This is a genomic window from Longimycelium tulufanense (assembly GCF_014645795.1).
Taxonomy (GTDB): domain Bacteria; phylum Actinomycetota; class Actinomycetes; order Mycobacteriales; family Pseudonocardiaceae; genus Longimycelium; species Longimycelium tulufanense.
In genome coordinates this window covers 173,015-222,825 of the sequence record NZ_BMMK01000006.1, presented here as the reverse complement: position 1 = coordinate 222,825, position 49,811 = coordinate 173,015, and the positions used below count along the sequence as shown (strand labels likewise).

Sequence of the window (49,811 nt, the reverse complement as noted above, 5' to 3'; positions counted from 1 at the left end):
TTCTGACCTTGGCCGCCGCCCTCACCTGCTACAAGAGACTCACCAAGTGAGACACGCTCTAAGGGGTGGAAGAGCAGATCACTTGCGGAACGGCGCGAGCTAGTTGAGTTGGTACTGGAGCGGGCTTGGCTCTTCAAAGCCCCGTCATCAGGGGTTCGTCCGAAACTTGACCGTTTCCGCTTCTGGTGGGTGGGCGAGCCCGAACCCTCCGGGATCGGTGCCCCGATGTCCCTGAGTGAGGCGCAAGAGAGTTCCGGCTGACCGACGCCGGCCCGAGATAACCCCAGCAAAATGACGGGAGGCCCCGGACGCTCCGGGGCCTCCCGTTGTACCGGAGCCCGGAGCGGCGCGGCAGGCTGTCGACCCTTACGCCCGGACCGTAAGGTCTTACGGCTATCAAGATCAACTACGCCCCTTCTGACCTGCGACCTTACGGGTCTTACGGGACTTACGGGTTGGCTGGGGATGCCCCCTGCCGGATCGGTCGCGGGGTGCGAACCGACCCCCTGCCCCTTGGCGGGGCGTAAGGACCGTAAGAACCGTAAGGGTTTTCTCTTTGTGCAGGTCACGGTGGGGGTGTGTCCTTACGGTCTCTCTCTTCGGCTCGTAAGGACCCGTAAGGCTCCTGCTGTCCCGTGTCTCTCAAGAAATTTGTGGTGACGCTGCTCACTGGGTGTCGTGTTTTCCCAGGTCGGCCCTTGACCGTCCGGGCCGTATAGGGGTGGAAGGGGATGTTCTCTCCCTGGCCGTCCCGGCGGGATACACCAGCAACGATCGATCTGGGGTGCTCACCGCGCCGTGTGGCGGAGTTGCAGCACCCGGGGGTGGTCGTGCGTCCGTTGCGGATCTGTCTCGGGTGTGGGGGGAGGTTCCGGCCGGAGGGGTCGGTGTCCCGGTGTGAGGGGTGTCGGCGGGCGTCGCCGGAGCAGAACCGGCGGAAGAACGCGCGGCGGCAGCAGGCGGGGAACGGGGCGGCCCGGCGCCTGCGCTATGCCGTGAACCGGGTCGGGCGGTCGCTATGCGCCACGTGCCAGGTTGTCTATCCCGCGCGTGCGATCGAGATTGATCACCGCGTCCCGTTGTCGCGTGGTGGCCGGGATGTTGACGACAACGTTCAGCCGTTGTGTCGGGAGTGTCATCGGGTGAAGTCGCGTCGTGAACGGCTTGGGTCGTGATCACTGTCGGTGTTCTCGGCATTGCCGCGGTTGATCACGCGATGTCACGGATTGTGATCGGGGGCGGGGCTGTGTTGAAAGTTGGGGGCGGGAATCGGCTCCCCACCCCGGCCCCACCCCGCCGTGCGCTCCTGTGACAGCGCAGCTCTCGTCACGGTTTCACAAACAGTGACAGTGCCGCCGGCTCCATGCGCGAGTCGTGGCCCCAGCTTCGCGTGTGTGTTGGGCTCATATAGCGATCTTGGTGGGATGGGTTGAGGAACGGGGCTTGGCCTCACCTTGTGGTGTGGTTGCGGTGGGGGGTCCACCTTCTCCACGTACTGGATGACCGGCCTGAGGTGGCGCGGGAGATCCCGCTCTGATCCGGAGCTGGGAACGCAGCGAAGTACCCGACGTGCTGGTCCAGTCCGCACCTCGGGTACTCAGTCTTGGGGGTTGTGGTGGACTGTGCCGCCTTCGGATTCCCAGCGTTGTTCCGGAATGGTTTCGGTGCCCGGCGTGGGGGGTGCGTTCGTGGTGTGGTGGGGGTCGGGTGGGATGCCGTTGCTGGTCAGGATGTCCTTGACGGTGTTGGTGCTCTCCGGTGCGGCACTTGCGTCCAGTACGGTTTGTGCCGTGCTGGCCGGGGTCTGGGGTGGGACGACCAGCAGGCTTAGCCGGCGTGAGCGCGTGCCGGTCACCGTCACCGTGTGAGGGTCGGTGGTGCGGAAGCCGTCCAACCGCACGATGCGGCCGTCCATGAACAGCTTGCGGGGGGCGGTCGGCCAAGTGTCGAGGTGGTAGGACATGCGGCTGACCGGGCCAACCCGGGTGCTCAGCGTCCTGATCAGGCCGGGGAACTCGGCTGCCGCCTCGTTCGACCACGGCCACCAGCCGCCGTCGACATGACCGCGGGCCGCGGTGCTTGGTTTCAGTGCTATCCGTGTTCGGTGGGGTGCCGGGGTGGTGGTATCGCCACCCCGAGTGTGGTTCTGCGGAGAAGGTGCGTGCGACATCGTGGTTCAGAGCTCCCGCCTCCGGCCCGCCTGTCGGGGCCGGGGATCGTGGATTGAGTCCAGTGGAGGCCCGCGTCGCAGCGGACCCAGGGATGCGCGGTGCTCCGGTGACCGTGCCCGGCGGGGCATGCCTGCCCTACGCGGGCACCGGCTTGCGCAGGGGTGCGCCCACGGCGTGCAGATGGCGCAGCACCCAGGCGTAGGAGCGCAGCAGCCCGCATTGGGTGTAGGAGATGCCGTGCCGTTGGCAGAAGCGGCGCACGAGGGGTTGGGCGCGGCGCAGGTTGGGTCGGGGCATGTTGGGGAACAGATGATGCTCGATCTGGTAGTTCAGGCCGCCGAGGAGGAAGTCCACCCACCGGCCGCCGACGACGTCGCGGGAGGTGAGCACCTGCTTGCGTAGAAAGTCCAGACGCTGGCCCTCGGCGATGACTGGCATGCCCTTGTGATTGGGGGCGAACGAGCATCCGAGGTAGACGCCCATCAGGCCCTGGTGCACCAGGATGAACAGCACCGCCTTGACCGGGGAGAGCACCAGGAACACCGCGGCCAGGTAGCCCACGATATGCAGCACCAACCAGGTTGCCTCGGTGGTGGCGGATCGGACCTCGCGGCGTAGTACGGCCTGGACGCTGGCGATGCGCAGCATCACCGCCTCGGCCAGCAGCAGCGGGAGGAACAGAAACGCCTGGTACTTGACCACCCATCGCAGCACGCCCCGCTTACCGCGGGCCTGCTCCGGGCTGAACGCCAGCGCGGGGATGTCGATGTCGGGATCGTCGCCGGCGTGGTTGGGGTTGGCATGGTGCCGGTTGTGCTTGCTGACCCACCACCGGTAGCTGATCCCGGTGAGGACACCGTGGATGTGGCCGACGAGGTCGTTGGCCCGCCGGGAGCGGAAGATCTGCCGGTGGCCGGCATCATGGCCGACAAACGCCAACTGGGTGAACACCACCGCGAAGAACACCGCGGTCAGCAGCTGCCACCAGGAGTCGCCCAGCAGCACGAACACCACCGCACCGGCGGCCAGCAGCACGACGTTGACCGTGATCCGCGCCGCGTAGTACCCGTATCGTCGCCGCAGCAGCCCTGCGCGCCTGACCAGTCGGGCCAGCTCCGCGAAGTCACTGCCGCCCCCGGCCCGGAGAGAACCTGTTGGGAAGACTTCGGTTGCCCTCATAATCGTCACCGCTCTCGGGAAGGCCTGCGGGCGGAGAACGTCCGCACCGTCGCGTCATCGGGATACCCGGGCCGAGCCGCCGCTATCCGTCGCCGTGAACCTGACAGCGATACACGAGACGGCATCGACGCCAGGGCACACATCGTGCGCATTCGATGACTGAATGTAGCCGCAGGACCGGGCCGAGTCGTCGGGGAGGCGCTGATCAGGTGCCGACTGCGGCGAGTCGCTACTTTCTGGTCGGCCAGTTCTCGGCGATCTGCTGTTGGGCGGCCGCCAGGTCCTCGAAGGCGCCACCGCTGTCACCCTGCTGCGCCAGGACCTCCGCGACGCCGGCCAGCGCGTCGGCTGCCCGGCCCCCAGCCTGGACCAGGGCGACGGCCACGTTGCCCGGCAACTGCAGGGACTCCCGGACCTGGGGCCCGGCCTCCCGAACCTTCCCCCAGGCCATATCGAGCTGGTCGAGTGCCTGGACGAGCTCTGTCCACACCACCAGCTGGCTGGTGGTCTTCTCCCGTGTGTACTCGGACGCCATGGCGTCGCTCCCGTCCCGGGCCGGCCCGAACCGGTATCCGCGGTACGCCGAGGACGACATCGACACCGACGCCGACGTGCGAAACACCCTCGACAACCCCAGCCTACGCGCCGAGCCTACCCGCATGCGGCGCTCAGCCCACCCACCGTCCCGGTGAACCGCCTGCCCTGAACTTCGCGGTCGGGGGTACGCACCGGCCGGGGGCCAACACACACCCGAACCACCGCCCAGCGGGGCCGCACCTATCCGGTAGGTGGTCCCAGCACTCATTTGTAGAGCCAGTGCCACGTTCGGTGGCGGTTACGCTCTGTGTTTTCGCTTCTGGTGGCTTGACGATGAGGGGGTCCTGTGCATGAGCTTCTTTGCCCGGCCGTCTGCTCGTTGGGCTGCTCCGGCGAACGGCGCTCAGCGTTCCCAGGTGATCCTCGTCGCTGGTTCTCCGTGTGCGGGCAAGTCGACGTTCGTTCGTGAGCACATGCGCGCGGGTGACATGGTGGTGGACTACGACGCGCTGATTGCCGCGCTGGGTGGTGCGGGGCGGTCGCACTTCCTTCGCCGGTACGTGATCCGGGCGCGGAACGCGATCCTGCGGGAAGTGGCCGCGCCGAACATCGGTCCGGGGATGGCGCGGCTGCCGCACGCCCGGCGGGTGTGGGTGGTGAAGGGCGCGCCGACCCGGCAGGAGCGCGCGGAGTACCGGGAGCGGTTCGGCGCCCGTGTGGTGGTGGTCGAGACCCCGGAACGGATCTGTTTGGCCCGTGCGTTGGCCGAGCGGCCCCCGGAGTGGCGTGACGCGGTGTCGGCGTGGTTTCGGGCGTACGTGCCGGACGACCGGGACGAGCGCGTGTCCGGCGGGGGTGGGCCGTGAGGCGCGTCTGTACGGAGTGCGGGGCGGAACTGCCGGCCGGCGATGCTCGCGCCCGGTTGACGTGTTCACCCGCGTGCCGGAAACGCCGCTCGCGTCGGCTCCGGGCCGTGGGGACCGCGGTGCGGGACCCGCAAACTCCGTTGGAAGACCTGGAAAGCCTGCGCCGGGCGATGTACGCCGAGGTTGAGCGGGACGGGCTGACGGTCATCGGTACGGCCGGGACGCCGGTGGCGCATCCGTTGCTGCGGTTCGTGTTGGACGCGGAGAAGATGTTGCGGCCGTTCGCGGCGACGAGTGAGACGCCGGAGCATGATCCGGCAGACGAGTTCTTTGAGTAGCCCGACCCGATGCGGCTCCGCGGTGCGCCCGTGGTGGACCTGTCGACCCTGCTGTTTTCGACCGGCGGCGCGGCTCTGGTCGGCGCGCTGCCTCCGGAACGGCCGCCGTAGCGCGGTTGGGTTGTGTTGTCTGGTGTTGTTCGCGGAGCACCCGGATTCTTAAGGGTCGCTAGCTCAAAGGGGAGAGCGTCCGGTCTTCCAAAACCGGAAGGTTCGCGTTCGAGTCGTGAGCGACCCGCCAGGCGGTGAGGGGGTGCCGCGCGGGTGGCGTTCGATGTTGTGTCGTATCGCGCCGCGCTGCGCGCTGAGTTTCCTGAGATCGACTACCCCACGGAGGGGTGGAAGGTCATTGAGTTTATCGAGCGGTTTTGCCGGTTGGTGCACACGCACGCCGGTCAGCCGTTTCTGTTGCGCCGCTGGCAGAAGCTTCTTCTGCTGGAGGCGTACCGGCTGAGCGAGGATGGTCGGCGGAAGCACACGTTGTGTGTCGTCAATGTGGCGCGGAAACAGGGTAAGTCGACGCTGGGCGCGGCGTTGATGCTGTACCACTTGATGTTTCCGGGTGCGGACCGGCAGCCACAGATTGTGTCAGCCGCCAACGACCGGAACCAGGCGCGCATGGTGTTCGACACGGCGCGGCAGATGGTTCAGCAGTCGCCGGAGTTGTCCAAACGGCTGATCGTTCGCCGGAACGAGATCCAGTACCCGCGCAACCTGGGTGTCTATCGGGTGATCAGCGCGGATGCGGACCGCGCAGTGGGTCTGAACGTCTCGGCCGGGACGATCGACGAGTACGGGTTTGCCAAGACGTCGGATCTGTATGCCGCGATCACGACGAGTGCGGGCACCCGAAAGGCACCCATGGTGTGGGTGCTGTCCACCGCGTCCAACCGGGCCGATGGCCCGTTCGCCGTGCTCTGCGAGCGGGGCCGGCGAGCGAACGCCGGGGAGGAACCGGATCCGACCCTGTTCTACCGGTCGTGGGCGCCGGAGCCGGGTGAGACCGTCGACCACACTGATCCCGCGGTCTGGCACCGGTGCAACCCGATGTTGGTCGAGGGGCTGATCTCCGAGGATTACCTTCGGGCGCAACTCCGGCAGCAGTCGGAAGCCGAGTTTCGGATGTACTTCCTGTCGGAGTTCGTCCACTCGGGAACCTCGTGGCTGCCGTTCGGCGCGTGGGAGACGATCGAGGATCGGTCGAAGCCACTGCGTCCGGGGGATGAGATCGTGGTCGGGTTTGACGGGGCGCACCGTGGTGACTCCACAGCTATTGTCGGTGTGCGGCTCGATGACCTTCACGCGAGCGTTTTGGGGCACTGGGAAGCGCCGATCGAGGATCGGCATTGGCGCACGCCCCGCGAGGAAGTGAAGACGCGCCTGCGCGAGATTTCCCAGGCCTACCGGGTTAAGGAGATCATCGCTGATCCGTACTACTTTGAGGAGACCCTAGAAACCCTTGCGGGTGAGGGGTTGCCGATCGTGGAGTTTCCGACCAATTCGTTGGCTCGGATCTGTCCGGCGACGCAGACCGCCTACGACCTGGTGATGGATCAGCGGTGCAGTCACGACGGTGATCCGGCGTTGGCGCGGCACGTGGCAAACGCGGTGGTGCGGGAGGACCGGCACGGGCAGCGCATCACCAAGGAACACAAATCCTCTAAGCGCCGTATTGATCTCGCGGTGGCGTGGGTGATCGCGGTGCATCACGCCAAGGCGTGGCGGGAGGAACCACATACCGATTTTGACGGCATTTATCAGGCGTTGGCCGGGTGAGGGGGTGGCCGGAGTGCTGCACAGGAGGCGAACGGTCTGGGCTGCCTTGCGGTGGCTGGTAACCACGCCGGCCCGGCTGAGTTCCGCGTTCCATCACGCGGGCGTGGTGCTCGTCGCGGTGGGTGTGGCGCTGGTGAGCGTTCCGGCCGGCCTAGTCGTCGGCGGACTGCTGCTGATCGGCACGGCAGCGTTGCTGGGGTGGTCGGCCGCGCGTGGGGGTGAGGGGTGATGTGGGCGGCGGCGTTCGAGCGCCGCGCCCGTGACGTCACCGCTGCACGCACGAGCGCGGACGTGGCGGCCGGGCTGCCGGCCGAGTCGCCCCGGGTGACCATGCACTCGGCGCTCACGATCACGGCCGTCTACGCGTGCGTGCGGCTGCTGGCGGATTCGGTGGCGACGCTGCCGATCGACGTCTATCGCCGGACCGCTGACGGCGGCCGGCGCGAACTCTCCACTCGTCCACCGTGGATTGAGCAGCCCAACCCCGACACTGACCGGTTGACGTGGCTCTCCCAGGTGATGACGTCCCTTCTGCTGGCCGGTAACGCCTACATCGCGGTGTCGTGGGCCGGCGCGGACATTGCGGCGCTGGACGTGTTGGACCCCCGACGGATCACGCCACGCTATGAGCGCACGCGCGCCGGAACCAAGACGCTGGTGTACCAGGTGTCGTCGGCCGGGTCCCAGGCGCGGCGCGAGGTGATCGGCACGCTGACCCCGCGTGAGGTGGTGCACCTGCGGGGTATGACGCTGCCCGGGGAGCTGGAGGGCGTGTCCCCGGTCCGCGCCGCCCGGGAGACGATCGGGTTGGCGATGTCGGCACAGGAGTTTGGGGCGCGGTTCTTCACTGAGGGTGCGGTTCCCCAAGTGGCGTTGGAGGTTCCCGGTGCGATGTCGCCGGAGGGAATCGCAGCGGCACAAGCCCATTGGCGTAAGACCTTTGGGGGAGCGCGGAAGCGGCACAACCCTGCGGTGCTGATCGAGGGTGTGAAGCTGAAGACGATCAGTATCGCCCCGGATGAGGCGCAGTTTCTGCAGACGCGGCAGTTTCAGGTTGCCGACATCGCGCGGCTGTTCGGGGTGCCGCCGCACCTGATCGGGGACGCCAGCGGGTCAACGTCGTGGGGCTCGGGCTTGGCCGAACAGGGGTTGGCGTTCGTCATGTACTCGCTGCGGCCGTGGTTGGAACGGATCGAAACCGGGTTCGATCGGTTGATCCAACTTCAGTACGGGCGTCGGCGGGCGTTCACCAAGTTTAACGCCGAGGGGCTGTTGCGCGGGTCGGCCAAGGATCGCATGGAGATTTACCGGCAGGGCATCCAATCCGGCATCTACACCCCGGCGGAGGTCCGCGCACTGGAAGATCTCCCGCCGCTGGACAACGATTACGCCGGCTATCCCCAGGTGCCGATGAGTCAGGCCCTGCTCACCCCGGCCGGGCCGGTACCCACCAACCAACCGCCCGGAGCGCGCTCCGCGGTGGAGGAGGACCAGGACCGGGAGGACCGCGCGACATGAGTGGGGAGACGGAGCGCCGGGACTGGGCGCGACCGGTGGAGCTGGTCCGGGCGGAGTCGGGGCGTGCGGTGGCCCGGGGCTATGCCTACGTCTTCGGTGCGCTCTCCCTTGACTTGGGTGGGTTCCGGGAGCGGATCGAGACCGGTGCGGGCGCGGAGTCACTGTCCGGCGGCACCGACATCGTGGCCACGTTCAATCACGACGCTCGTGCGTTGCTGGGCCGGACCGCGGCCGCCACGTTGCGCGTGGGTGAGGACGAGGTCGGTGGCTGGTATGAGATCGACCTGCCGCGGACCTCGATCGGGGCGGACGTGGCGGAACTGATCGAGCGGCGCGACGTGCGCGGCAGCTCGTTCACCTTCCGCGCCACCGACACGGCGTGGGAGGAACCGGCCGAACCGGGTGGGCTGCCGGTGCGGGTCATCCGGCAGATGGAGGTTGTGGAGCTGGGACCGGTGACGCTGCCGGCCTATCTGGATACCTCGGTGGCGTTGCGGTCGCTGGAAGCCGCCCGCCGGGAGCGAGTTTCTGTGTCTGTGGCATGGGACCCCACGCGTTTCGCCGCGTCGGCTCTGGTCCGTGCTCGCATGAAGTAACGAGGGGGATGATTGGACGCGGCAACGATTCGCGCCAATTTCGAGGCGCGCGAGCACGCTACGGCGGAGCTACGCGAGTTGTGGGAGCGGGCCGCCGGTCGGGAGATGGACGCGGCCGAGCGGGAGACCGAGCAGCGGCTGTTGTCTGAGATCGCGGACTATGACGCCCGGATTCGGGACGGGGTCGCCGCGCTGGAGCGCGAGCGGACGATTGATGAGGCTCGCGCGAAGTTTGACGCCCTGATCGGGGAAACCAGGACGGTCGAGCAGCCGGACGCGCTGACCGAGCTGCGGATGTGGGCGGGCCGCAAGGGGGACCGGACGGCGCTGGAGTTGCTGCCGGAGCGGCGGGACGCCAGCCCGACCACGCTGGATCGGGGCGAGGCGAAACCGGTTATCCCGGTCACGCTGTATGCCCAGCTCACTGAGTTGATGTTTGAGCGGGCGACCGTGGTGCAGGCCGGTGCGCGCACGTTGGCCACGGTGTCCGGGGAGAACATTCGCCTGCCGCGCATCATCGGACACAAGTTCGACCCGGACAACCCGGCGGACAAGCCGATCGGGGAGGGCAAGACCATCGCGGAGTCCGCGCCGACCCCGGATGAGGTGATGGTCGGGGCGCACAAGTTCGGTCACATCACCGCCCTGACCTATGAAACCGTGGTGGACCCGGCCGTGGACCTGGTGGGGTGGCTGGCCGCCGACGCCGGACCGCAGATCGGGGACCGGCTGGGTTGGTACTTCCTGCACGGACCGCGGCGTAAGCCTGACGAGACCGGGGCGGCGCCGGAGGGGCTTCTCAACGCCGAGATCCCGGCCGCACAGGTGTCGCCGGTGCTGGTGGATACGGCGTTTGCCGATGACTTGATCCGGCTCTATCACGTGTTGCCGTCGTTCGTGCGGCGTAATGCGGTGTGGGTGGTGCACGACACCACGGCGGCCGCGATGCGGATGCTCAAGGACGGCGACGGCCGGTATCTCTGGCAGTCCGGTCTTGTGGGCCAGGTGGCCGACACGTTCCTGGGGCGTCCGGTGCTCACCGATCCGTTCATGCCCGCGTTCAGCACCGCGACGAGCGGGGGCAAGGGCGTGCTGTGGGGCGATCTGAGCGGCTACGTGGTGCGGCTGGCCGGCCCGCTGCGGATCGACCGCAGCGACGAAGCGGGGTTTGAGGACGACGTGGTCAAGTTCCGGTTCCTGCAGCGCGCTGACGGCCGGCTGGTCGACACCACGCGGATTGCCATCGGCACACTCGGCCACAAGACGCCGGCCGAATAAGAGAACGAGGGAGGCTCGGGGCTTCTCGGGCCTCCCTTGACAGAAGCCGTCAAGGGGGTGTGGTGGCTGCGGAGCAGTACGCTACGGTGGCGGATCTGCGGGCGCTCGATGGGTTGAATGACGAGTACGTGTATCCGGATGCCGTGCTGTCCGAAGCGATTGCCTTCGCTGTGGAGACGGTGACCGAGTATTGCGGGCAGGACTGGGAGGCGCCGCCGGTGGCGATCCGGTGGGCTGTCCGCACGATCGCGCGGCAGTGGTGTATTGATCTCCACTCGCGTATCCCGGATCGCTCGCTTCAGGTCAATACCGACTACGGGCAGGTGACCTTGGCCCAGCCTGGTGGGCCGTTTCGCCCGACGTCGCTTCCCGAGGTCAACGCCGTACTGAGCCGCTACCGCATCCGCTCCCCGTTCTAAACCCGCACAACAACCAAGTGGGGTGGATGTGTCGGCGGTGCTGGCCGTCAAGATCGCATTGTTTGAGCGGATTCGGGCGCGACTGGCGCCCCGCGGGGTGTCGGTGACCTTCGGCGACCCCGCCGACCAGGCCCGAACGCGGTCGGTGTGGTTCGGTGACACCACCGAGAGTGAGCTGGAGCCGCGGGCATTGGCCCCGGGGCGCCGCAAGCCCACTGATCTCCGCGCCGAAGTGACCATTGTGGCGTCCGCGATTGCGCCCGGTGACCCGATCAACGCCGAACGCGCAGTGTATGGGTTGCGCCAGGAGATCGAGGCCGCGGTACTCGATGACTTCGATCCCGGCTCGGTTCCCGGGATTCAGGATGTGCGGCCGAGTCGGGTCACGGTCACGAATGGCGAGACCGGCCAGGGCACCGCGGCCACTGCCGAGATCACGGTTGCTATCCGTGCCCACCTGTATGCGTGAAATCTGGGGTGATGTGTGAGCCTGGACGTATCCATTGGCCTGGGCCTGGAACTCGCCTACGGCGATCCCGAGAACGCGGTGACGTCGGTGCGGGGGTTCGAGGGTCGGGCTGATAGCTGGAAGACCAGCCGCGAATACGTGGAATCGACGGGATTCCGTGCCGAAACGCAGACCGCCCGTGCCGATCGGCGCAACATCGTGGAAATGGGCGGTGAGGGCGAGCTAGAGCTTGCCCTGCTGGACGGGGGCATGGGCGCCCTCTTCTCCGCCGCGTTCGATAGGGCCACTGTCACCGCCGGTGGGGCAGGGAAGCCCGTCACCGGAGTCTATGAGACCGCGGCAAGTGTGGAACCACGGTCATACGTGGTCGAGGTGGTACGCCCGGCCACCGACGGCGCACGCTACCGCTACCGCCATCACGGGGCGGTCGTCACCGAGCTGGAGCTCTCGCAGGAGGTAGGCGACCCGCTTCTTGCCAAGGCGAGTTTCGACTTTCAGCGGGTCACCGACGCGCTGGCCGACACCGCCTTGCCCGTGCGCTACCCGACGTCGTCGCGGGCCTATGACTGGACCGACGGGTATGTGGAGCTGACCTGTCCCGGTGAGCAGCCGGTCCGGGTCCCGGTAACCTCGTGGTCGGTGTCGCTGTCGCGGGGGTTGAAGACCGACCGGCGCCACATCCGGGGTTCGGCGTACAAGGCGGTGCCGGCCCGGGCGAGCCTGCCGGAGTACGGCGGCAGCCTGCAGGCCGAGCTGACCCGCACCACGCACCGGCTCTACCAAAGCTTCACCCGGGGCGAAGTCTGTGCGCTGCGGATCGTCTACGGACCGAACTTCACGGTGGAACTGCCGGCCGTACAGATGACCGGCAACAGCCCCGAAGCGAGCCTGGACGATCTCACCTCGATCGAGCTGGAGTACCGGGCACTCGACCCCGGAGACGGTCGCGCCGCCGCCCGACTGACCTATGTGGACAGTTTCGGGGACGACCCGCGCGAGGCGGCGATCCCCCCGGAGTCCACACCAGATGAGGGCGACGGGAGCTGATCGGCGTGGCGGGTCTGGGTGACGGTCTGGGGTTCCGGGTCTATGTCGACGGTGCGAAGCGGGTAGCCCGTGCGGCCCGGCGGCTGGGAGACAAGGGACTGCAGCGCGCGTTGCGGCGGGCCCACCGCGCCACGGCCAACGTGGTGGTCCCGGTGGCCCGTCAGCAGGCCCCGAAACGCTCGGGGAGGCTGGCGCGCTCGGTCCGGGCCGCATCGTCCACCGCGGGCGCGGTGGTGTCCGCCGGGCGGGGCGGGCGTTCCGCCGTGCCGTATGCCGGGCCGATTCACTTCGGGTGGCGCAAGCGCGGCATCCGGGCCAATCGTTTCCTGTACCGCGCCGCGGCCCGGACCAAGCGCCGCTACACCGAGGTCTATGAGACCGAGATGCGCGAGGTGGCGCGGCGCGCGTTCGACACACATTGAGGGGAAACACGGGTTGTCCGACGTTATTCGCGTTGATCTCGATGATCTGACGATCGACGAGATCGAGATGCTTGAGGATCTGCTCAACGCACCACTGGACGAGGTGGCCACGCCGGGGCGGCGCAAGGGCCCGTTTCTGCGGGCGATCGCGTGTGTGATCAAGCGGCGGGAGGACCCTGAGTTTCCGCTGGAGGCTGCGGGGTCGCTGAAGGTGAAGTTGGGGGACTCTCCGGAAAACCCTCCCGGGCTGGTCGCGTCGTAACCATGGCGCGGCTGGTGGGCCATTTCCGGGGGCTCACACTTGAGGATGTGCGTCGGATGCGGATGCGGGACTACCGCGCGCTGGTGGACGCGATGAATGAGGACCTGAAGGCGCAGGAACGCGCCACGAAACGCGCCGAACGCCACTCCGGGGCGCCGGGGGTGCGTCGGGTCCCGGTGATGCGCTGACAAAGGACGGTGATCAGCGATCGCGAAACCCATCAAGGTCACCGTTGTTGGCGACATCGCCGACCTTGAGCGGAAGATGGGCCGCGCCGCCAACTCGATCGAGGGCCTGTCAAAAAAGGTCGAGGGGGTCGGCAGCACATTACGCCGGCAGGCCGGAGCCATCGCGGCCGCGGTCAGCGTGACTGAGGTCTACCAGTGGGGTGCGGCGTTCGAGCAGGCCACCCACCAGGCCGGCGCCGCGCTCGATCTCACCTCTGGCCAGCTTGCGCAGTTCCAAGACAAGATCTTGGCCGGAGCCGGGACGTGGGCGCAGTACGGCTACTCGGTGGCCGATGCCTCCCATGCCTTTCTGGAACTGGGCAAGGCGGGCATGTCCGGCCAGCAGGCCATGGACGCGCTCAACGCGACGCTCGTGTTGGCGCGTGCCGGCGGGATGGCGACCGCGGACGCCGCGGGGTTCCTGTCCGACACGCTCAACGTCTGGAAATTGGAGGCCACCAAGGCCGCGGACGTGACCAACGTGTTGGCCAACGCCGCGAACATTTCCTCGATCAACATCGAGGATCTGGCCTACTCGTTCAGCCAAACCTCAGCGGTGGCGGCTCAGGCCGGGTTGTCGGTGGAGGACACCGCCGCCGCGATCGCGCAACTCGGCATGGCCGGGATCAAGGGGTCGGACGCCGGTACGAGCCTGAAAACGATGCTCATGCGGTTGTCCGCGCCGACCGGAGAAGCGCAACGGGAGTTCGACAAGCTCGGCGTGTCCATCTTCGACGCTCAGGGCACCATGAAACCGTTCCGGCAGATCATTGCCGAGCTGGGTCCGGCGCTGGGCGCGTTGAGTCAGGAGCAGCGCGCCGCCGCCATGAACACCATCTTTGGTAGCGACGCCATTCGGGCGGCCAACACCATCCTGTTGCAGGGCGCCACCGAATGGGACAAGTACCGGAACGGTGTGGCGAAAGCGGGCGCAGCGCAGGCTCTTGCAAATGCCAACTCGGCGGGATTGTCCGGCACGTTGTCCCAGTTGTGGGCACGTCTACAAAGCGCCGCCACGATTGTTTATATGAAGGTCGCCCCAGCTCTTGACGCCTTGATCAAGGGACTCATGGGGGCAACTGAGTTCATCGCCCAGAACTGGAATATTGTCGGCCCGATCCTGGCCGGGATCGCGGGCATTCTCGCCACGGTCTACATTCCCGCGCTGATCACCGCGGCGACGGCCACGCTGGTCAACGGGGCGCGCATGGCCGCCGGGTGGGTGCTGGCGCTCGGGCCGGTCGGATGGGCGATCGGCCTGATTGTCGCGTTGGCCGCGGCCATCGCGTTGAACTGGGACAAGGCCAAGGAATGGACCGGAAAACTGTGGTCCGCGCTGACCTCGTTCTTTGACTGGCTCGGCGGCGCCTTGTCCCGCGGCTGGGACGCGGTCGTGTCGTGGGCGTCGTCGCTGCCGGCCCGGATCGGGGCCGAGTTAGGCCGGCTGGCCGCGGCCGGGGCCGACGCCGCTCGCCGGCTCGGTGACGCGCTGCTGGCCGGTCTGAAGGCCATCCCCGGGTTGCTGGTCGACGCGCTCAAGCTCGGGCTGCGGGGCGTCGGTGTGCTGCTGGGCGCGCTGGTGTACGCGGTCACCCAGCTTCCCGGACAGATCGTGCAGGGTCTGTCGTCGCTGGGCTCGCTGCTCTGGTCGCTGTTGACCACGGCGTTCACCCGCGGCGTTGAAATCGTGGCCAATGCCGGTCAGCTCCTGCTCACGTGGGCCGCGGCGTTGCCCGGTCGTATCCTGACCGGTCTGTCCACATTGGGTACTCAACTGGCGACGTTTTTCTCTGCTGCGTGGCAGACCGGCGTGGACACCGTGGTGTTAGTCGGCTCGGCCGTGGTCGAGTTCGCTGCAGCGTTGCCGGGCCTCATCCTGGACGGGGTCGCCGCTCTACCGGGCATGTTGCTGGGATTCTTCGGTCAGCTCTGGACGGATGCCGTCGCGGTGGTGCGGGACGGTGTGGGCTGGGTGGTGGACCAGGTGGCGCAAGCCCCGGGTCGCCTACTGGCCTTCGGTGGTGCGTTGCTGGATGCCGGCCGGTCGCTGATCGATTCTTTTTTCAGCGGGCTGAAGTCGGTGGGCGGCTGGGCCAGCGATGTGGGTGCGGCCATCATCCGCGCCGTGAAAAGCGGACTGAACTGGGTCATTGATCAGATCAACTCCGGGATTGGGTGGATCGACAACGTGTTGCCCGGGGATCTGCCGCGGCTACCGCACCTGGCGATGGGTGGCTACTCCTCTGGCGGGGTCTACACGGTGGGTGAACGTGGCCCGGAAACCGTCTATCTGCCCCGGGGTGCGTATGTGCAGCCGCATGCGGCCGGCGGTGGCGCGGCGGCTCCGGTCATCACCGTGAACGTGGCCACCAACGCCGATCCGTTCGAGATCAGCCGAGCGATTGCGTGGCAGATGCGGACCGGTATGGCCCGATAACGCAAGGGGGGATGGCCGATGCCCGTTGCCGCGGTGAGTCCGGTCCGTGAGGGGGCGCTGGAGTGGACGGGTGAGTATCGCGGGCTGCGCATCGGGGAGGAGTCCTCCCGTGTGGCGTTCGCCGCGATTGAGGGCCTGCTGGACGCCCCGGGGCTACGGACGGCCGACCGGGCCGCGCTGCAGCGTCACGGCACCGTGCGGGGACTCGACTGGTTAGACGCCCGCACGGTCACACTCACCCTGGAGGTTTACGCCCGATCCACGGGGGAGTTGGGCCGGGAGTTGGATGCGGTCACCACCGCGTTCGCCCCGGCCGCCCCGCCGGCCCCGTTCCGGTTCCGCCTACCCGGCGTCGCGGGTGGTGGGCTGCGGGAGATCCGGGCGGTGGTGCGGCGCCGCTCGATCCCGATCGATGTTCCCTACGCCCACGGGCACGTTGCCATGGTGACGGTGGAGCTGTACGCCGCCGATCCCCTGATCTACGACCCGGTCGTGCAGAGCGGGTCCACGGGGTTGCCGGCCCCACCGTCGGGCGGCTTGTCGTTCCCACTGCGGTTCCCGTTCTCGTTTGGTACCGCGCAGATCCCCGGCACGGTGACATGCGTCAATCGCGGCAACTTCCCGGCCTACCCGCACTTCCGCATCTACGGGCCGGTCTCGCTGCCCCGGATCGTCGACATGTCCACCGGCGACGCGCTGGAGCTGCACACCGATGTTCCAGCCGGACAGTTCGTGGATGTCGATACCCGCACGCATGAAACCTTGCTGAACGGAACGGCGCCCCGATTCTACGCGGTCGGCGGCAATACCGCCTGGCCGACGATCCGACCGGGTTTGAGTCAGCTCGGTTTCCGCTCCCCGTTCACGGCGGCCGACTCCGGCGCCGTACTGCACATCGCGTGGCACTCGGTCTGGGTATGAGGAGAAGGGTTGCCTGATCAGGAAAGCTTTGCTGTACCGCTGTTTGCCCAGGATCGCGACTATCCGGCGCTCGCGCTGCGGACCCTGATTGCCCTGGGGGCGCAGCGGGGCAGCGGCGTGCATGGAACCACGGATCTGCGGGTCGAACCGGCCGAGGGCTACGCCGTGGCGGTCGCACCGGGGTATGCCACCGTGGCCGGGGGCGATGACCCACGGCAGGGTGCCTATCTGGTCGAGCTGCGCTCCCGGGTCACACTGCCGGTGACCCCTCCGGGGACGCTGCCCCGGCGGGACCGGGTGGTGGCCCGGGTCTATGACGCCGACTACGTCACACCCCCGACCAGCGGCGACGAACGTCCGCGCAGCGTGTGGCGCTTGGAGGTGCTGTCCGGGACGCCGGATGCGGCCAACCCGGTTCCGCCATCGCTGCCCGCGTCCGCGCTCTCGCTGGCGGTGATCCCGGTGGCGCCCGGGGACCGGGATGTCAGTGTGCTGGATGACCGCTTGGACGGTGGCGGCCGTCAGGTGCTCCTCGCGGGCCCGACGGTGGCCGCCGCGTCGGTCCCGCTGCGCGCGCAACCGGGAACGGTGTGGACCTCCACGGCGTCGCCGCACACCGGTGGTGGACGGGTCCGGGTCCGCACCGAGACCCCGAGCGGGCCGGGATGGGCGGATGTGGCCAACGCGCCGGCCTGCTACATCGCCGGGGCGTCCGGGGAGCTGGCCAGTGGGAGCGCGCTGCGGTGGACGCGGGCGATTCATGACCCGCTGGGCATGTGGACCTCCACCGATGCCACCCACATCACCGTGCCGGACGCGGGGGTGTATCGGATGGACGTCTACTGCGTCGCTGACGCGCAGTACGGCACCAACGGCACGTGGCTACAGGTCGACTTTCGCGCCAACGACGGGACGAACGCGGTGGCCAGTGACACCAAGAACCCGTGGGGATCGTCGTGGCGGGTCAACTCGACCGGTATTGCCTACCTGGAGCGGGGGACGCGGGTGTCGGCCGTGTTGTTTTCTCCACAGCGCCGGCTGGTGATCTCCGGTGACACCTACTTTTCGGTCCACAAGGTCGCGGGGGTGGGATGAGCCGCTATCGGGTCCTGTATGGCCCGCTGAACGCCGGAGTGGCATCTGGGACGATCGCGGGGGAATTACCTGCCGAAACCCTGTCGGTCACCGACACGTTGAACGCGGTCGGAAGGGCTCAGGTGCGGATTCCGTTGGATCCACCCGTGCGCGGCGTGTCGGCCGAGACGCTGTATCCGGGCAACACCGCGCTCTACGTGGAACGCGGTGGCTCGTTCGTCTGGTCGGGTCTGGTGTGGACGGTCGAGCCGGACTACGCCGGAGGAACAGCGACCCTCAACGCCGAGGGGTGGCTGTCCTACTACAAGACACGGTTCCTGGAAGACGACCAAGTCTTTCGGCAGGTCGACCAGGCCGAGATTGCCCGCTCCCTGCTGTTCTACTGCACCCGGCACGGTCCCGGATCTGACATCGGGGTGGAGCTGGGCACCGAGACCACGGGTCGGCTGCGGGATCGGACCTACCTGGGCAGTGAGCGTAAGCAGATCGGCGAAGCGATCGAGCAACTGTCCGCGGTGATCGACGGTTTCGACTTCTCCTTTGACTCCGAGTGGCACGCCGGCCGCGTGCGGACGGTCTTCCGGGTGCACTATCCCGCCCGGGGCCGCGACCGGGGGATGGTGTTGGAGCAGGGTCGCAACACCGACATCCCTGCGGCGACGATTGACGGCACCGCGTTGGTCACGGCGGTCACGATGGTCGGCGCGGACAACGACGACGGCACCGGCCCGGTCACGGTGTCCCGCAGTGTTCCCCCGATCCGCACGCCGCGGCTGGAAGCGGTCGAGACCCACGCGGATGTGACCGAGCGCAGCACCTTGGAGGAGAAGGCGGGCCACCGGCTCCGGCTCGGTACCACGCCGGTCACGCTGCCCCGAATCGAGCTGTATCCGGAGTGGCCGGGATTCCGCGAGGTGATGGTGGGTGATCTCGTCACCGTTCGGGGTGGCTATGGGCTGTATCCGATCGACGGGCAGTGGCGCGTCACCGAACGCGCCATCGAGGTGGATAAGACCGGCGCGGAACGCATCCGCGTCACCGTGGCAACTCCAGAGGTGTTCCAATGACTACGCCCTGTCTCCCGCCCACACTGAAACGTGAGATCGAAAACCTGAAACGACGCGTGGCGGTGCTGGAACGCGCCTCCACCGGCAAACTGAGCTACCGGCAGATGCTTCCCACGTTCGCCTACGACATCCGGTGGTACGGGGCACCACGGGACAACCCGACCTTTGTGGGCATGGGTGCGCTGTTCCCGCCGAAGGTCACCGATGCACAGACGGTTCCGTTCGCCGCCCAAGTCATTGACCCGCGCTACCCCGTGTTCGTCACCACGTTTGAGGTGGTGGTCCACGGGGGTGCGCAGGTCGCGGTGGACTGCCAGACCGGCAGCTACGACCAGACCCCGGGCCGTCGGACGCGGCGCCAGGAGTTTCGCGAACCCCCACGGGGGCCGAACAACACCCACTGGGCGCGCTACCAAGTCACCTTGGAATGGCTCCACGGGCTGACGCTCATTGATCGGGACGTGGTCACCGCACGACATCTCAACCTGTCGTTCATCGGCTACCGGGCGTACCACATCGGTGGTGACACCACACTGGACGCGATCATGGTGTGGCCGACGTTGTCCATGCTCGCACCGTTGGACTACTACCCCGAAGCCACGCGAGAGGGAACCTGGCGCACCAAACTCGTGAGCATCGGATAACCACAGGGGGGTGACAACGTGAGTACCGGTATCGACGTGTCCTCGCACCAGGGCTACCCCGACTGGGGTGCGGTCCGCGGCGGGGGCATCGAGTTCGCCTATATCAAGGCCAGTGAAGGCGTGGGCTGGGTCAGCCCCACGTTGGACACGCAGTTTCGGGCCGCGCGTGCGGCCGGTCTGGTGACCGGCCTGTACCACTTCGCCCGCCCGGACACCGGCAACGCACCCGGAGCGGAAGCCGAGACCTTCGCCGACCAGATCCGGCCTTTGGGCGGGTGTGGCCCGGGTTTTCTCCCGCCCTGTTTGGACATCGAGGTCACGGCCCCGGATCTGGCGGGCTGGTGTGGCGAGTTCATCGCACGACTACGCCACCGCCTCGACGGGGATCAGCGCGTGCTCGTCTACGCCTCCACCAACTTCATTACGGCGCACCTGGGGGAGGACTGGGCCAACCGGCACGACGTCTGGTGGTGGGTGGCCCACTACGGGCGTAGGCCCGGCCAGCCCGGCCACCTCACGCCCCGCGTGGTGCTCCACCAGTACACCAGCGCGGGTGCCGTCCCCGGGGTGGGTGGCTCGGTGGACATGAACGTCGCGGTGCGACCGCTGGGCGAACTGACGGAGGGGGATGACATGTTTACCGACGAGGACCGGCGGCGCCTGGTCGAGATCTACGAATGGTGGCAGGGCGGGAGTGAAGGCGTCAGGTTCGCCGGGCCGCACGCGCTGAGCCTGTACCGCATTGAGCAGGTGCTCAACGAGGTGGCCGACCTGTTGCGCCCGGGGATTGAGGGTGTACGGCACGCCGGCCCGTACGCGCTGGCCCTGGACAAGATCAACGCCGCGCTTGCCGAGCTGCGGGGCGCGGACACCGCACAGGAGTAAGTCATGCTGAACTACATTCGCCGGTACCCGCGGGCGGCCGGCGCGTTTCTCGGCGCCTTGGTGGCGCTGATCGCCCGATTCGTGCCCAGCCTCCCGACCGATGCCGTCATGGAGGTCATCACGACCGGGCTCGCGCTGCTGGCCGGTGGTGCGGCCGGTGCGGCCGTGGGTCACGGCGCCAGCACCGGCGCTGACACCCGCGACCCGGACCATTCCGGCGCGGCACCGACAATCAATCCGTAACCGAAAATCGGTGAATGGTCTCGACCCCCGCACTTCGGGAATCGGAGTGGCGGGGGTCTTTTCTTGTTTCCCCCGGGGCTGGTGTGACTCTCTTCACTGAAGATCACCCTTGACCGGCCCCGCCGATTCGGGCCGTACAGGGGTGACAGGACGACACCACTTCGAAAGGGAACCATTTGGGACAACTGACGACCATCACCCGGGGAGGGTCCCGTTTCTATGTCGACCCCATCACCCGAGACAAGGTCCCGAGTGTCACGAGCGTGAACGGCTGCTTACCCAAGCCGTTCTTGCAGCACTGGGCGGCGCGGATGGTGGCCGAAAACGCGGTGGACAATCTCGGTGGGCTGGTCAGTATCGCCATGAACGACCGGAGCGGGGCCGTGGACTACCTCAAGCGCGCCCCCACCCGCAGCGTGCAGGAGTCGGCCGACACCGGCACCGCCGTGCATGACCTGTTTGAACGCATCGCCCGAGGTGAACACGTGGGGCGGGTGTCTCCGGAGATCGAGCCGTACCGGCGGTACCTGGTGGACTTCCATGACCGCTACCAGCCCCGCTACCACTTCGTGGAAGACACGGTGTGGTCGGACCGCCACCGCTACGCCGGAAGTTTCGACTTCCTGGGAGACATCGAAGAGAAAACCGTTCTCGGGGACCTCAAGACCACGCGATCGGGAATCCACGCCGAAGTCGCGCTACAACTGGCCGCCTACGCACACGCGGACCGCATCATCACGCAGAACGGCGCGAGCGTTGATATTCCGGAGGTGACCGGCGGCGTGGTGCTCCACGTCCGTCCCGAAGGGTGGTCACTGGTGCCGGTGCGCATTGATGCGAACGTGTTTGAGTTCTTCCTGCATCTGCGCCGCGTGTTCGACTGGGTCCACGAGGTGGCCGAGACCGTCAAGGGAACACCGCTCTGCCAGTCGGCAGCGTCCACCGGAAGCCAACGCCGCCGCACCCATTGAATACCCGCGCCAGCATGGACGAAAGGAACAGTGCTCTTGTCGTTGCGGATTTATGAGACCGACCCGGACGCCAAGCCCAGGCCCCGCAACCCGTTCGTGGACGACGTGGTGGGCCGGGTCTCGGCCGGCATGATGCAGGGCCGCCGTCCGGTTGCCCTGTCCACCTTCCGTTTCTGCAGTGATGACCCCGCCGTGACCGACCGCGTCGCCGAACTGTACGGCGGTACGCCCGAGGACTACGACGAGAACACCAGCCACGTCATTACCGACGCCGTCACGGTGGACGCGATCGTGGACGGCCCGGACGCGCTGCGGTCGTCGCTGATCCTGTTCGGCCCGTCCGGCCCGATCCATCACTGTGACGGTGTCGAATTTCTTGAGCCGCCCGAGGACCGGGGCACCCCGTGTGGATGCCCGCCGAGCCTGCGCGAACGCAAGGACCTGGCCCGCAGTGGCCGCGGACCGAAGCCCCACATCGAGTTGCGGTTTCGCCTCCATGACGACCCGGAACTGGGCTACTTCGTGCTGCGGACCTCGTCGTGGTCCACGGTGGCAGAACTGCCGGCCGCGCAGGACACGTTGGAGGAGATCAACGGGCCGGCCAAGGTGCGACTGGTGATGGAACACGTCGAATACACCACCAAGGCAGGTCGCGCGGTGTCCTACCACTACCCGGCGCTGACCGTGATCGGCGCCGCCTAACCCGACGCACCGACCGACACTGTGAGTGCCCCGGACTGCGGTCCGGGGCACTTTTGCGTACCTGCCAAGGACAATGAGGGGTGATTGACGTGCCGGCCAGAACCCGGGGACCACGCACCCCCGATGACCTCCTCACCCGTCTCGGTGGTGTCGCACGCCGGGAGGGACCCGACTACCTGGTGTTCTGTCCCGGGCACAACGACACCACCACGCCGTCGCTGATCGTGCGGTTTGTCCCGGACACCCGCGGCGTCAAGGCAATCCTGCACTGCCGCGCGCACTGCGCCACCCGCGATGTGGTGCGCAGCGTGGGATTGACCGAGTCCGACCTGTTTCAGTTGAGGGGGAAACCCACCGCCATGGATGCCGCACCGCGTGACCGCGGACCGGTCAGTCCGGAGGACCGGGCCACCCTCGGCGCCTACCTCGCCCACGCGGTGGCGCGCTACCCGGGCAGCCCGGCCGCGTCCTACGCCGCCGACCGCTGGGGCATCACGGAGGAACTGGCCGGCCGGGTCGGTCTCGGCTATGACGACGGCACAATCCCCGTACCCGGGGAGGACTACCGCTCGGCCGGCTACCGCGCGCATCCACGGCTGGTGGTGCCGTTTCTGGACTGGGACGGCCGCCCCGCCGGGCTGCAGGCCCGGGATCTCACCGGGGAGTGCACGGCGCGGTGGATGGGCTGGGCCAACCCGGAGTCCGGAAGCTGGTCCCCGATCGGCGTGGCCACCCCCGCCGGGGAGCCCCGCCCCGGGCTGCTGGTGTGCGAGGGACCCGGGGACGCGCTCTGCGCCGCCGCCGCGGGCTACCGGGCGGTGTGCGTGCGCGGGGCCGGGGTGGCGCGTTCTCCGGAGGTCGCTGGCCAGATCACGGCCGGTATCACGCCTGACACGGTCGTCTACCTGGCCGGGGATGCCGACGCTGCGGGCCGCTCGTTCAACGCCGCACTCGGGGATGCGCTCACTACGGCCGGCTATGAGGTGCGCATCCTGCTCCCGCTGATCGGAGATGACCTGTCGGCGTGGCGGGCCACCGACCCGGCGGGGTTTGCTGACGCCCTGCACGCCGCGGTGGCCGCTGCCCCACGGTGGACCCGGCAGCGCGCCGAGACCGAGCCGTTCCGGGGCGACCCGGTGGCGTTGCTGGACGAGGTGGCGGCCACCCTCCGCCGGTTCATCTACCTGCAGCAACCCGCCTGGGTCGACGTGATCACCCTGTGGGCCGTCCACACCCACCTCGTCCGGGCGTCCCCGGTCGCCAACATCGCGCCCCGTCTCGGCGCGGTGTCCGGGCTGCCCGGCAGTGGCAAGACGCTGCTCATGGACATCGTGTGTCGCCTGTCCCGCGGTGTCCTGCTGGGGGACCCGACCTCGGCCTCCATGCTGCGCACGATGGCCGGCATGGACCACGACCCGAACGAACCGGGCCGCCCGGCCGCGCCGGTTCCGATCGGGATCGACGAGATCGACAACGCCTATGCCTCCCGGGCCACCACCGATTCCAGCCTGACCACCGTGTTGAACATGGGATACAAGCGCGGCGCGAAGGTCGCGCGGGCCGACGTCAACAACCAAACCCGCTCGATCGTCTACGACTGTTTCGGGCCGATCGTGTGGGCCGGGCTGGCCAAGGCCGCACTTCCCGAAGCGCTGTTGACCCGGTCCCTGGTGGTGGAGATGGCCCGCGCGCTGCCCCAGGAGCGGCCCGAGCCGTACCGGCCCCGGCGACATGAGGCGCTGCTGGACGACTTGGCGGGCCGGTTGCAGGCATGGGCGACCCATGCCGTCAGCGATGATGACGAGGTCGCCGACCTGTTGGACCAGGGCGAGGATTGGCTTGCCGCGACCGGGTTGGACAACCGCCCGCTGGAGTTGTGGGGCGCGCTCATGCTCCCCGCCCTGCTGGCCGGTGGGGACTGGCCGCAACGCTTGGAAACCGCGGTAGACGTGCTCCGCGACGCCGGCCGGGAGGACGCCGAGACACCGGGCTTGCGGTTCCTGCGCGCCTGCCGGGAGATCTACGGCGCCGGTCTCGATGGTCGGTGGCCGCACGGGGCCACCACCAAGGGGGTTGCCCGCTCGGCGCTGCCCGCCGCGGTGATCGAGCGAGATCCGTTGTTCGAGCGCTGGGCCGGCGGTCGAGAAATTAGCGAGGAACAGTGCCGGAAGTTCCTGGCCGAGTTCGGTATCCGCATCAAGGCACTGTGGATCAACGGGCAGACACGCAAGGGTTTCCGGTGGGCCGACATGTTCGACGCCTGGAACCGCTACCTCGGAGAGCACGACGACGCCGAGTAGACAACAGCACACGGTGCCGTGGGCCGCCACCAAAGGGGCGGCCCCGTTTCGTTGTGCCAGGGAGGAAAATGCAGAGCTACCCACAGACCATCGACGGCCAGGACTGCACGATCCACTTTGTCGTGTCCTCTGTGGATCGATGGAGGTTTCTGGAGTGGGTGCGGCAACACGCGCACCGGCCGGTGGCCGTGGACACCGAGACCACCGGACTGAACTACTGGACGGATGACTTCCGGATGCGCTTGGTCCAGTTCGGCACGGCGCGAACCGTGTGGGTGCTTCCGGTCGACCGGGCCGAGCCGTGGACGCAGGACCACCGGCAGGCGGTCCGGGACGCGTTCGGGATTCTCCGTCACCTGGTGATCCACCACGCTCGCGCGGATGTGCTCTTTCTGGCCCGCGACATGGGAATGGATCCGCGGAGGCTGTGGGAGGTCACCACCGACACGCGCATCTTGGCGCACCTGATCGACCCGCGGGGCCGCGACGAAGGGGGGATTGGTCACTCGCTGAAAGCCCTTGCAGCCTCCTATGTGGACCCGAACGCGCCGGATCTGGCTGCCGAGCTGCACGCCGCGTTCCGGGCCGCCGGGTACACCATGTCGACCGGGTGGGCCAGGATCGATCTCCGACACCCCACGTATGTGCGCTACAGCGGTGGGGACGTGCTCCTCACCGCACGGCTGTATGACCGTCTGGCGGAGCTGGTCCGCGCCCGAGGACAGCAGCGGCTTGCTGACTTTGAACACACGGTGGCGCGGATCTGCGCGGAAATGGAGAACCGGGGTTTCCTGGTCGATGTCGACTACACCTGCGGCTTGGTGGACCGGCTCCGGGCCGAAGAGGAGGCGCAGACCGCCCGCGCGCGGCTGTTCGGTGTCGACAGTGTCCACGCACCGGCCCAGGTGGCCGCCGCACTGGAACGCATGGGCGAGACCCTGACCGAGCGCACCCGCACCGGCGCGGCCAAGGTGGATCAGGCGGTGCTGTTGGCATTGGCCGACCGGGATCACCGGTGGCAACGGCGCGGCGCCCGGGACCCCAACCCCCTGGCCGAGGCGGTATTGCGGGCGAAACGCGCCGCGAAGTGGCGGACTAGCTATGCCGACGCCATCCTGGAACTGCACGACGCCGAGGACCGCGTCCACCCGGGCATCGCGAGTCTGCAGGCGCGCACCGCGCGTATGGCGGTGTCCCGGCCCCCGGTACAGCAGTTGCCCGCCGGGGATCACGTAATCCGGCGATGCTTCCTGGCCGAGCCCGGACACGTGATCGGCAGCGCCGACTACCAAGCCGTGGAACTGCGAGTGTTGGCCGCGCTGAGCGGCGACCGACGCATGATCGAGGCGATCCACGCCGGCCGCGATCTCCACGGCTATACAGCATCGCTGATCTGGGGACCCGAGTGGACGCCGTATCACCGCAAGCTCGCCAAAAGCGTGGGTTTCGGCAAGGTCTACGGCGGGGGCGCGGCCACGCTAGCCCGGCAGACCGGGGCGCCGCTGGCCGACGTGGAGCGCGCCGTGCGGGCCTATGACCGCGTCTACCCCGGGGTACGCCGGTTTTCCCGCCGCGTGGTCGAGCGGGCCCGACTGGGCCGACCGGAAGTGGAAACCGTCACCGGACGGATTCTCCCCGTCGACCGACACCGGCTCTATGCGGCCACGAACTACGCCGTGCAATCGGTGGCGCGTGACGTACTCGCACAAGCACTGATCGACCTGGATCGCAAAGGGTTGGGTGAGTATCTGCGCTTGCCGATTCACGACGAGATCGTGTTTTCCGTGCCACGCGATGAGGCACACGAGATTGGGCGGGAGATTGCCGACACGATGGCCGTACCGGACTTTTTCGGGGTCCCGCTGGCCGCGGAGGTGGAGATAGGGGGCCGAAGCTGGGGAAGCCTGTACGAGGCCAGCGACAACGCCGCTGCGCCCGCTGCCTAGAAGACAAGCCACTCGCGGAGTTCGTTCGGGACGCCGGCCGACCCGGCGGCGCTTGGTCCTACTGCCGTACCTGCCACCGCGACTACCAACGCCAACGGCGACACCACCTCACCGACACCGAAATCCGGGACTTCTACGCCAGTCACGGCCACGACTGCCGGATCTGCGGAACACCAGAAAAGGAAACGGCCCACGGGAGGCTGGTCATTGACCACGACCACGCCACCGGGCTCATTCGCGGGCTTCTCTGTGACCTCTGCAATAAGGCTTTGGGGATGATCCGCGACGACGTTGTGATCTTGAAGTCGGCACTCGCCTATCTCGAACAACATGAGGAGATTCGGACCAATGACGCCGTGTAGACGCTGCGGAGCGGCGGGACGTGCCTATCGGGTGGGCCCCTACAGCGTGGTCCTCTGCCGCGAGCACGCCAAAGCACGGTTTCAGGCCCAACGGCGACGGGAGTGCGCCGCAATCCTGCGCACTTACGGGGATCTCTCGGCGCGGATGGAACAGGCACGGGCGCACTACATAGCGCTGCGCGCCATGGCCGCCGGCAACGACCCCGAGGTGAACCTGTTTCTCGCCGCCGCCGAACAGTGCGCGCTGCGCTACCTCGCGGAGTTTCCCGACCAAGCATGGCGAACGGTCGCCCGCAACGGCGACCGCGCCAAGGGCACCCACCACGCCCAACGCGCCCGTGCCCGCGGCGGCTACCGGCTGCCGATCGACGTCCCGTGGCTACGGCGCGTCTGGCGGCATGAGTGCGCGCTCTGCGGCACCAAGGACACCCGCGCGCACCTCGACCACCTGTACCCGCTGGCGGCCGGCGGAGAAGACACCCCGTGGAACGTCGCGCCGATCTGCGCAGCCGAGAACCTCAGCAAAGGGGCACGCCCCCTGTGGGACTGGCTTCCCGGCTGGTTGGCCGCGCTGGACCCCGTCACCCGCACCGCGGTGACACACCGGTGGTGTCGTAGACGAGACGAAAGGACCGCTGTTGACCACCCTTGACGAGCACACCCGCACCCTCGCCACGGCGGCCCTGGAGCTTCACCGCCTGGCCCGTGCCGTGACACCCCTGGCCTACGAAATGCCACCCGGCGCGCACACCGACGTCGTATCCGGCGTCCGACGTCCCGTGGAATCGGTCGTCTGCGCCAACGACGCCGCCGGGGTCCACGACGCCATCCGCCGGGCCCGCACCCAGACCGCGCACGCCACACGGCTGATCCAGTGCGCTCACCATGCGTTGCGCGACGCAGCCCACGCACATCGGGTTCGAGAACTAGATCACACGCCATACGCGTAGTTCCACGCTTGCCCCACCAAGTTTGCACAGCGCAACCCGAAACCGCAAAAACGGTTGTCATAACCAATGCCGTTACTGTGAGTATTTCTGTCTTGACGACAAGCGTTGATCTCGGCCGAATGGAGCCATACCCGTGATCGAACACATGTTCGAAAGGAAGAGATGAACAGAGACACGCCGCCGACCCGCGTCCCCCGTTCCCGGCACTGTCCACTGCTGATCGAGACCATCGCTGCGGACGGTTCCGGGGGGTACCGTTCGGAGTCGGCCCAGCAGGAGGCAGCGGACGCGTTTCGACGCTGGGAACACCAGGGACGCACGGTCGTCGGCGAGATCCCGGAGCAGGGCCGGCGGCTCCTGCGCACCACCTTCCCGCAGGACCGGGCCGCCGCACAGCGGGCCGGAGCGGATGACGTCATCGCCCGCGCCAACAAGGGCGACCTGCAGGGCAGGCGGGAGCTGTACGCCCGCCACGCCCCGTTCGTGATCCGGCTGGCGAACAAGCTGGACCCGAACAACCCGCACAACCGAAACCGGCCCAATCCCGTGATCGACGCGGATGACCTCCACCAGGAGGCCGTCGTGCGCATGTTGGCCCTGTGCAAGGAGGGCATTTTCACCGACCGGGTCTTTCTTGGCACGGTCGGGGTGAACCTGCGAGCGGCGATCGACTCCGACAGCTCCGTGGCGATGGATCGGCAGCGCCGACACGAGATCATCGCCGCCTGCACCCAGACCGCCGACCCGGTCACCGGGGAGGACCGGCCCCGGGAGGCGATGGCGTATGCCCGCAAGACCTACGGCATGTCCCCGGGATCATTCGTCATCGGCTACTACATCGTCCGCGCGCCCTGGGTCGCACTCGATGACGACCGCACCGGCGGTACAGCCGTCGCGGAGGCGTTAGAAGACCCGACGGGTGAAGACGCCCACCGGGCGGTGGAGGACGAGGACGAGCACGCCCGCCGCGTCCGGCTCGTCACCGCCATGTTGGCCGTGCTCACCGACCGGGAACGCGCCGCCCTGACCGGCTACTACGGGCTGGGAAAGGCCGCCCAACCGAAGACCCTGCCCGAGGTCGCCCTAGAGATGGGCGTCAGCAAGCAACGCGTCGCCGAGCTGGTCCGCGCCGCCGTCCGCAAGCTCAAGGCCGCCGTGGGCGCCTGAACCGAAAGGAGCTGATCACCACATTGGCTGAATATCGCTGCATCTTCGACCCCACCGAGACGCTCACGGTCGGCACGGACGAGAGTGGCCATGTGGTCATTGCCGCCAATCCCGGCCGTGCTACCGACGGCGACGCCCCCGGCGTGGCACTGGAGCCCGGCCACGCGCGCACCGTGGCAGCCGCCCTAAGGGACGCCTGTCTTGGTCGGGTGATCACACAGGACCTTCCCAACGGAGTGAACGTCTGGTGTGGACACTCGGACCGTCGACACGTCGCTGTGGCAGTAGGAACGGACGACGACTCCACCCTGATCTGCTTGTCCACTGAGGACGCCGATCGGATGGCCGCCGCGCTCTACACCCACGCCGCCGACACCGCACACCAAAACCAGGACGACGCACCGGACACCGAACACGCCGACGCGCTTCGCGTCCGCGCCCTGGCCTTGGCCCTGGCCGGGCAGGTGTCCGCCCTGATCCCTAGCCTCGACGTGTACGAGGCCGCCGAGTGGATCGCGGGGAACACGGCATGACCAACGACGACACCAGAACCGTCCTCCGGGTCATCAGCCCATGTGAGCACGGCATCACCCACCACATCCGCGGAGTACCACCCGGCACCCGAGAGTTCGTCACTCCCGAATGCCGCGACTCCCGGGGCATCCCCCGGACACACCCGATCACCGCCGAGCGGTACCCCACCCTCGTCCGACGGCGCTAACCAGCAGAGCCCCTGTCCCACTCACCGGTAGGGCAGGGGCTCTTTGTGTTTCCCGAGACCTTATCGACGGCTCGTACCGATCATGGTGTGATCAACACTGTGAGTAAGAGACCCAACACGCACAGATCGGCAACAGCGGGCAACACCATCAAACGAGCCGTAGGTATCGGACTCGGTGTCATCCTCGCCGGCCTGATCACCCTGATCATCATCGGCTCTCTGGTCGACCAGCCCACCACCCCCACACCGGACACCAGCACGGCAGCCGCACCACCCAGCGCCAACACGCAAGGCGAGATCAACCGCATGCAGAGCACCCATGCCGAGCTGGGCCGCTACCTCGACCAGTGCACCAACGGGCGCCGCCCCTCCTGCCAACACGCCGTAGACATGGCAGAGCTGCTACTGCAGCAACTGTCCAACGGCTCACCAGCGGCACGGGACGCCATGGCAACAGACGGGGTCACCACCGACACCGTGACCCAGCAACGCGACCGCGCCCGGACACTCGCCGGCCGGTAGAGTCACCACCCCACGGGGCAGACGCCCCGGCCAATGCAGCGGGGACCCCCGGAAGCCCACCACAGGGCGGCCGGGAGTCCCGTTTGTGTTTACAGGAGTTTCGCCAAGCGCCAGCGGAGGTAGGTGTCTGCCATCGCGGCGTTTGAGCGCCACATGGAGCTGTTGGGGTGCTGCGCAGCCCGATAGCGCCACAGGCCGGCGACGCGGGCCGCGAACGAGGTCAGCGCCTCCTCGGTGGTGAAAGACCACGACGAGATCCCGGCAGCCCACTGTTCTGCATCGCCGGGTGGGTGGCCGGCGCCGGTAAGTCGGATGACCAGGAAAGCAACGTCGACCCAGGGCGCTCCTTGAGCGGGCCAAGACCAGTCCACCACCCGCACGTCGTGGGCGTCGGGGCCAATCAGGAACTGGTGTTGGTGAAGGTCCATGTGCAGCAAGGACGGACCCGCGACGCGATTGGCTGCAGCGCTCTCCCAGTGGATCAGAGACTCAAGGTGGGTCTTGTGCCAGTTGTCTAGTCGGTCTGGTGCTTTCTCGGCAAGCGTGCGCCACGACTGGTGGCCCTCCCACCGATCGCGCAGCGGGCCAACCCCGGAGGCCGGGATGGTGGCGAGTCGCTGCATCGTGGCCGCGACTCGGGCGAGGTCTGGTGAGTGGGGGGAAAAGTCCGCCGTGCGGCCCTCGACATGTTCGAACACGACAACAAGCCAGTCCCCGACGTCGGCGTGAAACAGCACCTCGGGAGCAAGCCCGGGGGCAAGCCGGCCCGCCGTCACCTCGTGACGAAGCCACCGCATCCGGCGGTCGGCACCCTGCACACCCTTGAGGAACCGGCGTTGGCCGTCGGCCAGCCGGAGAGTGGCCGCGATGTCGCAGGTCTGGCCCCGCCCGGTGGGGATCACCGTAGCGATCGGTCCCGTGTGGGCCTGAATCGCGGCGCGAACCTGGTCGGGAAGGTCCGTCCAGTCGCGGTGTGATGGCACGTCGGTAACTCCCTCGAACGCTTTCAGGTGAGGCCAGACCAGCGAACTACCTCGCGTTACCGCCCGGGTGGCCGGGTCTCTTGGTTCTCGTTGCCGTCCGGCCCGCTGGCGCTACAGTCGTCGCTTCCGTCGCTGCATTCCGCAGCGTGAGCAGACCACAACTCCAAGTCGGGCTCAAACCCCGCCCGCCGTAGGGCCTCGATCGTGGGTGTCACACGGTCAGTCGATCCTGGCTGCCCCGGCGGGATGTCGTAGTCGTGCGGGACATGGTGGATGAACCGGACCGCCACCCGGCCACAGATAGAGCTGTACGCGCGCGTGTTGAGGAGGAGAGCGTGCCATCCCTTGTCCACCGTGTGGCTCGGGGACAGCGCGGGCTCTGGCTCCGCCGCACACGCCGCGAGGAACTTGTACGTTTCCAACGCAATCCGCTCGGCTAGCCCGCAGTCCACCTCCGGGTTGTCCCTGGTGATCCGGGCAACGTGCCAACTGAATAAGTGTTCATCAATGAGACGCTGCGGTTCGTTTGTCTCTAATGCAAGCGTCATCCTTGCAGCCTCCAACGGTTTTCCCTGCGCCCCGACTGGGCGCTACTAGACCGAGGATGCTCGGGTGAGTGAGTGTGAGCAATACGACTAATGGGCGGTCTCTTGCTTGCGGAAAAATGAATATGGGCAACCGACACTCGCCCCTCGTGGGCGCGCAAGAGGGGCGAGCAGTGGAACGTACGGGTGGAACGGGCCGCCGCCCTGAACCCATCCCCGGGGTGTGTGGGAATGGAGAGCGGCGGCCCCAGTAACGGCCAGGAGATCCCTCCCTTCAGGGTAAGAAATGGTTGGGTTCCCTACCTCCGTGTGCGACGACACGGAAGCTAAGGCCATTTATGGATGTACTCGATCAGTTCTCCACTTATGGCGGCGGCGACCGCCTGGTGTGCGCGTCCGGCGATATAGAGCAGCTCACGCGCTTGCAGCGGGGCACCCAGGCGTTCCAGCCCGTCAAGCTCGGCTGCCAGAGTCGCCGCGTGATGCCGGAACGGGCCGACCACGGCCGGCATCCCGTCGGCGTCCACCAGCTCAGCGGCGCTGATATAGATCTCAGCGCGGAGCCGGGCCAGTCGCGCGAGACTCGTGTCCCCGTGTCTCTCCCAGGTCTCGGCGTCGCGTACCGCGTTCTCCGCCCACCGAGCCAACATCGCCGTGGGTGACTCCCCGGGCTGGCGGCCCGGATACGGGAGAACAGTCGGGACTGAGCCGGTTAACTTCGGCGCCGTACCCGATTCCACCACGCGGACAGCCGTGTCACCACCCGGAACCGAGAGATCTGCGGCCAAAACACTCCTATCCAGGTTGTCACGCAAATACCAGAGCGAAGCCAGAAAACCAATATTTCTCACGGCCTCCACGTAGGGAGGTATAGTAAGGCGGAAAACTGCTAACGCCTGTACGCTCAGGCAACCTTGCCGAATGCTCGATACCGCTGCGCCCGCGTCTCAAGAGGTGTGTAGACAAGTCTGATAACGGGCTGAGTGATTTCTGGGTCGCTAGGGAGTGGTGCCACTTTTCGTCCCTGCTCGCGCTGCTGTTCCGACTCAAACAACATTGCTCTGTGGTTTACTGACGTTGTCTGTCGAGAGAGTCGACAGCTCGCCAGGATGAGAGACATTGAGCCCAGAAAGACGAGGAGCACCCCTATCAGCATTACGGGTATCACATTCAGCCCGTCATGCGGCAGTGCTGGGAAGTACGCGGCGAAACGGAGTGAACCCCGAGTGTATATCTATGTGTGGTAGTGGGTTTCCGTTGATGCGGTACATCACTCGTTGTCCGAGGAATGCGCGACGGCCATGCATCCATCGGTGATTGTGGAGGATGTACCCTTCTCCCGTCTTGAGACCGTATGTCATGGCGTGTCGACTGAGAGCATCCCGAAGAATCGGAAGGAATCGAGTGGCTTCCGGCGAGAACTGGGCCAGATCATCGAGTCGTAAACGAACTGCTATCCGACCACTACTGGCCCTACTGAAGACAGACCCGAGGTAACCTGACGCGCCGCCGAACAGGGCGGAACGCGGAGTGGAAAGAGCATGAAGCGCGTCAGGAGCTGTCTCGGCGAGATCGTCGTATACTGCCTTGCCGTCGACCACGACACACTGACCTCCACTGGCGGCTGGTTGTGCACACCCCATCATCAGCAAGCCGGGGGGCTTGTCGACGCTGGAACGGTCGGTGTGCGGAGCAAGTTCGCGCGAGCTGAACCCGAGGAACCCAGCACCGGGCGTACCCAGGTCAGCAATCGTGGTGATGCCGTTGGCTGCACTGTCCCTGTGGGGCACGATCGTGGCCAGCGAGCGAGCCAACCGCAGCAAGGTGTCCGCTTCGCTAACCCCCGTGATCAGCGCGAACCCATGTTCAGCGAGGGTCGCCACCAACGCCGCGAGACCCTCTCCTGCACGGATGTCGACTCGGTACAGATCGAAGTTCGTCATCTGGGCACCCTCCTCACCGTCGTGGGTCGGACGTGATCAGCAGAACCCCCGCTATGCCCGTAGTCCAGTGACAACCTGTCAACACGGCCGGATTCGAAGCGATCACGTCGCGACCCCTCGTGCTGCTACCTTCGCGGTGAGCCCCCAGTGCCCAGAGGAGTTGCCGGTGTCTCAGCCCGACGACCTACGACGTGCGTTCCACCTCTTCCCCATCTCCGTCAAGGGTGTTGTCGTTCGTGATGGCAAGGTGTTACTACTGCGGAACGAGCGCGAGGAGTGGGAATTGCCGGGCGGCAAGATTGAACCTGGCGAGACTCCCGAAGAGTGCGTAGCACGCGAGATTACCGAAGAGACTCAGTGGAAGGTCACCACCGGGCCGATCCTGGACTCCTGGATGTACCACATCGCGACCGCTGAGAAGGACGTGTTCATCGTGACTTACGGCTGTTACCCAGACACCGCGGCCCCTCCCGTTCTTTCCCATGAACACAAGGAAGTGGGCTTGTTTAAGGAGGGTGAGGTTCCCGAGCTGCACATGCCGGACGGGTATAAGCGGTCAATCGCAAGGTGGTTTGCTCATCTACGGGAGCAGGCCCCGGAGCTGATTGGGTAGGCCCATGCCCAGCCGACGGTGTGAGTCCTGCGGTGCTGAGCTAAGCCGCTTTGCGCTGGACCACGTATGCCCCACGTGCTACGCCACAGCCAACCGCGAGTCTCCGTCCGTCCCCGTTCAACGGCTCACGCCGGCCATGTGGCTGTGGTCCACACCGGATGCCAGCGCAGCACTCGCAACCCGCGACCTGCGAATCATTCTCCGCACCTACCGCCGGTTGAACCGACTGAGCCAAGACAGGCTCGCGGTGCTTCTCGGCTACGACAAAACGTACGTATCTATGATCGAGACCGGTCGACGGACCATTAAGGACGTGGGGACTCGTCGCCATATTGCAGGCGTTCTTGGATTGCCTGCCCATGTCCTCGGCGTCACGGACCGCGAAGACGTCGACTTTGCGGCAATGATTCAGTTTGGCGATTCCACCGTTCGTCTTGCCGAGATCGCCCGCAAGGCAGGCCGCGCTGTCGACGCGGTCAACGAGTTGTGGCCACTGGTCGCCCGACTGGAGGCACGGGTTGCCGCTGGTCATGCTGAATGGGACACACTGGTGTTGCTCGGGCAAGCCCGGACAGCCCTCGGAGTTTCGCTCGGCACCGTGCTACCCGAGGAACGGCTGAGCGCTGCTGCTCGGTGGACCGGCAAAGGACTTCTCGTTGCGGAACGGCTTGGCGACCGTGCTCTCCTGGCTCACGCCCTGCGGATGCACGGCAACGAGCTGCGCAAGGCGGAACACACCGGTGCGGCCGTGCTGAGGCTCCAACGTGCGCTCCAGGTATCCGAGGACAACGAGGGACGCGGGGCGGCTCTCGCGCTCCTCTCCCGAGCCGCTGGGGAACTCGGCGACCCCACGCTTTTTGATCAGGCCGTCAGCGCTTACCGAAACGTACTCGACCACCACGACGGGCGCGAAATGCTGTTCAACCCGTTCACCTTCCATGAGATCCACCTGCGCGGACTGATCTCCACAGCCCGCGCAGCCGAAGCCGCCCGACTACTCAACGCGGACCCAGTGAACGCGCTTCCCCTCGCACCGCAGTGGCACGTCATTGAGCGAGTCACCGCCGGAGAAGTGTTGTTGGCTGCTGGTGAGAGGGATGGGGCAACCGAAGCGCTGCGGGTGGCCCTGAAAGCAGCAGAGTCCCACAGGTTGCCCCATCAGGTTCAGCGGGCCATCCGGGCCGCAGAAACCGCCAGGCTCGATTACGTGGCTATGGAGGGGCAGGCCATCCTGCGTCGATTGCGGGACATGCTCACCCCGACGGGATAGTGGGGGTGAACCGACGGGGAGGACCCCGATAGTGGTTCTACCTCACGTCATCCAGCGATACGGTTCGCGCATGGGAAAACAGAGTGCCCCAGAACTAGAGAAGAACGACCAGGAACCCCGCGACGAGCCGGACGGCGCCCCGGCGGCCCGTGTGTAAGGCTGCCGGGGCACCCTGCGTTGTCGGCGTCAGGCGTGGACGGGTGCGGAGATGTTGCCTTCGGAGCTGAACGCCATGGTCGGGACCTGAGCCGATGGGGTGTCCGCGTGGGCGTTGGCGGGCGGGGCCGTGACCTGGTTGTGGTTGCGGTAGGCGTTCATGATCTCGGCGGAGATGCGGCCCCGGTCGGACACTGTGTGTCCGTTGGCACGTGCCCATTCCCGGATGGCCTGGAGTTTTTCCCGTCGTGCCGGGGCGGTGGTTGTGGGTGCCGGCCGACGGCGACCGATCCCGCTGGAGGCTGTCCCGGCCCGTCGTGCGGCGCCCACGAACGTGGCGAAGGCATCGCGGAGTTTGCCAGCGTTGGCCTCGGACAGGTCGATTTCGTAGGTCACGCCGTCCAGCGCGAACGTGATGGTTTCGGCGGCGGTCCCGCCGTCCATGTCGTCAATGAGCTGGACGGTGACTTTCTGCGCCATGCGTGCTCTACCGTTCTGTGTCGTCTTAACAAACAGGAGCCCCGTCCCCAACGGGGCAGGTCTGAGGGGACCGGCCCCGGCATATCTTGAGGAGAGGGGACATGCCGGGGTCGGTCGACGTGGCACGACGGGGAGACGTGCCACGTCGACAAGATTAGCCGCAGCGTCCAACCGAAAGTTTCGGCCCGCCGGCCCGTGGTCGTTCCTGGTGACGCCGAACCGGTGACTTCCCGGCAATTGTCACTGCGGCTGGCTACAGTGCCGGCCATGGATCGCCCCGGCGTGGTGCTCGGCCGCTACCTGGCCGTCGTCCTCCAGTTCGCGGGCGAGCACAAGCGGCCCCGGGAACTCGCCGGGCTGGTGGAGTTGGCGCGTGCGGTGCTATCCGGAGACGGCACGGCGCTGATCGCGTTCCTCCACACGGCGCGGAAGTGTCTCGCGGCCCACGACGCGCCGCCGGGGTTGTGGAACCATCACGATGAGGCACTCGCGGCCGTGGTCGACTTGGTGGCCGAGGGCGCCCCGCTTCGACCATGTGACGCTGGTATTCGCGCCGCGTTGGTGGCGACTTTCCACGCCACACGTGCCGCACCACAGGAATTCCGGGCGCCCTGAGATAGCTCGCAACCGCACGTGGCGGGGTGGCAGCGGATATCTTTAACAGGCTAGCCATGTAACGGAGTATCTCGAGTGGGCCGAGTAGGCGAATCCATGCGGTGGTACCGGCCGGGATGTCCGCCCTGCATGATCCTCCACGGCCGACGAAAAGAGGGGGTCGGCCGTCCATGGAGAGAGGGAGGATCAAAATTGAGAGCAGGACGCTTACGCGTGCTGACTGCCGCCGTGGCGATTGCCGGTTTAGCTCCGTTGGCAACGGTGACGGCGGCTCAGGCGAGCGAGTCAGGTCCTGCCCCTACGGGGGTGGCACACGAGATCACGGAGGCTCCGTCACAGTGCGACGGCGGCGGCGCCCCACCGGACAACGTCAACATTTTCGTTAAGCACTACTACTGGCAAGATAACTGGCTCAATCCGCCGTGCCAACGGTGCAAGGACGATGCAATCGTCTTCGCGTTCCGCGGCTTCCCGACCTGGTGCTGGGATCACGGATCAGGGGGAGCTGAATTGTGGATCGGACACATAAGGTAGGAACGGCGTGAGTCACAACCCCGACCTGCCCTAAACAGACACGGTGTATGAGGGGCGGCGGGCGAGAACATCCGGCGACCACAAAGCCCTCTTGCGCGCCGCCCCCGACACTCCGAAAGTGGACGTGTGGCACACAACCGCAACCCCGCTATCGACCAGTGGTTCCACGGTCACCAGTTCGACCAGGACCGACACCTGCTCCTTGACCTCGACCAGCTGACCGGACTCATCATCGCCTCGAACCGAGCCCCAGCACCCGACCTCACCGACGACGTTCTAACCGCCTGGTACCAGGAGTTGGCGCGCCACCGCAGGGTGCTGGCCCAGTCTGAGGCAGCATTCATCGACCAGGCACGGCGGCACGGCTGGTCATGGCAGCGCATCGCCGACGCGCTGTGGCTGCCGAACGCCGACGCGGCCCACCACCGACGCAGCACCTTGGCTGACGAGCTGGCCCGCGTCCACCAGGATGGTGGCTGGCCCGGCGGGCCGCAGTCGACAGGCCAGGACGACGAGTAGGCCAGGCTACATGGGGCCGAGCTGACAGCACCTCAGCAGCGGGAGGGGCGGCGCTACGGCTATCCCCTCTCGTTGCTGGTCACTGTGGGGCGGATTCTTCCCAACTCGTCGCAAAGGGAGAACACACCTTCCGCCCACCGGCCGGACAGCGCCCCTGCTCGTGGTACCAGCCCGCTTGGTGGCCGCGGCGATACGCCCACGGGGTCAACGCCTGTGTCCGGAGAGCAAGGCGAACGTGCACGGGCGTCGCCACACACCAGCAATACCCCTCACGAGGGCCCGGCCGCCCCGCCCTGATCGTGACCACGCTGGCCCCCACGTCGTGCGATACTCAAGACAGCATGGCGCATCACCGGGCCGCAGGTGCGGCCCCCTCCCGGATGTCCGGCGGATTGCGCTCGACGCGGCTGAGAAGGTCCATCGGCTAGCAACCCGCGACGATCCCTGGTGTCACCTATTTGGGTGCTAGTTGCTCACAAGTTATCCACACCTGTGAGTCTGTTGATCGCTAGGCTGTCATCTAGCTGTCCGGCGAAATCCTGGGAGCCCGACGCGCTCAGAGCCCTAATCGAGCGCAGGAAGCGGGCCCGGCGGCAAGCCTCCCCCACGACGGATGAAGTCAGAATGACCGCGTGGACATGCCCCGAGCAGACTTCGAAGACCTAGTAGCCGAGGCGCTTGATCTGATCCCACCAGAACTGGCGGGGCTCATGAGCAACGTCGTGGTGCTGGTCGAGGACGAACCAGAGTCAGACCCGGACCTCCTCGGGCTCTACGAGGGCGTGGCGCTGACGGAGCGGGGCACGTACTACGCCGGGGTGCTGCCGGACCGCATCACCATCTACATGGGTCCAACGCTGCGCATGTGCAGCACCCGGGACGAGGTGGTGGACGAAGTAGCGACCACAGTGGTTCATGAGGTCGGGCATCACTTCGGCATCTCTGACCAGCGACTTCATGAACTTGGGTGGGGCTAGCTCACGGGTGCTGGCGTTCGCTAAGCTACGTCCGCCAGCGTGGTGTACGACGGAACAAGCTGAACCACGGTCGTCACGACCTCGTCCACCACCTCGTCCTCGTCCCCACAGATGGCCAGGATCGGCTCCCGGAAGATGAAGATCCGGTCCGGAAGCACCCCGGCGTAGTACGTCCCGCGCTCGGTGAGGGCGATCCCCTCGTACAGCCCGAGCAGATCCGGGTCGCTCTCGTGCCGGTCCTCCACCAGCACCACCACGTTCTGCATCGCCGTGGCCAGCTCCGGCGGCACCAGGTCCAACGCCTCTGACACCAGTTCCTCGAACCGGTCCCGGGACATCTCGACCACGATCAGCCCCCGGACCCGGAACCGGCCGCCTCCGAGCTGGGCGCCGGCCCGTGCGGCGGGTGTGCCGGTGGCCGCTCCGACGGGTGCGGCACCGCGGCCGGCGGCTGCACCGGCGTCGCCGGCGTCCCCGGCCACGGCGTGCTGGTCACCGCCGGCGCCGGCTCCTTGCCCACCGTGACCTCACCACGCACGCTCCCGGTCACCGGTGCCAGCCCGCTCCCGTCCGGCAGCGGTGCCCCCAGCTTGCAGTTCACCCGGAACGATCCGGCGTTCCAGCTCTCCTGGCTGCGGTTGTCCCAGGCGATGGTGAGACCCTTCTTCCCGATGTCCTGCCCGGGCGCGTACTGCTTGGCCATCGCAGTACACGCGTTCAGCAGCGCCTCGTCCTGCTTCTTCTGCTCCGGGAAGCCCTCGTGGAACTGTGCGCCGAGGTCCACCACGCCGATGATCTCGAACGAGTGCGGCTTGTCGCAGGACACCGGGTCGTACACGCTCTTGCCGCTGATCCCGAGGCAGATCCCCGCCTCGTGCACGTCGGACTGGTCCTGCGTCGACACCGCCCCGATCACCGGGTAGACCGCGCCCGACGGCAACGGCACCTGCAGGCCGCACCGCATCTGCCGGTCCCCGTTCCGCCACTCCTCCTGGGTAGGGAGCAGCACGCTGAGCTTGAACCGCCCCTGCGGGTCGAACTTCCCGGACAGGTACTGGTTGGCGACCGGCGCGCACCGCTCCTGCTGGAGCTGCAACCACTGGTCGGTCTTCGGGAACGGGGCGTCCTTACCGAACACGCCCGCGACGTCCACGTTCCCGATGAGCTCGAACAGGTGCTTCTCGGTGCACGGCACCTGCCGGATATCGGACTTGTCGTCCCGGGTCCAGTTCAGGCACGCCCCCGCCGGCGCGGAGAACGCCTCCGCCCGCGCCGATGCCTCGGCCGCCCGCGCACGCTGCGCCGCGCCACCACTGCCGATCACGTCCCAGGACAGGACGGTGCTGATGGTGATGGCGAGGATCGCACCGGCGAACCCCCCGAGCATGACCAGCCGGGTGCTCGCAGTGCGTCCGTTGCCCAACAGTGCTTCACCGCGCGAGCCCATCTCCTCCATCATGCCGGGTGGGGGTGTACCCGGCGGCTGTTCGGGTGACATGCGTTGCTTTTTGTGGGCGTGCCCCCGCCCGACCGAGGACATGGGTACGGTGCGGCCCGGGGAGTGGCTGATGACTGACCATGACAGGAGCGGGCCCGGGCAGGGGCCGGAACCACCCGACAGCGGGCCAGATGGTCGCCCGTTCGGGCAACCGACGCCGGCCGGTGGTGCGCAACCGCCCGGCCCCGGCCAGACACCGTGGCCCGGCGGTACCCCCGGCGCGGACCAACCACCGGGCGCGGGACAGCCGGCAGACCCCGGGCAACCCGCACCGGCCGGCCCACCGGCCCCACCGCGTCGCGGAAGCGTGCAGTTCCAGGATCCGGGGACCACGCGCCCCCGCCCGCCCACCCTGGCCGAGCAGAAGGCCCGCCAGCGTGCCGAGGCACGGGAGCGCGAGCAGCAGCAGGCTGAGCTGGCGCGTGCCGAACACCGGGCCAAGATCCGCCGCCGGGTACTGATCGGCAGCGGCGTCACGGTGGGCGTGGTCGCCCTCATCGCGATCTCCTACGCCGCCACCCGACCCCAGCAGGTCACCGCCCACTGCGTGCAGCAGGACGGCACCGTCGTCGACGACCAGTACTGCGACGAGTCCTACGTCCGCAGCCACGGTGGCCACGTCGGCGGCGGGATCATCTTCCTGCCCGGTGGTGGCCAGTACTACTACAACTACGGCGGGACCGGCCGCGTCGGCGACAAGATCAGCGGCGGCTCCACCGTGAAACCACAGGGCGCCGAGGTCAAGACCCAGTCGGGCAAGACGATCCAGCGCGGCGGGTTCGGCATCAAGGGCAGCAGCGGGAGCTGAGGGGCGGAGCTGAGACGACTTGCGGCGCGAGATCCTCGAACCACGCCGTGACTGGGAGCGGCGGGTCGCCGAGCAGGGCCTGGTCTTCGGCTCCCCGTCCACCCACGCGGACGGCTCGTACCGGCCGTACTGGGACGAGTCGGTGCACTACGTCTTCGAAATGGACGAGGTGCTCTCGATGGAGGCCGACGTCGAGTTGCTGCACTCGATGTGCCTGGAGGCGGTCGACACCATCGTCACAACCGAGCGGTACCGCGACTTCGGCATCCCGGAATGGTTGTGGCCGGCGATCGCCGACTCCTGGCGGCGTCGCGACCCGCACCTCTACGGCCGCTTCGACCTGCGCTACGACGGCAGCGGGCCGGCCAAGCTCCTGGAGTACAACGCCGACACCCCGACCGCGCTGCTGGAGGCCGCGGTCGTGCAGTGGCACTGGCTGACCGACACCCACGACGGTGACGACCAGTGGAACTCGCTGCACGAGCGGCTGGTCGAGCAATGGGGCGAGATCGCCGGCCGGCTGCCCTCCGGCGAGGTGCACTTCACCTGGTCGGCCGGGGACCAGACCGGCGAGGACCACCTGACCGTGGCCTACCTGCAGGAGACGGCGGCCGAAGCCGGCCTGGACACGGTGGGCCTGGCGCTGGAGGAGGTCGGCTGGGACAGCCAGCTGCACCGGTTCGTCGACCTCGCCGAGGCGCCGATGCGGACGATCTTCAAGCTCTACCCCTGGGAGTGGGTCGTCGAGGAGGAGTTCGGCAAGTACGCCGTCGAGTCCCTGCCGGGAACGATGTGGCTGGAGCCGTTGTGGAAGATGATGCTCTCCAACAAGGCGCTGCTGGCCGTGCTGTGGGAGATGTACCCCGGGCACCCCAACCTGTTGCCGGCCTACCTCGACGAGCCGGGCATGCTCACCGAGTACGTGCGCAAGCCCAAGCTCGGCAGGGAAGGCGCCAACATCCAGATCGTGGCGCCCGGGTACGAGCACGCCACCGGCGGCATGTACGGCGAGGAGGGCTACGTCTACCAGCTCTTCGACCCGCTGCCCGAGTTCGACGGGATGCGTCCGGTGCTGGGCGCCTGGATCGTCGGTGACGGTTCCGCGGGGCTCGGCATCCGGGAGACGACCGGCCTGGTGACCGACGACGGCGCGGCGTTCGTACCGCACCGCATCCCGCGGCCGTAGGGTCCCGGCGAGATCGGCAAACCGACCAGAACGGACAGCGGCCCGCGGGCTTTCGCGACCGACAACGCCCAGCCGTCCGAGGATCGAGGAGGCACCAAGTGACGATGTACTCGCACGCCGCGCAGCACGGCCTGGCGTTGCAGGAGGGCTTCGCCGGGTTCATCGGGCGTGGCGTCGGAGCCATCGTGCTGTACGCCCTGGTGGGCCTGTTCCTGATGTTGGTCGGCTTCTACGCGATCGACCTGACCACCCCCGGGCGGCTCGGCCAGCTCGTCCGGGAGGGGCGCCCCAACGCCGTCGTGGTGACCTCGGCCGGCCTGGTCAGCATGGCGTTCATCGTCGTCGTGGCCATCTTCAACGCCGGGGGACGGCTTTTCGAGGGCCTGCTCTCGGCGTTGATCTTCGGTCTGGTCGGCGTGATCGTGCAGGTGCTGGCGGTGCGGTTGCTGGAGTGGGTGACCCGGATCGAGGTCCGGGCGGTCATCCGGGCCGAGCACTACGCCCCGGCGAGCCTCGTGGTCGCGGCCGCGCACGTCGCGCTCGGCCTGGTCGTCGCGGTCGCGATCTCCTGACGTGGCCGAAGCGTCCACCGCTGCTGGCCGCCGGGAACGACCTTGTTGGCGGCGACTAGGCTGACCTGCCGTGATTGACCTCAAGACGCTCCGCGAGGACCCGGACGCCGTGCGCGCCTCCCAGCGGGCGAGGGGCGAGGACCCCGCGCTGGTGGACGCGCTGCTCGCCGCCGACGAGCGGCGCCGCTCCGCCGCGTCCCGGGCCGACTCCTTGCGCGCCGAGCAGAAGCAGCTCGGCAGGCAGGTGGGCAGGGCACAGGGTGATGAGCGCGCGGCGTTGCTGGCCAAGGCCAAGGAGCTGGCCGCCGAGGTCAGGGCCGCCGAGGCCGAGCAGGGCGAGGCGGAGAGCGCGTTCGTCGTGGCACACCGGCAGGTGTCCAACGTCGTCGAGGGGGGCGCCCCGGCCGGCGGCGAGGACGACTACGTCGTGCTCAAGCACGTCGGGACGCCGCCCGGGTTCGACTTCACCGCGCGCGACCACCTGGAGCTGGGTGAGCGCATCGGCGCGATCGACGTGGAGCGCGGGGCCAAGGTGTCCGGCGCGCGCTTCTACTTCCTCACCGGGATCGGCGCCCAGCTCGAGCTGGCGCTGTTGAACCTGGCGATGCAGCAGGCGGTCGCCGCCGGCTTCGTGATGATGGTGCCACCGGTGCTGGTGCGGCCGGAGGTCATGGAGGGCACCGGGTTCCTTGGTGCCCACGCCGGCGAGGTCTACCGGCTGCGGGACGACGACCTGTACCTGGTCGGTACCTCCGAGGTGCCGCTTGCCGGCTACCACGCCGGCGAGATCATCGACCTGTCCGCCGGCCCCCGCCGGTACGCCGGCTGGTCGTCCTGTTTCCGCCGCGAGGCCGGCTCGTACGGCAAGGACGTGCGCGGCATCATCCGCGTCCACCAGTTCAACAAGGTCGAGATGTTCTCCTACTGCCGGCCGGAGGAGGCGCACGACGAGCACCTGCGCCTGCTGGCCTGGGAGGAGGAGATGCTCGCCAAGGTCGAGCTGCCCTACCGCGTGATCGACGTGGCCGCGGGCGACCTCGGGGCGAGCGCGGCCCGGAAGTACGACTGCGAGGCGTGGTTGCCGTCGCAGCAGACCTACCGCGAGGTCACCTCGACCTCGAACTGCACGACCTTCCAGGCGCGGCGGTTGTCCGTGCGGTACCGGGACCCCAACGGCCGGCCGCAGATCGCGGCCACGCTCAACGGGACGCTGGCGACCACGCGGTGGATCGTGGCGATCCTGGAGAACCACCAGCTGGCCGACGGGTCGGTGCGGGTGCCCGAGGCGTTGCGTCCCTTCCTGGGCGGCAGCGAGGTGCTGGAACCCCTCGCCTGAGAGCCATCCTTTTGGCGCGGGGGCCTTCCGGAGCTCTCTCCGCCTTCTGGAAGTCGGTCATCGGCACTGGCCGCGGACGATGCGGGTCATGAACCAGCCACCGAACTCGATCGTGACGATCGAAAGCAGCACCACGCCGGCCACGTAACGGCTCGCGTCGCTCAGGATCAGGGTGTGCATGGCGGCCCTCCGGGCGGTTCGTGGTGGGGATGACGAGTGGCGATTCCTACCCGCTCGGCCTACGGCGGTCCAGTGACGCTGTTGTGTAACAGCGTCACGACCTGTCTCGTCAATGCCGAATTCGCCCGTGGTGAGCATCACTGCTGTCTCATATGAGACATATGTGTCTCAATCGTGTTAGCGTTGTCTCATGTCCGCCAGCAAGGAAGAGATCCTCCGTGCCGCCGCGCACCTGCTGCCCCGACGCCCCAACGCGTCGATGGCCGAGGTGGCGGCGGCCGCCGGCATCAGCCGCGCCACCCTGCACCGGATCATCCCGAGCCGGGAGCGGCTGGTGGAGGAGCTGTGCCGGATGGCGCTGCGGGAGGCGCTCGCCGCGCTGGACCGGGCCCGTCCCGAGGAGGGTGACCCGGCGGACGCGGTGCGCCGCGTTGTCGAGGAGCTGCTGCCGATCGCGGACCTGTACGCGATGTTGAGCTCGGAAAGCCAGCTGTGGGAGGTCTTCGAGCAGGACGAGGGCTGGGTGGACTGGGGTGAGCGGCTCGTCGCGTTGTTCCGCCGCGGCCAGGAGCGCGGTCGGTTCCGGGTGGACATGTCCGCGGAGTGGCTGGCCGACGCGCTCGGCGCGTTGCTCATCGGCGCCGGGTGGGCGGCGCTGGACGGTCGCCTGGCCGACCGGGAGACCCGGCGGGCGGTGGCCGAGCTGTTGTTGACCGGAGCAGTACGGGGGGAAGGATGATCACCGCGAGTCGGGCGCCGACGCGGGTCGGTGCGGGACGCTGGGTGGCGCTGGCCGCCCTGGGACTTGCCACGCTCGTGATCGCGGTCGACGCCACCGTGCTCGGCTTGGCGGTGCCACACCTGACCGAGGAACTCGGCCCCAGCAACACCGAGCTGCTGTGGATCGGCGACATCTACTCGTTCGTCCTGGCCGGCCTGCTCGTCACGATGGGCACCGTGGGCGACCGGATCGGCCGGAAGCGGTTGCTGCTGGTCGGATCGACCGGTTTCGGGCTCGCCTCGTTGCTCGCCGCCTACGCGCCCATGCCCGCGCTGCTCATCGCGGCCCGGGCACTGCTGGGTGTCGCGGGCGCGACGCTCATGCCGTCGACGTTGTCGTTGATCCGCAACATCTTCCCGGATGACCGCGAGCGAGTGGTCGCCGTCGGGTTGTGGGGAGCGATGGCCACCGGCGGTGCCGCGCTCGGCCCGTTGGTGGGCGGCGCGCTGCTCGAGCGGTTCTGGTGGGGGTCGGTCTTTCTCATCAACGTGCCCGTGATGGCGGTCGTCGTGCTCGTCGGCGCGTTCGTGCTGCCCGAGTCGAAGGACCCGAACCCGGGACGCTGGGACATGCCGAGCGTCGGGCTGTCGATGGTCGGCATGGTCGCTGTCGTCTACGCCATCAAGGAGACCGCGCACGGCGGGCTGAGCATCGGCGTCCTGCTCGCCGTGATGGCGGGAATCGCCTGCCTGATGGGGTTCGCCAGCCGGCAGCTTCGGCTGGCGCGGCCGATGATCGACGTCAGGCTGTTCGCCAACCCGCGCTTCAGCGGCGCGGTCCTCGCAAACGGGCTGTCGATCGCCGGTCTGGCCGGGATTGCGTTCTTCATGTCCCAGTTCTTCCAGATCGTGCAAGGGAGTGGGCCGCTGGGCGCTGGGCTTCGCGAACTGCCGTTGTCGATCGTCGCGATGATCGCGGGTGTCCTCGCTGGGGCTGCCGCGGCACGAACCAGCGTGCGCGCGGTGGTCGTCGGAGGAACCGCGTGGTCCGGCGTGGCACTGGCGGCGATCGTCGGCCTGCGGATCGACACCCCCTACCCGTGGATTGCGTTGATCCTGCTGGTGATCGGGGCGGGTGCCGGGCTCGCGATGACCCTGACCGCGAACCTGGTGCTGTCCGCCGTCCCGAAGGAGAAGGCCGGTGCGGCATCGGCGGTGTCGGAGACGGCATACGAGCTTGGGGCCGCGCTGGGGATCGCGGTCCTGGGTTCGGTGTTGGCCGGTACCTATCGCTCCTCGCTCGAGCTCCCGCCGGGCACGCCGCAGGACGCCGTGGGAGCGGTGAGCGACTCGCTGGCCAACGCGGCCCGCGTCGCACACCAGATTGGTGGCGAGATGGGCGAAGCGGTGCTTTCCGCCGCCCGCAACGCGTTCGTGGAAGGGATGCAGGTGACCGGGTTGGTCTCCGGTGTGGTCCTGCTGATCGCCGCGACCGCAACGCACTTCCTGCTCGGTGGGCGGGAAAACGCGCGCCGAATCCGGGGTCGGCGCGAGCTACCGCCCGTCGGGGGTCTCCTGGCGCCGGACGGGCGGTAGTGCACGACCTGGGAACTGATGACGCCTCGGCTCGCAACCGGCCAATTGCCCGGCCGTGGTACTCAGCTGAGCCGATCGGCGAGCTCGACGAGGCGCGCGGTGGGCTCCAAACGACGAATCCACCGTGTGGGCAAGGCTTTCGCGCCATTGCGTGCACCGGCGAGCGCCCCGGCCATGCTGGCGATCGTGTCGGTGTCTCCGCCGATGTGGATGGCGTAGCGGATCGTCTCGGCGGAGTCATCGGGGTTGCGGAGAAACGCCAGAACGGCGGTGGGTACCGATTCCAGCGCCGCGACGCCGTTGCCCAGTATGGCTCCCGCGTGTTGCGGAGTGGAGCGACGGGTCAGCAGCTCAGCGATGCGATCGAGCTTGTCCTGCCATGCGGGCGCATGGACGACCTGGCCGAGACCCTGGAGGAACAGTGTGCTGTCCAGCGGAGTCGCCGGATCGCTGCACAGCGCGAGAAACGCGGCCGCGGCCTGGAGCGCGGCGCCGTGCTGGGCGTCGGGGTGCGCGTGGCTGACCACCGCGCTGCGATAGCCGAGTTCGACGGTGTGCTGGAGGCTCCTGCCGACCAGGGCGACCGGTGCGACCCGCATGGCGGCCCCGTTCCCGAACGAACCCTCGCCGCCGAAGATGGCGCGGCTCGCCCTGTGCCACGGCACGCCCTCGTGGATGAGGCCGAAGACCTCGATGATGCCGCCGCCGAACCCGCGCCACGGCTCCCGCCGCCATGCCTCGGCGAACCGCTGGGCGAGGGTGTCCTCATCGATCGCGTCGTCGAGCGGGTTCGCCGCCCGGCGGGCGGCCAGATGCTCGGCGAGCGCCAGGGTGAGTGCGGTGTCGTCGGTGTGGACGAGGTTGCTGGGCGCCTCCTCCTCGGCGGTGAGGGTCGCGGAACCGACACGGGATCGGCCCTCGAAGGGGGCGCCCAGGGCGTCGCCGAGTCCTGCTCCCAGCAGAAGCCCACGGCACTTGTCGTTGCGGGTGACAGCCACACCCCACAACCTAATCTGACGTAACTGTTGTTTTTGGCCTACCGGAACGGCCGGGGTGGGCCACCGCCCTGCTCCGGCGCCCCACCCCAGTGCTCGTTCAGTGGGTGCTGGTGAGCTGTCCGGACAGCTTGGCGTGCAGCTGCTCGCTGTGCGGGTTCAACCCGACGATCTCGGCCTCGATCCCGCGGGAGGCGAACTTGGCCGTTACCGCGTCGAGGGTCGCCACGGCCGAGCTGTCCCAGACGTGGGCGTCGGAGAGGTCGATGACCACCTTGTCGACGTCGTCGCCGTAGTTGAAGCAGTGCATGAGCTCGTTGCTGGAAGCGAAGAACAGCTCACCGGTGACGGCGTAGATGCGGATGCGGCCGTCCGGATCGAGCACGCTGGACACGTCGGCGAGGTGCGCGACCCGGCGGGCGAAGAAGATCGCTGCCAGCAGCACGCCGGCGATGACGCCGAGGGCGAGGTTGTCCGTGGCGACCACGATCGCGACGGTCACCAGTACGACCGCGGTCTCGCTCCTGGGGGTGCGGCGCAGTGTGGCGGGCTTGATGCTGGACCAGTCGAAGGTGCTGATCGCGACGAAGATCATGACCGCGGCCAGTGCGGCCATCGGGATCACCGAGACGACCGGGCCGAGCACCAGGACCAGGATCAGCAGGAACACACCGGCCGACAGGGTGGAGAGCCGCGTCCGCCCACCCGACTTGATGTTGATCATCGACTGCCCGATCATCGCGCAGCCCGCCATCCCGCCGAGAAAGCCGGTGGCGATGTTGGCGATGCCCTGACCGCGGACCTCCATCCCCTTGCGGGAGGGGGTGTCGGTGAGGTCGTCGATGAGTTGAGCGGTCATCAACGACTCCAGCAGGCCGACCAGGGCGAGCGTGAGTGCGTAGGGGGCGACGATCTGCAGCGTCTCGAGCGTGAAGGGTATCGCCGGGATGCCCAGCACCGGCAGTGCGTTCGGCAGCTCACCCATGCCGCCCACGGTCGGCACAGTGACGTGCAGGGCGACCGTCAGTGCGGTGATCACCACGATTGCCACCAGCGGCGCGGGAACGAGCTTGGTGAGCTTCGGGAACAGGTAGATGATCAGCAGGCCCAGCGCGACCATGCCGACCGTCGCCCACCCGCCGCGGAGAACGTGCGGGATCTGTGCGACGAACAGCAGGATCGCCAGCGCGTTGACGAAGCCGACCATCACGGTGCGGGGCACGAACCGCATGAGCTTGTGCACGCCGACCAGCCCGAACAGGATCTGGAAGACACCGGTGACGATGGTGGCGGCGAACAGGTATTGGACACCGTGGTCCCGGACCAGCGGCACCATCACCAACGCCATCGCCCCGGTGGCGGCGGAGATCATGCCGGGCCGGCCACCGGCGAAGGCGATGATGATCGCGATGCTAAACGAGGCGTAGAGGCCGACCTTGGGGTCGACACCGGCGATGATCGAGAAGGACAACGCCTCCGGGATCAACGCCAGCGCGACGACCAGGCCGGACAGCAGATCGGCGCGGGGATTGGCAAACCAGCTCGCCCGGATCCGGGACGGCACGGGCGGCCGCGTGGTGGCGGTGCGGGACGACATCGTTACCTCAGTTCGGGCGCGTGGGACCACGGGGGCTCGCGCGGGGCGGGCAGGGCAAGGCGTGTTCCACCCGCGCCCGGCATCGGGCGCGGGTCATGGGCCGGCGCCGTTGCCGGCAAGTTTTGTGTTGGGTGCGGCAGGGCGTGGGATTGTGCGGAAAACAGGTTTCGACACCGCGAGGTGACGGGCGAAGCGAGCATCGCTACGCGGTGGCAAGGTGCGCAGCGAAGCCCGGAGCCGAACAGTCCAACAGAGCGTTGTACTGAGCCCTGCGAACCTCCTCCGCGATCATCGGGCGCCGCGGTCAGCGGCGCGCATGTGTCGGATCACTGCCAACGGGTCTGTACTCGAACCGATCCCGATAGTCCACAAAGGACTTCCGTGCTACTCCAGTGTTCGCAACCGATCGGGATCGTCGTCACGGCCGCGGCCACTCCGACGCAACCGGGTGAACTCTAACCTGACGCGAGGGTTGAGTTCACGCCGAACGGGCCGGGCGTGAGAAAGCTCTCCGTCGCGTCATCGGGGTCGGCCAGGCGACCAGGTGGCGCCAGCATGATCCGGCAACAGTCGAGGACACCGTGTCGAGGCGCCAGCAGTCGGCGGACATTGCCCGAGGACTACGCCCGCCGGCGGGCTCGGCCCCCGCT

At 67.7% G+C, this 49,811-nt stretch carries 56 protein-coding genes, 1 tRNA gene and 1 pseudogene; 45 read left to right on the top strand and 13 right to left on the bottom strand.

The genetic code is table 11. From position 1 onward, the window contains the following. Positions 1-731: 731 nt before the first annotated feature. On the top strand, positions 732-1,175 hold the full coding sequence (locus IEY55_RS32965) for an HNH endonuclease (RefSeq protein WP_189056083.1): 444 nt from the start codon (positions 732-734) through the stop codon (positions 1,173-1,175). A 422-nt stretch (positions 1,176-1,597) separates the two neighbouring features. Here IEY55_RS32965 and IEY55_RS31975 read toward each other — a convergent pair whose 3' ends face one another. From IEY55_RS31975 to IEY55_RS09430, 3 genes are all read right to left on the bottom strand, one after another. Then, a complete protein-coding gene (locus tag IEY55_RS31975; RefSeq protein WP_229686214.1) occupies positions 1,598-2,170 on the bottom strand; it encodes a DUF5994 family protein in 573 nt (190 codons plus the stop codon). 136 nt (positions 2,171-2,306) lie between these two features. Further along, positions 2,307-3,350 (bottom strand): fatty acid desaturase family protein, encoded by a 1,044-nt coding sequence (locus IEY55_RS09435; protein WP_189056080.1) that lies wholly within the window; start codon positions 3,348-3,350, stop codon positions 2,307-2,309. 229 nt (positions 3,351-3,579) lie between these two features. Next, positions 3,580-3,885: a hypothetical protein gene (locus IEY55_RS09430; protein ID WP_189056078.1), complete on the bottom strand. Its 306-nt coding sequence runs from the start codon at positions 3,883-3,885 to the stop codon at positions 3,580-3,582. On the opposite strand from IEY55_RS09430, the gene IEY55_RS09425 reads away from it, so the two are divergent. The 33 genes from IEY55_RS09425 to IEY55_RS09265 all read left to right on the top strand — a co-directional run bounded on the left by IEY55_RS09425 (position 3,884) and on the right by IEY55_RS09265 (position 30,038). Further along, the gene (locus IEY55_RS09425; RefSeq protein WP_189056076.1) at positions 3,884-4,042 is read left to right on the top strand and encodes a hypothetical protein; all 159 of its coding nucleotides are present in this window, start codon (positions 3,884-3,886) and stop codon (positions 4,040-4,042) included. The genes IEY55_RS09430 and IEY55_RS09425 overlap by 2 nt on opposite strands. A gap of 261 nt (positions 4,043-4,303) precedes the next feature. Continuing rightward, positions 4,304-4,753 carry an AAA family ATPase gene (locus tag IEY55_RS09420; protein WP_189056074.1) on the top strand — a complete coding sequence of 150 codons (450 nt, stop codon included), beginning with the start codon at positions 4,304-4,306 and terminating at the stop codon, positions 4,751-4,753. A gap of 107 nt (positions 4,754-4,860) precedes the next feature. Then, a complete protein-coding gene (locus tag IEY55_RS09415) occupies positions 4,861-5,091 on the top strand; it encodes a hypothetical protein (protein WP_189056072.1) in 231 nt (76 codons plus the stop codon). A 163-nt stretch (positions 5,092-5,254) separates the two neighbouring features. Next, positions 5,255-5,332 (top strand) — tRNA-OTHER (locus tag IEY55_RS09410). 23 nt (positions 5,333-5,355) lie between these two features. Beyond that, positions 5,356-6,867: a terminase large subunit domain-containing protein gene (locus IEY55_RS09405; protein ID WP_189056071.1), complete on the top strand. Its 1,512-nt coding sequence runs from the start codon at positions 5,356-5,358 to the stop codon at positions 6,865-6,867. 13 nt (positions 6,868-6,880) lie between these two features. After that, complete coding sequence (locus IEY55_RS09400) at positions 6,881-7,096, top strand: hypothetical protein (protein WP_189056146.1); 216 nt, start codon at positions 6,881-6,883, stop codon at positions 7,094-7,096. Continuing rightward, positions 7,096-8,385: a phage portal protein gene (locus tag IEY55_RS09395; protein WP_189056069.1), complete on the top strand. Its 1,290-nt coding sequence runs from the start codon at positions 7,096-7,098 to the stop codon at positions 8,383-8,385. The genes IEY55_RS09400 and IEY55_RS09395 overlap by 1 nt, the downstream gene beginning before the upstream one ends. Then, on the top strand, positions 8,382-8,981 hold the full coding sequence (locus IEY55_RS09390) for an HK97 family phage prohead protease (RefSeq protein ID WP_189056067.1): 600 nt from the start codon (positions 8,382-8,384) through the stop codon (positions 8,979-8,981). Before IEY55_RS09395 ends, IEY55_RS09390 begins: the two co-directional genes overlap by 4 nt. 12 nt (positions 8,982-8,993) lie before the next feature. After that, the gene (locus tag IEY55_RS09385; protein WP_189056065.1) at positions 8,994-10,259 is read left to right on the top strand and encodes a phage major capsid protein; all 1,266 of its coding nucleotides are present in this window, start codon (positions 8,994-8,996) and stop codon (positions 10,257-10,259) included. Between the two features lie 62 nt (positions 10,260-10,321). Then, positions 10,322-10,678 (top strand): head-tail connector protein, encoded by a 357-nt coding sequence (locus IEY55_RS09380; protein WP_189056063.1) that lies wholly within the window; start codon positions 10,322-10,324, stop codon positions 10,676-10,678. Positions 10,679-10,700: 22 nt separating this feature from the next. After that, positions 10,701-11,147, top strand: a complete 447-nt coding sequence (locus tag IEY55_RS09375; protein WP_189056061.1) for a hypothetical protein — start codon at positions 10,701-10,703, stop codon at positions 11,145-11,147. Positions 11,148-11,162: 15 nt separating this feature from the next. Continuing rightward, positions 11,163-12,194 carry a phage tail tube protein gene (locus IEY55_RS09370; RefSeq protein ID WP_189056059.1) on the top strand — a complete coding sequence of 344 codons (1,032 nt, stop codon included), beginning with the start codon at positions 11,163-11,165 and terminating at the stop codon, positions 12,192-12,194. 5 nt (positions 12,195-12,199) lie between these two features. Beyond that, entirely contained in the window at positions 12,200-12,616 is a 417-nt protein-coding gene (locus IEY55_RS09365; protein WP_189056057.1) for an HK97-gp10 family putative phage morphogenesis protein, read from the top strand. 13 nt (positions 12,617-12,629) lie between these two features. Further along, complete coding sequence (locus tag IEY55_RS09360; protein WP_189056055.1) at positions 12,630-12,878, top strand: hypothetical protein; 249 nt, start codon at positions 12,630-12,632, stop codon at positions 12,876-12,878. Between the two features lie 2 nt (positions 12,879-12,880). Further along, positions 12,881-13,066, top strand: coding sequence for a hypothetical protein (locus IEY55_RS09355; RefSeq protein ID WP_189056053.1), 186 nt, complete (start codon positions 12,881-12,883; stop codon positions 13,064-13,066). Positions 13,067-13,142: 76 nt separating this feature from the next. Next, the gene (locus IEY55_RS09350) at positions 13,143-15,542 is read left to right on the top strand and encodes a phage tail tape measure protein (RefSeq protein ID WP_189056051.1); all 2,400 of its coding nucleotides are present in this window, start codon (positions 13,143-13,145) and stop codon (positions 15,540-15,542) included. Between the two features lie 18 nt (positions 15,543-15,560). After that, a complete protein-coding gene (locus IEY55_RS09345) occupies positions 15,561-16,463 on the top strand; it encodes a phage distal tail protein (protein ID WP_189056049.1) in 903 nt (300 codons plus the stop codon). A 9-nt stretch (positions 16,464-16,472) separates the two neighbouring features. After that, positions 16,473-17,558, top strand: coding sequence for a hypothetical protein (locus IEY55_RS09340; protein ID WP_189056047.1), 1,086 nt, complete (start codon positions 16,473-16,475; stop codon positions 17,556-17,558). 146 nt (positions 17,559-17,704) lie between these two features. Continuing rightward, positions 17,705-18,625 carry a hypothetical protein gene (locus IEY55_RS09335; RefSeq protein ID WP_189056045.1) on the top strand — a complete coding sequence of 307 codons (921 nt, stop codon included), beginning with the start codon at positions 17,705-17,707 and terminating at the stop codon, positions 18,623-18,625. Continuing rightward, positions 18,622-19,269, top strand: coding sequence for a hypothetical protein (locus IEY55_RS09330; RefSeq protein ID WP_189056043.1), 648 nt, complete (start codon positions 18,622-18,624; stop codon positions 19,267-19,269). Before IEY55_RS09335 ends, IEY55_RS09330 begins: the two co-directional genes overlap by 4 nt. An 18-nt stretch (positions 19,270-19,287) precedes the next feature. Then, positions 19,288-20,154 (top strand): glycoside hydrolase family 25 protein, encoded by an 867-nt coding sequence (locus IEY55_RS09325; RefSeq protein ID WP_189056042.1) that lies wholly within the window; start codon positions 19,288-19,290, stop codon positions 20,152-20,154. A 3-nt stretch (positions 20,155-20,157) separates the two neighbouring features. Continuing rightward, positions 20,158-20,397 carry a hypothetical protein gene (locus IEY55_RS09320; RefSeq protein ID WP_189056040.1) on the top strand — a complete coding sequence of 80 codons (240 nt, stop codon included), beginning with the start codon at positions 20,158-20,160 and terminating at the stop codon, positions 20,395-20,397. A gap of 263 nt (positions 20,398-20,660) precedes the next feature. Further along, entirely contained in the window at positions 20,661-21,368 is a 708-nt protein-coding gene (locus IEY55_RS09315; protein WP_189056038.1) for a hypothetical protein, read from the top strand. Between the two features lie 36 nt (positions 21,369-21,404). Continuing rightward, the gene (locus IEY55_RS09310; protein ID WP_189056036.1) at positions 21,405-22,070 is read left to right on the top strand and encodes a recombination directionality factor; all 666 of its coding nucleotides are present in this window, start codon (positions 21,405-21,407) and stop codon (positions 22,068-22,070) included. Between the two features lie 89 nt (positions 22,071-22,159). Then, the gene (locus IEY55_RS09305) at positions 22,160-24,370 is read left to right on the top strand and encodes a DUF3631 domain-containing protein (RefSeq protein WP_189056034.1); all 2,211 of its coding nucleotides are present in this window, start codon (positions 22,160-22,162) and stop codon (positions 24,368-24,370) included. A 68-nt stretch (positions 24,371-24,438) separates the two neighbouring features. Then, a complete protein-coding gene (locus IEY55_RS09300) occupies positions 24,439-26,316 on the top strand; it encodes a DNA polymerase (RefSeq protein WP_189056032.1) in 1,878 nt (625 codons plus the stop codon). Continuing rightward, positions 26,265-26,678 carry an endonuclease domain-containing protein gene (locus IEY55_RS32960; RefSeq protein WP_189056144.1) on the top strand — a complete coding sequence of 138 codons (414 nt, stop codon included), beginning with the start codon at positions 26,265-26,267 and terminating at the stop codon, positions 26,676-26,678. Before IEY55_RS09300 ends, IEY55_RS32960 begins: the two co-directional genes overlap by 52 nt. Next, positions 26,665-27,330: an HNH endonuclease signature motif containing protein gene (locus IEY55_RS09290; protein WP_189056030.1), complete on the top strand. Its 666-nt coding sequence runs from the start codon at positions 26,665-26,667 to the stop codon at positions 27,328-27,330. The genes IEY55_RS32960 and IEY55_RS09290 overlap by 14 nt, the downstream gene beginning before the upstream one ends. Beyond that, on the top strand, positions 27,317-27,628 hold the full coding sequence (locus tag IEY55_RS09285) for a hypothetical protein (RefSeq protein WP_189056028.1): 312 nt from the start codon (positions 27,317-27,319) through the stop codon (positions 27,626-27,628). The genes IEY55_RS09290 and IEY55_RS09285 overlap by 14 nt, the downstream gene beginning before the upstream one ends. Positions 27,629-27,790: 162 nt before the next feature. Next, a complete protein-coding gene (locus IEY55_RS09280) occupies positions 27,791-28,795 on the top strand; it encodes a sigma factor-like helix-turn-helix DNA-binding protein (RefSeq protein ID WP_189056027.1) in 1,005 nt (334 codons plus the stop codon). Positions 28,796-28,818: 23 nt separating this feature from the next. Continuing rightward, a complete protein-coding gene (locus IEY55_RS09275) occupies positions 28,819-29,328 on the top strand; it encodes a hypothetical protein (protein ID WP_189056025.1) in 510 nt (169 codons plus the stop codon). Further along, positions 29,325-29,516, top strand: a complete 192-nt coding sequence (locus IEY55_RS09270; RefSeq protein WP_189056024.1) for a hypothetical protein — start codon at positions 29,325-29,327, stop codon at positions 29,514-29,516. Before IEY55_RS09275 ends, IEY55_RS09270 begins: the two co-directional genes overlap by 4 nt. A 99-nt stretch (positions 29,517-29,615) precedes the next feature. After that, entirely contained in the window at positions 29,616-30,038 is a 423-nt protein-coding gene (locus tag IEY55_RS09265; protein ID WP_189056022.1) for a hypothetical protein, read from the top strand. A gap of 89 nt (positions 30,039-30,127) precedes the next feature. Here the strand turns inward: IEY55_RS09265 and IEY55_RS09260 are convergent, their stop codons facing one another. The 4 genes from IEY55_RS09260 to IEY55_RS09250 all read right to left on the bottom strand — a co-directional run bounded on the left by IEY55_RS09260 (position 30,128) and on the right by IEY55_RS09250 (position 33,509). Beyond that, positions 30,128-31,021 carry a phosphotransferase family protein gene (locus tag IEY55_RS09260; protein ID WP_189056020.1) on the bottom strand — a complete coding sequence of 298 codons (894 nt, stop codon included), beginning with the start codon at positions 31,019-31,021 and terminating at the stop codon, positions 30,128-30,130. 56 nt (positions 31,022-31,077) lie between these two features. Further along, positions 31,078-31,569: a UCP032817 domain-containing protein gene (locus IEY55_RS33290; RefSeq protein ID WP_505735177.1), complete on the bottom strand. Its 492-nt coding sequence runs from the start codon at positions 31,567-31,569 to the stop codon at positions 31,078-31,080. 323 nt (positions 31,570-31,892) lie between these two features. Continuing rightward, positions 31,893-32,216, bottom strand: a complete 324-nt coding sequence (locus IEY55_RS09255) for a hypothetical protein (protein ID WP_189056018.1) — start codon at positions 32,214-32,216, stop codon at positions 31,893-31,895. A gap of 528 nt (positions 32,217-32,744) precedes the next feature. Continuing rightward, positions 32,745-33,509 (bottom strand): TauD/TfdA family dioxygenase, encoded by a 765-nt coding sequence (locus IEY55_RS09250; RefSeq protein WP_189056016.1) that lies wholly within the window; start codon positions 33,507-33,509, stop codon positions 32,745-32,747. Between the two features lie 166 nt (positions 33,510-33,675). Here IEY55_RS09250 and IEY55_RS09245 point away from each other — a divergent pair, with 166 nt between their 5' ends. Both IEY55_RS09245 and IEY55_RS09240 read left to right on the top strand, forming a co-directional pair. Continuing rightward, positions 33,676-34,122, top strand: coding sequence for an NUDIX hydrolase (locus IEY55_RS09245; RefSeq protein WP_229686212.1), 447 nt, complete (start codon positions 33,676-33,678; stop codon positions 34,120-34,122). Positions 34,123-34,258: 136 nt separating this feature from the next. Continuing rightward, positions 34,259-35,392 carry a helix-turn-helix domain-containing protein gene (locus IEY55_RS09240; protein ID WP_229686211.1) on the top strand — a complete coding sequence of 378 codons (1,134 nt, stop codon included), beginning with the start codon at positions 34,259-34,261 and terminating at the stop codon, positions 35,390-35,392. 294 nt (positions 35,393-35,686) lie between these two features. Here IEY55_RS09240 and IEY55_RS09235 read toward each other — a convergent pair. After that, positions 35,687-36,028: pseudogene (locus IEY55_RS09235) on the bottom strand (histone-like nucleoid-structuring protein Lsr2); the annotation flags it as partial. A 267-nt stretch (positions 36,029-36,295) separates the two neighbouring features. Here IEY55_RS09235 and IEY55_RS09230 point away from each other — a divergent pair. The 3 genes from IEY55_RS09230 to IEY55_RS09220 all read left to right on the top strand — a co-directional run bounded on the left by IEY55_RS09230 (position 36,296) and on the right by IEY55_RS09220 (position 38,673). Then, positions 36,296-36,643, top strand: coding sequence for a hypothetical protein (locus IEY55_RS09230; RefSeq protein WP_189056009.1), 348 nt, complete (start codon positions 36,296-36,298; stop codon positions 36,641-36,643). A gap of 660 nt (positions 36,644-37,303) precedes the next feature. Further along, positions 37,304-37,696: a hypothetical protein gene (locus IEY55_RS09225; protein WP_189056007.1), complete on the top strand. Its 393-nt coding sequence runs from the start codon at positions 37,304-37,306 to the stop codon at positions 37,694-37,696. A gap of 638 nt (positions 37,697-38,334) precedes the next feature. Beyond that, positions 38,335-38,673 (top strand): metallopeptidase family protein, encoded by a 339-nt coding sequence (locus tag IEY55_RS09220; protein ID WP_189056142.1) that lies wholly within the window; start codon positions 38,335-38,337, stop codon positions 38,671-38,673. A gap of 20 nt (positions 38,674-38,693) precedes the next feature. Here IEY55_RS09220 and IEY55_RS09215 read toward each other — a convergent pair whose 3' ends face one another. After that, complete coding sequence (locus IEY55_RS09215; protein WP_189056140.1) at positions 38,694-39,023, bottom strand: metallopeptidase family protein; 330 nt, start codon at positions 39,021-39,023, stop codon at positions 38,694-38,696. Then, positions 39,023-40,171 carry a septum formation family protein gene (locus IEY55_RS09210; RefSeq protein ID WP_229686210.1) on the bottom strand — a complete coding sequence of 383 codons (1,149 nt, stop codon included), beginning with the start codon at positions 40,169-40,171 and terminating at the stop codon, positions 39,023-39,025. The genes IEY55_RS09215 and IEY55_RS09210 overlap by 1 nt, the downstream gene beginning before the upstream one ends. Before the next feature lie 70 nt (positions 40,172-40,241). Between IEY55_RS09210 and IEY55_RS09205 the strand changes: the two genes are divergently transcribed. From IEY55_RS09205 to serS, 4 genes are all read left to right on the top strand, one after another. Next, positions 40,242-40,979: a hypothetical protein gene (locus IEY55_RS09205; protein WP_308424738.1), complete on the top strand. Its 738-nt coding sequence runs from the start codon at positions 40,242-40,244 to the stop codon at positions 40,977-40,979. 19 nt (positions 40,980-40,998) lie between these two features. Beyond that, a complete protein-coding gene (locus IEY55_RS09200; RefSeq protein ID WP_189056005.1) occupies positions 40,999-42,165 on the top strand; it encodes a glutathionylspermidine synthase family protein in 1,167 nt (388 codons plus the stop codon). A gap of 104 nt (positions 42,166-42,269) precedes the next feature. Beyond that, entirely contained in the window at positions 42,270-42,737 is a 468-nt protein-coding gene (locus tag IEY55_RS09195; protein ID WP_189056134.1) for a DUF350 domain-containing protein, read from the top strand. A 70-nt stretch (positions 42,738-42,807) separates the two neighbouring features. Next, complete coding sequence (gene serS / locus IEY55_RS09190) at positions 42,808-44,073, top strand: serine--tRNA ligase (protein WP_189056003.1); 1,266 nt, start codon at positions 42,808-42,810, stop codon at positions 44,071-44,073. 57 nt (positions 44,074-44,130) lie between these two features. On the opposite strand, the gene IEY55_RS32530 is transcribed toward serS, so the two are convergent. After that, the gene (locus tag IEY55_RS32530) at positions 44,131-44,253 is read right to left on the bottom strand and encodes a hypothetical protein (RefSeq protein WP_268239292.1); all 123 of its coding nucleotides are present in this window, start codon (positions 44,251-44,253) and stop codon (positions 44,131-44,133) included. A gap of 190 nt (positions 44,254-44,443) precedes the next feature. Between IEY55_RS32530 and IEY55_RS32525 the strand changes: the two genes are divergently transcribed. Together IEY55_RS32525 and IEY55_RS09180 are read left to right on the top strand one after the other, a co-directional pair. Beyond that, positions 44,444-44,992: a TetR family transcriptional regulator gene (locus IEY55_RS32525; protein ID WP_189056001.1), complete on the top strand. Its 549-nt coding sequence runs from the start codon at positions 44,444-44,446 to the stop codon at positions 44,990-44,992. Continuing rightward, positions 44,989-46,569: an MFS transporter gene (locus IEY55_RS09180; RefSeq protein WP_189055999.1), complete on the top strand. Its 1,581-nt coding sequence runs from the start codon at positions 44,989-44,991 to the stop codon at positions 46,567-46,569. The genes IEY55_RS32525 and IEY55_RS09180 overlap by 4 nt, the downstream gene beginning before the upstream one ends. 62 nt (positions 46,570-46,631) lie before the next feature. On the opposite strand, the gene IEY55_RS09175 is transcribed toward IEY55_RS09180, so the two are convergent. Both IEY55_RS09175 and IEY55_RS09170 read right to left on the bottom strand, forming a co-directional pair. Further along, complete coding sequence (locus IEY55_RS09175; RefSeq protein WP_189055997.1) at positions 46,632-47,567, bottom strand: ADP-ribosylglycohydrolase family protein; 936 nt, start codon at positions 47,565-47,567, stop codon at positions 46,632-46,634. Between the two features lie 97 nt (positions 47,568-47,664). Further along, complete coding sequence (locus tag IEY55_RS09170; RefSeq protein WP_189055995.1) at positions 47,665-49,161, bottom strand: SulP family inorganic anion transporter; 1,497 nt, start codon at positions 49,159-49,161, stop codon at positions 47,665-47,667. Positions 49,162-49,811: the final 650 nt, after the last annotated feature.

What these genes read in the sequence shown, in the direction of transcription:
- IEY55_RS32965 (WP_189056083.1), top strand. Translation starts at nt 732, where the DNA reads ATGTTCTCTCCCTGGCCGTCCCGGCGGGATACACCAGCAACGATCGAT.
- IEY55_RS31975 (WP_229686214.1), bottom strand. Translation starts at nt 2,170, where the DNA reads ATGTCGCACGCACCTTCTCCGCAGAACCACACTCGGGGTGGCGATACC.
- IEY55_RS09435 (WP_189056080.1), bottom strand. Translation starts at nt 3,350, where the DNA reads ATGAGGGCAACCGAAGTCTTCCCAACAGGTTCTCTCCGGGCCGGGGGC.
- IEY55_RS09425 (WP_189056076.1), top strand. Translation starts at nt 3,884, where the DNA reads ATGGCGTCGCTCCCGTCCCGGGCCGGCCCGAACCGGTATCCGCGGTAC.
- IEY55_RS09430 (WP_189056078.1), bottom strand. Translation starts at nt 3,885, where the DNA reads ATGGCGTCCGAGTACACACGGGAGAAGACCACCAGCCAGCTGGTGGTG.
- IEY55_RS09395 (WP_189056069.1), top strand. Translation starts at nt 7,096, where the DNA reads ATGTGGGCGGCGGCGTTCGAGCGCCGCGCCCGTGACGTCACCGCTGCA.
- IEY55_RS09390 (WP_189056067.1), top strand. Translation starts at nt 8,382, where the DNA reads ATGAGTGGGGAGACGGAGCGCCGGGACTGGGCGCGACCGGTGGAGCTG.
- IEY55_RS09355 (WP_189056053.1), top strand. Translation starts at nt 12,881, where the DNA reads ATGGCGCGGCTGGTGGGCCATTTCCGGGGGCTCACACTTGAGGATGTG.
- IEY55_RS09350 (WP_189056051.1), top strand. Translation starts at nt 13,143, where the DNA reads ATGGGCCGCGCCGCCAACTCGATCGAGGGCCTGTCAAAAAAGGTCGAG.
- IEY55_RS09345 (WP_189056049.1), top strand. Translation starts at nt 15,561, where the DNA reads ATGCCCGTTGCCGCGGTGAGTCCGGTCCGTGAGGGGGCGCTGGAGTGG.
- IEY55_RS09330 (WP_189056043.1), top strand. Translation starts at nt 18,622, where the DNA reads ATGACTACGCCCTGTCTCCCGCCCACACTGAAACGTGAGATCGAAAAC.
- IEY55_RS09320 (WP_189056040.1), top strand. Translation starts at nt 20,158, where the DNA reads ATGCTGAACTACATTCGCCGGTACCCGCGGGCGGCCGGCGCGTTTCTC.
- IEY55_RS09300 (WP_189056032.1), top strand. Translation starts at nt 24,439, where the DNA reads ATGCAGAGCTACCCACAGACCATCGACGGCCAGGACTGCACGATCCAC.
- IEY55_RS09290 (WP_189056030.1), top strand. Translation starts at nt 26,665, where the DNA reads ATGACGCCGTGTAGACGCTGCGGAGCGGCGGGACGTGCCTATCGGGTG.
- IEY55_RS09280 (WP_189056027.1), top strand. Translation starts at nt 27,791, where the DNA reads ATGAACAGAGACACGCCGCCGACCCGCGTCCCCCGTTCCCGGCACTGT.
- IEY55_RS09270 (WP_189056024.1), top strand. Translation starts at nt 29,325, where the DNA reads ATGACCAACGACGACACCAGAACCGTCCTCCGGGTCATCAGCCCATGT.
- IEY55_RS33290 (WP_505735177.1), bottom strand. Translation starts at nt 31,569, where the DNA reads ATGACGCTTGCATTAGAGACAAACGAACCGCAGCGTCTCATTGATGAA.
- IEY55_RS09255 (WP_189056018.1), bottom strand. Translation starts at nt 32,216, where the DNA reads ATGTTGGCTCGGTGGGCGGAGAACGCGGTACGCGACGCCGAGACCTGG.
- IEY55_RS09250 (WP_189056016.1), bottom strand. Translation starts at nt 33,509, where the DNA reads ATGACGAACTTCGATCTGTACCGAGTCGACATCCGTGCAGGAGAGGGT.
- IEY55_RS09240 (WP_229686211.1), top strand. Translation starts at nt 34,259, where the DNA reads ATGTGGCTGTGGTCCACACCGGATGCCAGCGCAGCACTCGCAACCCGC.
- IEY55_RS09230 (WP_189056009.1), top strand. Translation starts at nt 36,296, where the DNA reads ATGGATCGCCCCGGCGTGGTGCTCGGCCGCTACCTGGCCGTCGTCCTC.
- IEY55_RS09220 (WP_189056142.1), top strand. Translation starts at nt 38,335, where the DNA reads ATGCCCCGAGCAGACTTCGAAGACCTAGTAGCCGAGGCGCTTGATCTG.
- IEY55_RS09210 (WP_229686210.1), bottom strand. Translation starts at nt 40,171, where the DNA reads ATGTCACCCGAACAGCCGCCGGGTACACCCCCACCCGGCATGATGGAG.
- IEY55_RS09205 (WP_308424738.1), top strand. Translation starts at nt 40,242, where the DNA reads ATGACTGACCATGACAGGAGCGGGCCCGGGCAGGGGCCGGAACCACCC.
- IEY55_RS09195 (WP_189056134.1), top strand. Translation starts at nt 42,270, where the DNA reads ATGTACTCGCACGCCGCGCAGCACGGCCTGGCGTTGCAGGAGGGCTTC.
- IEY55_RS32530 (WP_268239292.1), bottom strand. Translation starts at nt 44,253, where the DNA reads ATGCACACCCTGATCCTGAGCGACGCGAGCCGTTACGTGGCCGGCGTG.
- IEY55_RS32525 (WP_189056001.1), top strand. Translation starts at nt 44,444, where the DNA reads ATGTCCGCCAGCAAGGAAGAGATCCTCCGTGCCGCCGCGCACCTGCTG.
- IEY55_RS09180 (WP_189055999.1), top strand. Translation starts at nt 44,989, where the DNA reads ATGATCACCGCGAGTCGGGCGCCGACGCGGGTCGGTGCGGGACGCTGG.
- IEY55_RS09170 (WP_189055995.1), bottom strand. Translation starts at nt 49,161, where the DNA reads ATGTCGTCCCGCACCGCCACCACGCGGCCGCCCGTGCCGTCCCGGATC.